The organism is Flavobacterium columnare, from assembly GCF_014844295.1.
GTDB classification, from domain to species: Bacteria; Bacteroidota; Bacteroidia; order Flavobacteriales; family Flavobacteriaceae; genus Flavobacterium; species Flavobacterium columnare.
In genome coordinates this window covers 2,290,001-2,347,671 of record NZ_CP054494.1, presented here as the reverse complement: position 1 = coordinate 2,347,671, position 57,671 = coordinate 2,290,001, and the positions used below count along the sequence as shown (strand labels likewise).

General features: G+C 33.3%; 47 protein-coding genes, 1 tRNA gene, 2 rRNA genes and 1 pseudogene (2 of these 51 running past the window's edge). 31 read left to right on the top strand and 20 right to left on the bottom strand.

Annotated features, from left to right (window positions below):
* Positions 1–92, top strand: the 3' end of a protein-coding gene (locus tag HUE53_RS10205; protein WP_014165596.1) for a tetratricopeptide repeat protein. It extends 325 nt beyond the left edge of the window; only the last 92 of its 417 coding nucleotides appear in the window; its start codon lies off the left edge, out of view; the stop codon is at positions 90–92.
* Positions 93–237: 145 nt separating this feature from the next.
* On the opposite strand, the gene folP is transcribed toward HUE53_RS10205, so the two are convergent.
* Entirely contained in the window at positions 238–1,065 is an 828-nt protein-coding gene (gene folP, locus HUE53_RS10200) for a dihydropteroate synthase (protein ID WP_065213402.1), read from the bottom strand.
* A gap of 67 nt (positions 1,066–1,132) precedes the next feature.
* On the opposite strand from folP, the gene HUE53_RS10195 reads away from it, so the two are divergent.
* From HUE53_RS10195 to HUE53_RS10140, 12 genes are all read left to right on the top strand, one after another.
* Entirely contained in the window at positions 1,133–1,675 is a 543-nt protein-coding gene (locus tag HUE53_RS10195; RefSeq protein ID WP_014165598.1) for a DUF1599 domain-containing protein, read from the top strand.
* 57 nt (positions 1,676–1,732) lie between these two features.
* Positions 1,733–2,821 carry a MauE/DoxX family redox-associated membrane protein gene (locus HUE53_RS10190; RefSeq protein ID WP_065213401.1) on the top strand — a complete coding sequence of 363 codons (1,089 nt, stop codon included), beginning with the start codon at positions 1,733–1,735 and terminating at the stop codon, positions 2,819–2,821.
* Between the two features lies 1 nt (position 2,822).
* The gene (locus HUE53_RS10185; RefSeq protein ID WP_014165600.1) at positions 2,823–3,317 is read left to right on the top strand and encodes a TlpA family protein disulfide reductase; all 495 of its coding nucleotides are present in this window, start codon (positions 2,823–2,825) and stop codon (positions 3,315–3,317) included.
* Positions 3,318–3,402: 85 nt separating this feature from the next.
* The gene (gene tpiA / locus HUE53_RS10180) at positions 3,403–4,152 is read left to right on the top strand and encodes a triose-phosphate isomerase (RefSeq protein WP_097609562.1); all 750 of its coding nucleotides are present in this window, start codon (positions 3,403–3,405) and stop codon (positions 4,150–4,152) included.
* A 379-nt stretch (positions 4,153–4,531) separates the two neighbouring features.
* Positions 4,532–4,606, top strand: a tRNA-Pro gene (locus HUE53_RS10175).
* 104 nt (positions 4,607–4,710) lie between these two features.
* On the top strand, positions 4,711–5,319 hold the full coding sequence (udk, locus tag HUE53_RS10170) for a uridine kinase (RefSeq protein WP_014165602.1): 609 nt from the start codon (positions 4,711–4,713) through the stop codon (positions 5,317–5,319).
* A 42-nt stretch (positions 5,320–5,361) separates the two neighbouring features.
* Positions 5,362–5,691: an FtsB family cell division protein gene (locus HUE53_RS10165; RefSeq protein ID WP_014165603.1), complete on the top strand. Its 330-nt coding sequence runs from the start codon at positions 5,362–5,364 to the stop codon at positions 5,689–5,691.
* A gap of 88 nt (positions 5,692–5,779) precedes the next feature.
* Positions 5,780–7,735, top strand: a complete 1,956-nt coding sequence (locus HUE53_RS10160; protein ID WP_014165604.1) for a lipase family protein — start codon at positions 5,780–5,782, stop codon at positions 7,733–7,735.
* Between the two features lie 174 nt (positions 7,736–7,909).
* A complete protein-coding gene (locus HUE53_RS10155) occupies positions 7,910–9,238 on the top strand; it encodes a methylmalonyl-CoA mutase subunit beta (protein ID WP_041253424.1) in 1,329 nt (442 codons plus the stop codon).
* 5 nt (positions 9,239–9,243) lie between these two features.
* On the top strand, positions 9,244–11,367 hold the full coding sequence (gene scpA, locus HUE53_RS10150; RefSeq protein ID WP_394368212.1) for a methylmalonyl-CoA mutase: 2,124 nt from the start codon (positions 9,244–9,246) through the stop codon (positions 11,365–11,367).
* 148 nt (positions 11,368–11,515) lie between these two features.
* Positions 11,516–11,914, top strand: a complete 399-nt coding sequence (locus HUE53_RS10145; protein WP_192188459.1) for a (deoxy)nucleoside triphosphate pyrophosphohydrolase — start codon at positions 11,516–11,518, stop codon at positions 11,912–11,914.
* Between the two features lie 4 nt (positions 11,915–11,918).
* Positions 11,919–15,365 carry a DUF3427 domain-containing protein gene (locus tag HUE53_RS10140; protein WP_192188458.1) on the top strand — a complete coding sequence of 1,149 codons (3,447 nt, stop codon included), beginning with the start codon at positions 11,919–11,921 and terminating at the stop codon, positions 15,363–15,365.
* 80 nt (positions 15,366–15,445) lie between these two features.
* Here the strand turns inward: HUE53_RS10140 and HUE53_RS10135 are convergent, their stop codons facing one another.
* From HUE53_RS10135 to HUE53_RS10115, 6 genes are all read right to left on the bottom strand, one after another.
* On the bottom strand, positions 15,446–16,207 hold the full coding sequence (locus HUE53_RS10135; protein WP_225556137.1) for a S8 family peptidase: 762 nt from the start codon (positions 16,205–16,207) through the stop codon (positions 15,446–15,448).
* A gap of 94 nt (positions 16,208–16,301) precedes the next feature.
* Positions 16,302–16,448: a hypothetical protein gene (locus HUE53_RS14330; protein WP_225556136.1), complete on the bottom strand. Its 147-nt coding sequence runs from the start codon at positions 16,446–16,448 to the stop codon at positions 16,302–16,304.
* A gap of 60 nt (positions 16,449–16,508) precedes the next feature.
* A complete protein-coding gene (locus HUE53_RS14325; protein ID WP_225556135.1) occupies positions 16,509–16,832 on the bottom strand; it encodes a hypothetical protein in 324 nt (107 codons plus the stop codon).
* A 47-nt stretch (positions 16,833–16,879) separates the two neighbouring features.
* Positions 16,880–17,629 carry a peptide chain release factor H gene (gene prfH, locus HUE53_RS10125; RefSeq protein WP_065213395.1) on the bottom strand — a complete coding sequence of 250 codons (750 nt, stop codon included), beginning with the start codon at positions 17,627–17,629 and terminating at the stop codon, positions 16,880–16,882.
* A complete protein-coding gene (locus tag HUE53_RS10120; RefSeq protein WP_192188457.1) occupies positions 17,614–18,243 on the bottom strand; it encodes a hypothetical protein in 630 nt (209 codons plus the stop codon). Before HUE53_RS10120 ends, prfH begins: the two co-directional genes overlap by 16 nt.
* 8 nt (positions 18,244–18,251) lie before the next feature.
* On the bottom strand, positions 18,252–19,643 hold the full coding sequence (locus HUE53_RS10115; RefSeq protein WP_192188456.1) for an RtcB family protein: 1,392 nt from the start codon (positions 19,641–19,643) through the stop codon (positions 18,252–18,254).
* Positions 19,644–20,223: 580 nt separating this feature from the next.
* On the opposite strand from HUE53_RS10115, the gene HUE53_RS10110 reads away from it, so the two are divergent.
* Positions 20,224–21,675, top strand: coding sequence for an amino acid permease (locus HUE53_RS10110; protein ID WP_192188455.1), 1,452 nt, complete (start codon positions 20,224–20,226; stop codon positions 21,673–21,675).
* Between the two features lie 133 nt (positions 21,676–21,808).
* Here HUE53_RS10110 and HUE53_RS10105 read toward each other — a convergent pair whose 3' ends face one another.
* Together HUE53_RS10105 and HUE53_RS10100 are read right to left on the bottom strand one after the other, a co-directional pair.
* The gene (locus HUE53_RS10105) at positions 21,809–22,366 is read right to left on the bottom strand and encodes a hypothetical protein (protein ID WP_138425204.1); all 558 of its coding nucleotides are present in this window, start codon (positions 22,364–22,366) and stop codon (positions 21,809–21,811) included.
* A 257-nt stretch (positions 22,367–22,623) separates the two neighbouring features.
* Positions 22,624–24,135 (bottom strand): S8 family peptidase, encoded by a 1,512-nt coding sequence (locus HUE53_RS10100; RefSeq protein ID WP_192188454.1) that lies wholly within the window; start codon positions 24,133–24,135, stop codon positions 22,624–22,626.
* Positions 24,136–24,254: 119 nt separating this feature from the next.
* Here HUE53_RS10100 and smpB point away from each other — a divergent pair, with 119 nt between their 5' ends.
* Positions 24,255–24,710: an SsrA-binding protein SmpB gene (smpB, locus tag HUE53_RS10095; protein WP_014165619.1), complete on the top strand. Its 456-nt coding sequence runs from the start codon at positions 24,255–24,257 to the stop codon at positions 24,708–24,710.
* A 9-nt stretch (positions 24,711–24,719) separates the two neighbouring features.
* Here smpB and HUE53_RS10090 read toward each other — a convergent pair whose 3' ends face one another.
* The gene (locus HUE53_RS10090) at positions 24,720–25,361 is read right to left on the bottom strand and encodes a protein-L-isoaspartate(D-aspartate) O-methyltransferase (RefSeq protein WP_014165620.1); all 642 of its coding nucleotides are present in this window, start codon (positions 25,359–25,361) and stop codon (positions 24,720–24,722) included.
* A 120-nt stretch (positions 25,362–25,481) separates the two neighbouring features.
* Between HUE53_RS10090 and nadA the strand changes: the two genes are divergently transcribed.
* From nadA to HUE53_RS10030, 12 genes are all read left to right on the top strand, one after another.
* Positions 25,482–26,474 (top strand): quinolinate synthase NadA, encoded by a 993-nt coding sequence (gene nadA / locus HUE53_RS10085; protein ID WP_192188453.1) that lies wholly within the window; start codon positions 25,482–25,484, stop codon positions 26,472–26,474.
* Positions 26,474–28,048 (top strand): L-aspartate oxidase, encoded by a 1,575-nt coding sequence (gene nadB / locus HUE53_RS10080; protein WP_138425206.1) that lies wholly within the window; start codon positions 26,474–26,476, stop codon positions 28,046–28,048. The genes nadA and nadB overlap by 1 nt, the downstream gene beginning before the upstream one ends.
* A gap of 49 nt (positions 28,049–28,097) precedes the next feature.
* A complete protein-coding gene (locus tag HUE53_RS10075; protein WP_065213390.1) occupies positions 28,098–29,063 on the top strand; it encodes a Gfo/Idh/MocA family protein in 966 nt (321 codons plus the stop codon).
* Between the two features lie 28 nt (positions 29,064–29,091).
* The gene (locus tag HUE53_RS10070) at positions 29,092–30,093 is read left to right on the top strand and encodes a PDDEXK nuclease domain-containing protein (RefSeq protein WP_192188452.1); all 1,002 of its coding nucleotides are present in this window, start codon (positions 29,092–29,094) and stop codon (positions 30,091–30,093) included.
* Between the two features lie 53 nt (positions 30,094–30,146).
* The gene (locus tag HUE53_RS10065) at positions 30,147–31,073 is read left to right on the top strand and encodes a 3-hydroxyacyl-CoA dehydrogenase family protein (protein WP_192188451.1); all 927 of its coding nucleotides are present in this window, start codon (positions 30,147–30,149) and stop codon (positions 31,071–31,073) included.
* 35 nt (positions 31,074–31,108) lie between these two features.
* Complete coding sequence (locus tag HUE53_RS10060) at positions 31,109–32,341, top strand: DUF1015 domain-containing protein (protein WP_014165628.1); 1,233 nt, start codon at positions 31,109–31,111, stop codon at positions 32,339–32,341.
* 32 nt (positions 32,342–32,373) lie between these two features.
* On the top strand, positions 32,374–32,553 hold the full coding sequence (locus tag HUE53_RS10055) for a hypothetical protein (protein ID WP_192188450.1): 180 nt from the start codon (positions 32,374–32,376) through the stop codon (positions 32,551–32,553).
* Between the two features lie 668 nt (positions 32,554–33,221).
* Positions 33,222–34,280, top strand: a complete 1,059-nt coding sequence (locus HUE53_RS10050) for an acyltransferase family protein (protein ID WP_014165630.1) — start codon at positions 33,222–33,224, stop codon at positions 34,278–34,280.
* A gap of 1 nt (position 34,281) precedes the next feature.
* Positions 34,282–34,944 carry a YggS family pyridoxal phosphate-dependent enzyme gene (locus HUE53_RS10045; protein ID WP_192188449.1) on the top strand — a complete coding sequence of 221 codons (663 nt, stop codon included), beginning with the start codon at positions 34,282–34,284 and terminating at the stop codon, positions 34,942–34,944.
* A 613-nt stretch (positions 34,945–35,557) separates the two neighbouring features.
* Positions 35,558–36,919 carry an exonuclease domain-containing protein gene (locus HUE53_RS10040; RefSeq protein ID WP_065213383.1) on the top strand — a complete coding sequence of 454 codons (1,362 nt, stop codon included), beginning with the start codon at positions 35,558–35,560 and terminating at the stop codon, positions 36,917–36,919.
* Positions 36,916–37,851, top strand: coding sequence for a tRNA (adenosine(37)-N6)-dimethylallyltransferase MiaA (gene miaA, locus HUE53_RS10035; protein ID WP_102135403.1), 936 nt, complete (start codon positions 36,916–36,918; stop codon positions 37,849–37,851). The genes HUE53_RS10040 and miaA overlap by 4 nt, the downstream gene beginning before the upstream one ends.
* A 2-nt stretch (positions 37,852–37,853) precedes the next feature.
* Entirely contained in the window at positions 37,854–38,594 is a 741-nt protein-coding gene (locus tag HUE53_RS10030) for an acyl-[acyl-carrier-protein] thioesterase (RefSeq protein ID WP_014165634.1), read from the top strand.
* Positions 38,595–38,761: 167 nt separating this feature from the next.
* On the opposite strand, the gene HUE53_RS10025 is transcribed toward HUE53_RS10030, so the two are convergent.
* The 6 genes from HUE53_RS10025 to HUE53_RS10000 all read right to left on the bottom strand — a co-directional run bounded on the left by HUE53_RS10025 (position 38,762) and on the right by HUE53_RS10000 (position 47,230).
* Complete coding sequence (locus HUE53_RS10025) at positions 38,762–41,467, bottom strand: DNA gyrase/topoisomerase IV subunit A (RefSeq protein ID WP_014165635.1); 2,706 nt, start codon at positions 41,465–41,467, stop codon at positions 38,762–38,764.
* A gap of 52 nt (positions 41,468–41,519) precedes the next feature.
* On the bottom strand, positions 41,520–41,792 hold the full coding sequence (locus tag HUE53_RS10020; RefSeq protein WP_231138892.1) for a GxxExxY protein: 273 nt from the start codon (positions 41,790–41,792) through the stop codon (positions 41,520–41,522).
* A 201-nt stretch (positions 41,793–41,993) separates the two neighbouring features.
* A complete protein-coding gene (locus tag HUE53_RS10015; RefSeq protein ID WP_192188448.1) occupies positions 41,994–43,079 on the bottom strand; it encodes a PDDEXK nuclease domain-containing protein in 1,086 nt (361 codons plus the stop codon).
* A gap of 10 nt (positions 43,080–43,089) precedes the next feature.
* Positions 43,090–43,998, bottom strand: coding sequence for a DUF4435 domain-containing protein (locus HUE53_RS10010; protein ID WP_065213379.1), 909 nt, complete (start codon positions 43,996–43,998; stop codon positions 43,090–43,092).
* Positions 43,998–45,326 carry an AAA family ATPase gene (locus tag HUE53_RS10005; protein ID WP_065213378.1) on the bottom strand — a complete coding sequence of 443 codons (1,329 nt, stop codon included), beginning with the start codon at positions 45,324–45,326 and terminating at the stop codon, positions 43,998–44,000. Before HUE53_RS10005 ends, HUE53_RS10010 begins: the two co-directional genes overlap by 1 nt.
* A gap of 41 nt (positions 45,327–45,367) precedes the next feature.
* Positions 45,368–47,230 (bottom strand): DNA topoisomerase IV subunit B, encoded by a 1,863-nt coding sequence (locus tag HUE53_RS10000; protein ID WP_065213377.1) that lies wholly within the window; start codon positions 47,228–47,230, stop codon positions 45,368–45,370.
* 164 nt (positions 47,231–47,394) lie between these two features.
* Here HUE53_RS10000 and HUE53_RS09995 point away from each other — a divergent pair, with 164 nt between their 5' ends.
* On the top strand, positions 47,395–50,085 hold the full coding sequence (locus HUE53_RS09995; RefSeq protein WP_041253227.1) for a TonB-dependent receptor: 2,691 nt from the start codon (positions 47,395–47,397) through the stop codon (positions 50,083–50,085).
* A 150-nt stretch (positions 50,086–50,235) separates the two neighbouring features.
* Here the strand turns inward: HUE53_RS09995 and ychF are convergent, their stop codons facing one another.
* Positions 50,236–51,330: a redox-regulated ATPase YchF gene (gene ychF / locus HUE53_RS09990; RefSeq protein ID WP_014165640.1), complete on the bottom strand. Its 1,095-nt coding sequence runs from the start codon at positions 51,328–51,330 to the stop codon at positions 50,236–50,238.
* 197 nt (positions 51,331–51,527) lie between these two features.
* On the opposite strand from ychF, the pseudogene HUE53_RS09980 reads away from it, so the two are divergent.
* Positions 51,528–52,490, top strand: a pseudogene (locus HUE53_RS09980) (IS256 family transposase).
* Positions 52,491–52,565: 75 nt separating this feature from the next.
* Entirely contained in the window at positions 52,566–53,678 is a 1,113-nt protein-coding gene (locus HUE53_RS09975; protein WP_065213373.1) for an IS481 family transposase, read from the top strand.
* A gap of 29 nt (positions 53,679–53,707) precedes the next feature.
* On the opposite strand, the gene HUE53_RS09970 is transcribed toward HUE53_RS09975, so the two are convergent.
* On the bottom strand, positions 53,708–54,532 hold the full coding sequence (locus tag HUE53_RS09970) for an IS982 family transposase (RefSeq protein ID WP_192188447.1): 825 nt from the start codon (positions 54,530–54,532) through the stop codon (positions 53,708–53,710).
* Positions 54,533–54,605: 73 nt separating this feature from the next.
* On the opposite strand from HUE53_RS09970, the gene HUE53_RS09965 reads away from it, so the two are divergent.
* Positions 54,606–54,845 (top strand): transposase, encoded by a 240-nt coding sequence (locus HUE53_RS09965; RefSeq protein WP_065213372.1) that lies wholly within the window; start codon positions 54,606–54,608, stop codon positions 54,843–54,845.
* 201 nt (positions 54,846–55,046) lie between these two features.
* On the opposite strand, the gene rrf is transcribed toward HUE53_RS09965, so the two are convergent.
* Both rrf and HUE53_RS09955 read right to left on the bottom strand, forming a co-directional pair.
* Positions 55,047–55,155: ribosomal RNA gene (gene rrf / locus HUE53_RS09960) — 5S ribosomal RNA — on the bottom strand.
* A 169-nt stretch (positions 55,156–55,324) separates the two neighbouring features.
* Positions 55,325–57,671 (bottom strand): 23S ribosomal RNA (locus HUE53_RS09955); it runs 529 nt beyond the window's last position.

The window sequence follows — 57,671 nt, the reverse complement described above, 5'->3', positions numbered from 1 at the left end:
CTAATATTGAATTAGGGAAAACCGATTCAGTATGCAACGATTTAAAAAAATCAGGCACTCAAGAAAAAGAATTATTAAAATATTGTAACTAAGAAAAGCCTTTCTTAACAATATTCCCTTTAGAAAAAAAATCGGATATAAGAAATTTTATCCAAAAAGATTCAAAATACCTACACGAAAAAAGGATGTTCATATTCTATATTCATTCTTGAACATCCTTTTTTTATTTCCATTGCCTCATATCATTTCACAAAGTCTAATAGCCTCCAATGCTTCCTTCACATCATGTACCCGCAAAATAGAAGCCCCTTTAGTTATTGCAATCGTATTTAAAACAGTAGTCCCATTTAATGCTTCTTGTGCTGTAAGATCTAATGTTTTATAAATCATTGATTTTCTAGACATCCCTACAAGAATAGGTAATTCAGCTATAGATAGAAGTTCCATTTTAGATAATAATTCAAAATTTTGCTCCAAGGTTTTAGAAAACCCAAAACCAGGATCAAGAATCAAATCGTTAATACCATAACTCCTTGCCTTTGCTATTTTTTCCGAAAAATAAAACAAAATTTCCTTAAGCAAATCATCATAATCCACCATTTGCTGCATTGTCTTAGGAGTCCCTTTCAAATGCATCATAACAAATGGCACATTATGTTTAGCAATAACACGAAACATATTCGCATCTAATCCACCGGCTGAAATATCATTAATCAAAGAAGCCCCTATTTGCAAACACTCATCAGCTACTTTACTATGAAAGGTATCAATAGACACTAATACATCTGGAAACTTAGCTATCAAAAGCAAAACGATTTCCTCTATCCTACCCAATTCTTCATCTGCGGACAAAAACGGAGCATTAGGTCTTGTTGATTGCCCTCCTACATCTAAAAAAAAAGCACCATCAAGTACCATTTTTTCAGCTTGTTCTAAAACGAAAAGATCCGTTTTTAACTTTCCTCCATCATAAAAAGAATCAGGCGTTATATTTAAAATTCCCATTACTTTGGGCTTCCTTAAATCAACCAGTTTTCCTTTACAGTTTATCGTAGCCATTTGCATTTTATTAACAGCATTTTATTTAAAAATCCCTATTTTTGAAAAAATTTGATGCAAATATAATATACAAATGAGTAATACATCTCAACAATACGATACAATAATAAACAACTGTCGCGATTTATACACTAAAAAAATGAAAGATTATGGCAGTGCTTGGCGCATTTTACGCTTACCTTCTCTGACAGATCAAATTTTCATAAAAGCTCAACGCATCCGTTCCTTACAAGAAAACGAAGTAAGAAAAATAAACGAGGACGAAACTTCTGAATTTATAGGTATCATAAACTACTCCATCATGGCTCTGATCCAGTTAGATAAAGGGGTTGCAACACAACCCGATCTAAATGTAGAGGAAGCCATAAAATTATATGACGAAAAAATACTAATTACCAAACAGCTTATGGAAGCTAAAAACCATGATTATGGCGAAGCTTGGCGCGATATGCGAGTAAGTTCATTAACCGATCTTATTTTACAAAAAATTTTACGAGTAAAACAAATCGAAGATAACAAAGGAAAAACTTTAGTAAGTGAAGGCATTGACGCGAATTACCAAGACATGATTAATTATTCCGTTTTTGCCCTAATTTTATTAGAAAACATAAAATAATTTCAATCACATAAGACCTAAATCTATAGAGTTTATATGTTTTAAAAATGAAAAAAAATGAAAAAAAACCTAACGATCCTATTCCGAATCATAATAGCATTGCTGTTCATCATATCAGCTATTGCAAAAATGTACCCGTCCCCCTATTTTGCAATCTCAACTTTTGAAGTAAAACAATTGTATCCTTTAGGATTTTCTGAAAATATAGCCCCTTGGTTTTCAAGAATTTTAATAGGTATCGAAATGGCGTTAGGGATACTCATTCTACAAAATAACTATCTAAAAAAAATAATCATCCCTGCAACCATTACGCTACTTATTGTTTTTGTAATTCATTTATCTTACGAAACGTTCATTAATGGTGGTAATTCAGGCAACTGCGGTTGTTTTGGAGAATTAATACCTATGACTCCCATAGAAGCCATCATCAAAAACGTAGTTGCTATTATCCTTCTTGGCTTAATTCTTTTTATGTTACCAAAAGACAATACAGAAATCCATAAAATTTGGCCAATAAATCTAATTACATTAATCTCTATCCTTATAATTTTCATATTAGCTCCTATCAAATCAGCAAGTGAATTAGACTTACCAACCGAGATCACGATAGATTCGACAAACACAACTAACATTGATTCTTCAATGATTCAAAAAGATTCTGTTATACAAAAAACAGTCATTAAAGACTCCATAAAACAACCATTAGAAAAAATAAAAGAAGAAAAAACAATTAATGAACCTTCCAAAAAGAAATCAGGTTACGCCCAGTTCTTTTCTAACATTGATAATGGCCGTAAAACCTTATGCTTCTTTGTTCCTGGTTGTGATCATTGCCGTCAAGCAGCAAAAGAACTAACAGAGTTAAAACGTACAAATAAAAATTTTCCTGAAATACTAGTTCTTTTTATGAACGAAGAACCCGAAAAAATACCCGATTTCTTTCAAGAAACAGGTGCTGAATACCCTTACAAAATAATTGAAATCATTCCCTTCTGGAAATTATTGGGAACGGGAAAAGATACTCCTGGTGTAAAATACTTATGGAATGGACATGAATACAAATATTATTTTGGCATTAATGAAAATCAATTCAATCCTAAGAATTATCAAGAATTAATTAATAAACCCTTTACTCAATTAAAATAAAATGAAAAAAATAATAACATTAATACTCACAATAATACTTAACATCTCATGCTCAAAAGCACAGGATACACAACTCAATAATGAAACCTTAAATTATTCTTTGACTGACATTAACGGTCAAAAAATTACATTAAAAGAAATAATATCTCAAAATACAGAAAAAAGTATTGTTCTAGAATTTTGGGCTTCGTGGTGTGGCGATTGCATTAAAAATATGCCCAACCTAAAAAAATTACAAATAGAAAATCCAGATACTAAATTTGTTTTCATTTCTTTTGACAAAACTCCAGAAACGTGGAAAATAGGAATTGAAAAACACGAACTAATAGGAGACCATTTGTATGTAGGAGAAACCATGAAAGGCAATTTCGGAAAATCAGTAAATTTAGACTGGATACCCAGATACATTATTTTAGATAAAAAAGGGAAAGTGGTTCTATTCAGAGCCATCGAAAAAGATACTGAAAAAATAAACACCCTTTTAAAAACTTTGTAAACAAACAAAATCATATCGAATTAAAAGATATTTTAACTTGTTAAAAGACATATCTTTGCACTCTTAAATCCTAATTATTTATAATATGAGACAAAAAATAGTAGCTGGTAATTGGAAAATGAATAAAAATGCTAAACAAACACAAGAATTGATAGCGGACTTAATTATAAATCTTCCAAAAACAGACGCTAAAATCATCATAGCCCCTACTTTTATTAACTTAACTCAAGCTGTAGAACAAACTAAAGGGACTTCTATAGAAGTTGTTGCTCAAAATATGCACCAAGCAGAAGGCGGTGCTTTTACGGGAGAAATATCCGCTGATATGCTAACAAATATTGGGATTCAAACCGTTATTTTAGGACATTCTGAACGTCGTGCTTATTTTCATGAAACCGATGCTTTATTAGCCAATAAAGTAAACACAGCACTAAAGCACGAAATGAAAATTATTTTCTGCTTTGGGGAAGAATTAAAACACCGTCAAAACACACAACATTTTAATATAGTAGAATACCAATTAAAAGACGCTCTATTCCATTTAAATGCTTCTGATTGGAAAAATATAATTTTAGCTTACGAACCCGTTTGGGCCATTGGCACAGGAGAAACAGCTTCTCCTGAACAAGCACAAGAAATGCATAAATTCATCCGACAAACAATTCTAGAACGTTACGGAAATGAGATTGCAGAAAATGTTTCCATTTTATACGGAGGAAGCGTTAAACCAGAAAATGCCAAAGAAATTTTTTCTCAACCTGACGTTGATGGAGGTTTAATAGGAGGAGCCTCTTTAACCACAAATGATTTTATAAATATTATAAAAGGAATATAAGTTAACAATACCACTTCAAAGAACGGAGTTTTTTGAAGTGGTTATAAACGATCAAACCCATTCTTTTTCTACAACAAACTTAAAAAAGAGAAACTCAATAAAACCCAATCCCTCTATTTTTCTTTAACCCTTCTAAAAAAGTAAAAAAGAAGTTCTTTTTTTTACTTTTTCCAAACCTCTTTTATTTTGTTGTATAAAACTCTTTCATATACAAATCATAAATATAATTCAAAACAACAATTTCAACCTTAAAACGATTCATCTAAACACAAAAAACCAATATTCAACCATTTTACTAAAAAAATCAATCCTAAACAATAAATATTCTAAAAAACACTTGCATATTACAAACAAATATCTTTATATTTGCACCCGCTTTCGGGGTGTAGCGTAGCCCGGTCATCGCGCCTGGTTTGGGACCAGGAGGTCGCAGGTTCGAATCCTGCCACCCCGACAAAAACCTTTCTTTATCGAAAGGTTTTTTTTATTATCTCTACTAACTAAATTTGATAGAACTTCAAAAAAAACTACTTTTGCATTTTAAAATTCCAAAAAAGTATGTTAATTATAGGTATTGCAGGCGGCACAGGCTCAGGAAAAACAACTGTAGTTCATCAAATCATGAATGAACTACCTGAAACAGAGGTAGGTATTATTTCACAAGATCATTATTACAAAGAAACAAGCGATTTAAGCTTAGAAGAAAGAACAAAAATTAATTTTGACCACCCTCGTTCAATTGACTTTACTTTGTTAGTCGAACACCTAAAAGATCTTAAAGAAGGAAAAGCAATCGATCAACCGGTATATTCGTTTGTTAAACATAATCGCACTGGAGACACCATTCATACCTTACCCCGAAAAGTAATGATTGTTGAAGGTATTTTAATCCTAACCAACCCTGAACTCCGAGATATGTTTGATATTAAAATTTTTGTTCATGCAGATTCAGACGAACGATTAATCAGACGATTAAAACGCGACATTGCTGAAAGAGGTCGAGATATGGAAGAAGTTCTAAATCGTTATCAAACCACACTAAAACCAATGCACGAACAATTTATAGAACCTACTAAAGCTTTTGCTGACATCATTATACCAAATGACAAATACAACACGGTTGCCATTGATGTAGTAAGAGCTGTTATTAATCAACGGATTTCTTAAATTTGCTTTTTTATTTATTATCAAAAGAATTTGTATTAGAATATGTTTCAATCTTTAAAAAACTTCTTAAAAAGAAAATATTGGTTTAAAATAATCAGTAACAAATACTTTTTAGTCAGTGCTTTCTTTTTAATCTGGATGCTTTTTCTAGACAACTATTCTTATTTAGATCATCAAGTCTTAAACAAAGAAATTGAAGAACTAGAAGATAATAAAAAATATTACAAAGAGGAAATTTCAAAAGACCTTGAACAAATCAAAAAGTTAAAAAGTTCCAATGAAATTGAAAAATATGCTCGTGAAAAATACTATATGAAACGTGAAAACGAAGATATATATATTATAGAATTTGAAAACGATACATTAGAGTAAAAAACATCAAAACAAAAAATACCATCACAGTATTTTGAAAAAAGATTAAATTTGCGTTTTTATTAACAATAATTTAATCTTTTTTTTTATGAGAAAAACTTTACTCGTATTATCATTATTTATTTCACTATCAACCTTTGCCCAGCAACCAGGTGATTTGATTAGTGTTGAAAAAAAAATGGACGATTCTGCCCACCAAGTACTTCAAAGAATGGCTGGTTTTGGAAACATTAAATTACCCACAGGTGTAGCTAAACTTTTTCAATTTCTTGTTAAAGGCTTAGAAGGATACAAACTAACTTACTGGACTACAGACCACCACGACAAACTTGTAAAGGCACATGGTCTAGTAATGTTCCCTAAAGTTGATTATCCTCTTTCAACCGTTTTATTAGAACACCCTACAGCAGACAAAAGAGCAAATGTTCCTTCTAATCTTAAAAGCACCCGTGAAGGCGGATTTATTCTTGATATGCTATATGCACTTAATGGCTACTATGTTGTATCACCTGATTACCTAGGACTAGGTGATTCAGAAGGCGTACACCCATATGCTGATGCAAAAACAGAAGCTTCTGCTAGTATAGATATGCTTACAGCAGCAGATACATTCTTGAACCAAAAAGGAGTAAAAAGATATAACGAATATTTCCTATCTGGTTACTCCCAAGGAGGTCACTCGACTATGGCTGTATTAAAATACAATACAGAAAAATACAAACGTTTTAACTTCAAACAAGTATATGCTGGAGCAGGTCCATACGATTTATCTAAAACGACTTATGAAGATCGCGTACTAGCTAATGAAGATTACCCTTCATCTGCTTTTATTGCTTATATCGTAAACGGTGCACACAGTTTAGGATACAAACAATATCAGAAAAGCTTTACAGAAATGATTTCTCCAGAGTTTCAAGAAACTTACAAAAAACACGTTCTTAAGGAAGAAGGAGGACTTGATTGGGGGCCTCTAAAATGGAAAACTCTATTCACTAAAGAATATATTAAAACCGCATCTGGTCCTAGTAATCCTTTAAGAGATTTCTTAAAAAAAAGTGATGTATATGATTTTCATAACACAACACCTACAACGATGTCATACACTACTGCAGATGCTGAAATACCTTTTCAAAATGCTTTAAAAACAGAAAAAGTACAAAGAAACTATTATTCACTTTTTGATTTATCTAAATACAAAATTAACGCTACCAACTTAGGCCCTTTAGGACATGCAGGAGGTGTTTTCCCTTGGCTAATAGCTTCTATTGCTAAATTCAACTGGCATAGAACAGGAGGCTTACTCAATTGGAACGCTATGTATTCAGACAGAACTTCTAAAGAACCTATCATAGAATTTAACAAATCCCAGTTACACCCACTTATCCCAACTCAAAACAAGAATGGTAACTTCGAAATCACAAATATTTATGGTTTTGACGCAAATTCAGCTAGTAATAAAATGATCAGCAAAAAACTAGAGGATTTAAAAGAAGGCGCATACATTGTAGAAATGAAACATAACAATCAAACGTACAAAGTTGCTTATGCAAAAGAAAATTCTATAAAAGTAGCTACTAAAGAATTAGTAACCGAAAACAAAGAAGGACTTTGGACTATCAATAGAAAAGGATTTGAAAACGAAGACATAACAATCTACCTTTTTGATCAAAAAAACAATTTAATTCAAACTCATAATTTTAGTAAAAATGAGAATATAACAATTGATTACTCTAAACTTAATACAGATCAATATACTTTAGAATTAGTAACGCCTACTGTTTCTTTAAACACAGAAGTATTACGTAAATCAATGGAGATAGAAAATCAATTAATAATAGCAACAGAAGAAGATCAAATTAACCTAAAATCCAACAAAGAATTTAGTGCTATTTTAATAACTGATGCACAAGGTAAAATCCTTTTACAACAAACAGTACCTAATGTTCAAAGTTTTACTAAAAACGTACCTAAAACAAATAACGTAATTATTACCAGAGTAACTTATTCAAACGGAGATTACGAAACCAAAAAAATCATTTGGTAATTGAATTTAATTCGATAAAACAACAAGGGGATGGCTTTAAAACTATCTCCTTTTCTTTTTTTACAACAAATTATAATCATTTTAAAGCAAGATTCTATTCTTAAACGTTATTTTTTTAAATTTGTGAAAAATCAATCAACTATTTCATCTAAAAATAGTTTGTTTACACACAACATGAAAGAAAAACTATTCAATGAATTCAACTCAGTTACTTCCAAACAATGGAAGCAACAAATTCAATATGAACTAAAAGGCGCTGATTATAACGAAACACTTGTTTGGGAAAGTCCTGAAGGAATAAAAGTTAAGCCGTTTTATCATATAGATGAAACCAATACGCCTTTAGAAATAACTTCTAACAAAAATAGTTTTAAGATCGTTCAAAATATTTTTGTATACGATTTAGAAAAATCTATCAATAGAGCCAAAGAAACCTTGTCAAGAGGAGCCGAAAGCATTCGTTTTACATTAGAAAACGAATCCTTAGATTTAGAAAAACTACTACATACAATTCCACAAGAAATTCAAGTATATGTAAAACCTCTTTTTCTTAGTCCCGATTTCATAAAAAAAGTACAAACACTTAGACCTTCAACCTTTTTAGAAATTGATCCGATTGGCCAACTAACAAAAGATGGCAATTGGTTTAGTAATTTAGAAAGCGATTTTTTAATTTTAAATCAGTCTAAAACCTCTTTAAGTATTAATACTGAAATATATCAAAATGCTGGAGCCAACATTATTCAACAATTAGCTTACACTTTAGCACATTGCAATGAATATTTTAATAGAGTTAAAAACTTAACTTCCAACATCATAATCAACGTAGCAGTTGGAAGCAATTACTTCTTTGAAATTGCAAAAATCCGCGCCTTACGTCTATTATTCAATACTCTAGCGAAAGAATACAATTATACTTCCGATTGCCATATTATGGCTACACCAACCAAACGTAACAAAACTTTATATGACTACAATGTCAATATGCTTCGTACCACAACTGAGTGTATGAGTGCAATTTTAGGGGGTGCTGACGCAGTTGCTAATTTAGCGTATGACGCTATTTATCATAAAGACAATGAATTTGGAGATCGAATTTCACGCAATCAATTATTGGTCTTAAAACATGAAAGTTATTTTGACAAAGTAAAAAATCCTTCTGACGGTTCTTATTACATAGAAGAATTAACCCAACAATTAGCGGAAAAAGCTTTAACTTTATTCAAAGATATCGAAAATGGTGGCGGATTCATCACTCAACTAATAGAGGGAACAATCCAACGAAAAATAAAAGAAAGCGCTGAAAAAGAACAGGATTTTTTTAACAAGGGGAAAGAAATTTTATTAGGAACTAATAAATACCCTAATAAAAATGACCGTATGAAAAACGATTTAGAATTGTACCCATTTATAAAACAAAACGTTAGAAAAACACTAATTACACCCATTATCGAAAAACGTTTGGCTGAAAAACTAGAACAAGAACGTTTATCTCAAGAATAATAATTATGAGAAAAAACATACAAAATATTACGTTAAAGCCATTAGCCGAAAAAGAAAAACCTACTGCTGATAGCTCATTTACAACTGCTGAAGGCATTGAGGTAAAATCTACCTATTCCGAATCAGATATAAAAGGACTAGAACATTTAGAATTTGGAGCAGGTTTTGCTCCCAACTTGCGCGGACCGTATGCTACCATGTACGTACGTCGTCCGTGGACCATACGTCAGTATGCAGGATTTTCTACTGCCGAAGAAAGTAATGCTTTTTACAGAAGAAACTTAGCCGCTGGGCAAAAAGGTTTATCTGTAGCATTTGACTTGGCTACGCATCGAGGCTACGATTCAGACCATGAGCGCGTAGTGGGAGACGTTGGAAAAGCTGGTGTAGCCATCGACTCGGTGGAGGATATGAAAGTCCTTTTCGACCAAATTCCATTGGGCGAAATGTCGGTTTCTATGACCATGAATGGTGCTGTTTTACCTATTATGGCGTTTTATATAGTGGCTGCCGAAGAACAAGGCGTAGCCACTAACCTACTTTCAGGAACCATTCAAAATGATATCCTAAAAGAATTTATGGTTCGTAATACTTACATTTACCCACCTACCCCATCGATGAAAATCATTGCCGATATTTTTGACTATACCAGTAAAAATATGCCAAAGTTCAATTCGATTTCTATTTCAGGCTACCACATGCAAGAAGCGGGAGCTACTGCAGATATTGAATTAGCTTATACTTTAGCCGATGGTCTAGAATACATACGCACGGGCTTAGCCGCAGGAATGAATATTGATGAGTTCGCTCCACGCCTTTCGTTTTTCTGGGCTATTGGGATGAACCATTTTATGGAAATTGCCAAAATGCGTGCTGGTCGTATGCTATGGGCAAAACTCTTAAAACAATTTGAACCTAAAGACGAAAAATCACTTGCTTTACGTACGCACTGTCAAACCTCAGGCTGGAGTTTAACCGAACAAGACCCTTTTAACAATGTGGCTCGAACGGCTATTGAAGCGGCTGCGGCTGCCTTTGGAGGCACCCAATCGTTACATACCAATGCCTTAGACGAAGCCATTGCGTTACCTACCGATTTCTCGGCACGTATTGCCCGTAATACCCAAATTTACTTGCAAGAAGAAACCAAAATTTGCAAAACGGTAGACCCTTGGGCGGGAAGTTATTATGTAGAAAGTCTAACGGCTGAAATCGCTGAAAAAGCGTGGACTTTGATTGAGGAAGTGGAAGCACTAGGTGGCATGACCAAAGCTATTGAAGCAGGTATCCCGAAACTTCGTATTGAAGAAGCTGCAGCGCGTAAACAAGCGCGTATTGACAGCGGGCAAGACATTATTGTGGGGGTTAACAAATACCGACTGGAAAAAGAAGACCCGTTACATATCCTTGAAGTAGACAACCAAACCGTTCGTAAACAACAAATTGAACGTTTGGAACAAATAAAAGCGACTCGCGATACGGCAAAAGTAGCTGACTGTTTAGCCAAACTGACGGAGTGTGCACAAACAGGAAACGGCAACTTATTAGATTTAGCTGTAGCTGCCGCACGTAACCGAGCGACTTTAGGAGAAATTAGCGACGCTTTAGAAAGCGTTTTTGGAAGATACAAAGCACAAATTAGAAGTTTTAGTGGGGTGTATAGTAAAGAAATAAAAAATGACGAAAGCTTTGAAAAAGCCCGTCAACTCGCAGATGCCTTTGCCAAACAAGAAGGACGTCGACCGCGTATTATGATTGCCAAAATGGGTCAGGACGGACACGACCGTGGCGCTAAAGTAGTCGCCACAGGGTACGCCGATGTAGGTTTTGACGTGGATATTGGACCATTATTCCAAACCCCGCAAGAAGCAGCCAAACAAGCGGTAGAAAACGACGTACACATTTTAGGCGTTTCTTCTTTAGCGGCAGGACACAAAACCTTAGTCCCTCAAGTAATTGAAGAATTGAAAAAATACGGTCGCGAAGATATTATGGTCATTGTGGGTGGAGTAATTCCTGCACAGGATTATGAATTCTTATTTGAGGCAGGTGCTGTAGCTGTTTTTGGCCCTGGGACTAAAATTAGCGATGCTGCGATTACGATATTGGAGGTGTTATTGGAGGATTAATTTTCAGTCACTTTTTAGCTTTTATAAAAACACTAACAGAAATGTTGGTGTTTTTTTTTAAAACTTATGAGGTTAATAACACTAAATAACTCAACATTTTCTATTTTTACATTTATCAAAAAAATATCATTTTTAACAGAGACAAAAAATGAAAAAAATTGAAGTAGTTGCAGCAATTATAGTATTTGAAAACAAAATTTTATGTGTACAACGTGGCGAAAATAAATATAATTATATTTCAAAAAAATACGAATTTCCTGGCGGTAAAATGGAATTAGGAGAAACAAAAGAACAAACTATTATAAGAGAAATATATGAAGAATTAAATATGCATATTAATGTTGAGAAAGAATTTATAACAGTTATACATCAATATCCTGACTTTATTATAACAATGCATAGTTTTATCTGTAAATGTAAGAACCAAAAATTAAAATTAACAGAACACATTGATTATAAATGGCTAAAAACAAACGAATTGGAAACTTTAGACTGGGCAGATGCAGATATCCCAATTATGCAAAAACTAAAGTCTTGCCAATTTTAAATTTATGAATATTAGATTAGAACAAAGTTTAAAATCAGGTTTTATTGACAATAATTTGCCCTCATATAATGAGTATTTACCTCAATTATTAGTCAATGATAAAACTGAAGGAAAAAAAGTTTTATCTACAATTATCAAAGAATTAAATGATTGTGATGAGTTTTGGTTTTCAGTTGCTTTTGTTACAACAAGTGGTGTAGCGACACTTATAGAAACATTAATAACTTTAGAAAAAAAAGGAATAAATGGCAAAATTTTAGTTTCACAATATTTAAATTTCACTCAACCCGAGGCATTAAAAAGACTTTTACAATTTAAAAATATAGAGATTAAAATTGCTGTCGATAATTCTTTCCATTCCAAGGGATATTTATTTAAGAAAAATGATGTCTATGATTTGATCATTGGAAGTAGTAATTTAACAGCAACAGCATTATGTTCAAATATTGAATGGAATTTAAAAATAACTGCTACACCAATTAGTCATATTATTTTTAATGCAATAAAAGAATTTACATCTGAATATCAAAAAGCCTTAGTTGTAGACAACAATTTCATAGCCAATTATGAAATACTATATAAAAAACAAATCGATTATTCTAAATTACTTAAAAAAAAGTTAGTCGATTTTAGCCAGAGGGAAATATTTCCCAATTCTATGCAAATTGAAGCATTAAAAAACATAGAACAGCTTAGAAATCAAAATAAAACAAAAGCATTTTTAATTTCTGCAACTGGAACTGGCAAGACTTTTTTATCCGCATTTGACGCAAAAAATTTTAATCCAAAAAGATTATTATTTATTGTTCACAGCCTTAATATTGCCAAGGCTTCAATGAAATCTTATCAAATGATATTTGGAAAATCTAAAACCATGGGAATGTACTCAGGGAAAATTAAAGATTTAGATAAAGATTTTATATTCTGCACAATTCAAACAATAGCTAAAGATGAACACTTACTTCAATTTAATCCTAATCAATTTGATTACATTGTAATAGATGAAACTCACAGAGCTGCTGCTGTTTCTTACCAAAAAATTCTTAAGTACTTTAACCCAAAATTTTTATTAGGAATGACAGCCACACCTGAGAGGACTGATGGTGAAGATGTTTTTAAACTATTTGACTACAATATAGCTTATGAAATTAGACTACATAGAGCCTTAGACGAAAATATTCTTAGCCCATTTCATTACTATGGTGTTACTGATATTAGTATAGAAGGGAAAATTCTTGAAGATAATTCTGATTTTAAATTATTGGCTTCAGAAGAGCGAATTAATAGAATAATTGAAAAAGCAAACCTATATGGAAGCGATAATGGGAAAGTTCGTGGTTTAGTTTTTTGTTCTTCAAATGAGGAAAGTGAGGTCTTATCCAAAGGTTTCAATGTTAAAGGCTATAAAACAATTTGTTTATCTGGAAAAAACAGCGAGGAGGAAAGAGCATCCGCTATTATTAAACTTGAATCAGAATCAAATGAATTAGATTATATATTTACTGTAGATATTTTCAATGAAGGAATAGATATACCAAGTGTGAATCAGATTATTATGCTTAGGCCAACACAATCAGCAATTGTCTTTGTGCAACAACTTGGTCGAGGTCTCAGAAAAACGGAGGGAAAAGAATACTTAACAGTGATTGATTTTATTGGAAATTATAAAAACAATTTCTTAGTTCCAATTGCTCTTTATGGTGATACTTCATATAATAAAGATTCATTAAGAAAGTTGATGACAAGCGGGAGTAATCATATACCTGGAACTTCAACAATTAACTTTGATAAAATTGCAAGTGATATAATATTTGAAGCTATTGATAAAGCAAATATGCAACTAAAAAGAGATTTAGTCAACGATTACAAGTTACTAAAATTCAAATTAGGTAAAACACCAATGATGGTTGACTTCATTGAACATGGCTCAAGAGATCCTCAATTGTTTGTAAATTATTCTAAATCATATTTCAATTTTATAATCGAATTTGAAGATGAATTAACAGATAAGTTAAATAAAGAAGAAAAGAAAATTCTTGAACTTTTCGCTAATGAAATAAATAATTCAAAGCGTGTTGAGGAATGTTTAATTTTAAAACAAATAATTAATTCACATAGAATAAATATTGCAGAATTTAAAAATCAAATTCAATCTGAATATGGTTATGTAGTATCAGACAAAACAATTCAGTCTTGCTTAAATAATTTAAATTTTAAATTCATTACTGAAAATAAAGATAAAAAACTAGTTACTGTACATGATATTTATGGGATAAATATTGTAAATAAAGATAGAAATCAAATAGTTATTGATGATTCGTTTTTAAAAACATTAAAAAACCAGACTTTTTTTAAATTTCTAGAGGACAACATTGATTACTCAATTAAAACTTTCAATAAACTATTTGTAAAGAATAAATATATCGATGGTTTTGTTTTATATCGCAAATATTCAAGGAAAGATGTTTTTAGAATCTTAAACTGGGAAAGCAATCCTTTGGCTCAAAATGTTGGAGGATATATGATAAATCCAGATAAAACAAATTGTCCGATTTTTGTAAATTACCATAAAGAAGAAACAATATCTAGTACTACTAAATATGAAGATCATTTTATAAATAATTCAGAATTTGAATGGATGTTTAAATCTAAAAGAAATCTAAACAGTCCTGATGTTAAAGCCATAAAAAATTATAAAGATGGACTTAGATTACCTCTCTTTATTAAAAAAAGTAATGATGAGGGTACTGAATTTTATTTTATGGGTGATGTTACTCCCGTCGAGGATAGTTTTGTTCAGAAATCTATTCGAGACGAAAAAGGAGGTGAAGTTTCAGGTGTAAAAGTTATTTATAAAATGAATCATCCCGTTGAAAATGACATTTATGAATATTTAACAAATAAGGTTGAGAGTAATGTTAATATAAATACTTCAATTTTAGATAAGAAAAAAGAAGTAGAACTAAGTCCATTCAGAATTTTATCTTTTGAAGATGCAAAACCTTTTCAAAATTCTATTCCTCTTTATGACATTAAAGTAGCAGCTGGAGATTTTAGTGACTTACAAATAAATGATGAAACAAAATGGATTGAGCTTAACAAAAATTTCAAATATTCAGAGGATTATTTTGTATGCAAAGTATTAGGTGAATCTATGAACAAAATCATACCTAATAATTCATGGTGTCTATTTAGAAAGGATTCGGGTGGTTCTAGAAATGGAAAAATTGTATTGGTACATCAACAAAATATTCAAGATGCAGATTTTGGCAAAGGATTCACCGTTAAATCTTATGAAAGCAAAAAAAATATTAATAAAGACGGATGGCACCATGATTTAATAATTCTTAAACCTATGTCATTCAATTCAGAGTTTGAAGATTTAATATTAACTGATGATGAGCTAATTGATTTTAAAGTCGTCGGTATTTTTGTCGAAGTATTAACATAACCATTCTCGATGAATATAATGCAAAACTATTTTCCAAAAATAAACCCACAAAAAAACTGCCCTCACGGGCAGTTCCTATTTTATTGCATCGCTTTCAAAGCATCGGGCATTCCATAGCCAAATTCAGGATGACGGTTGGTATAAAACTGAGCGGACTGACGCAGTTTTTGTAAAACTTGGTCGCGGGTCCAACTAGGATTTTTAGCCCAAACTAAAGTAGCAATCCCTGAAGTCGTAGCCGTAGCCACTGAGGATCCTCCAGAATAATCGCCTTGTCCATCATAATAACTGTTCACCGGAATTTTATTTCCGCTGGTTACTCGTTGCATCATAATGGTAAATTCTACTTTACTTCCTGTATGACATACATCGCAGGCTTGGTAGGTACTGGCATCTTTAATTCCTGTTACAGCAACCACTTCGGGCATCCAAGCAGGAAATATAACCCCCGCAAAAGTGGTAAAACTCGTAGAGGTTCCCGCAGCACAAAACATTAGTTTCCCTTTGCTATAAGCATATTTAATCGCATCTTCAATTTTTCCTGAGGAGATAATATTCCCCATCGACATGGAAATCACGCGAACATTAACATTATTAGCCAAATTAATATAGGCTGTTTTTACACCTTCTAATTCATGGTAGCCGTCTAGCACCACATTTGAAGCCGCGCGATAGGTTACCAAATTACAATTATAGGCCACTCCCACAGGTTGCCCTTTGTCGTTACGAGGTGCAGCAGCCACAGATGCCATACTGGTACCGTGCCCACATTTATCGTTAGCGCCATCATAGCCCGAAGACCAAGGCCAAATAGAATCTACATAGACGCCATATTTTTGCACCACTCTACCCGAGGAAAGCCCATTATTAAAACTTCCATTAAAATTAATGCTTTAATTGGTAACTGTCAGATTAAATATTAACTATTATAACTAATCACTTCTTACTTTTCTTCTTCTCTGCTTTCTTTTTCTTCGACTTTTTAGGTTTGAGCAATTCTTTTTTATTTTTCAAACGTTTTTCTATTTGGTCAATTTCATAAGAATCGTTGGTAAAGGAAATTAATTTTACTTCTTTAATCATTTTCAAAGCGGCTTTAATTTTCTATTGCCTTTCTAGCAATTGGATTTTCTTTATCCACATTTAAACTTTGTTAATTCCTTTTATTGTCAATGAGAAATCGATTAGCTTTGCCGCTTCTTCGTAATCTTCATTCAATAATAAAACCTCAGCATAATGTGGATATATCTCCAAAGCGTGAATATCAGCAGCCAAAGCTTCTGCATAATATTGTTTTGCCGATTCATAATCTTGCATTTGTTCGGCATACAAGCGTCCGTACAATCCTAATGCCATAGCGTTTTTGTTATCATACGCCAAGGCATATCCTAATGACTCTAAGGTTCCTTCAAGCCAATAGGGATAATTATCCAAGGCTTGTACTACATATTTATCTATTGTTTTCATTTTTTTGAATTTGTTGGCTGATGGATGTTCGATGATAGGTGATACTACTAATCATATAAACTATCGTTTATCATCTTCTTTCCTTCTTGTCGTTCTTTTTTGTTGTTTTTACTTTTCTTTTCTTTTTTAAAATCGGAACCTTCAAAAGTGCGAATTGGGTTTCCTCTTTGCACTGCCATTTGATTGGTCCACTGGTTTTGCACTTGCTGTTGGAGTTGGTCGTACTGCGTCTCTTTTAGTTTGGCTAGTAATCGTTCGGTTGCCAATTTTTTATTTTGGTGCTGCGAACGAGAATCCATACTCACTACACTTATTCCAGTAGGAAGATGTGTGGCACGAATGGCAGAACTCACTTTGTTTACGTGTTGTCCGCCTGCTCCTGAACTACGCATCGCTTGATATTGAAAATCTTTTTCTGAAAACGTAGGCAAGAGGATTGGAGGCACTTCAAAAATTCCGATAAACCAATTTTTACGTTTGTGAAACTTTCGAAACGTACTTTTCCCAATCCATTGAATGGTACCCACCCAACTACGCACAAATTCGTTGGTATTGACACCTTTTATCGCTACTAATGCCGAAACTACGGTACCGTTTTCGGGTCCAGGCTCTCTATTAATTACTTCCACTTTCAGCTTCATTTCTTCGGCTTCGACTAATACTCTTTTGAGCACTTGCGCCACTACCCAATCGCATTCGGCTGGTCCTCTTCCTGAGGTGATTTGTATGATAGCCTCTCCAACCCCTCCAAAGGAGGGGCTATTAGAGACTTGATTTGATTTTATTTTTGTTTCCATTTTTCTATAATTTTTAAAAGTTTGTCTCTATTCTTTGCTTCTTTGACAAACTTTGGTAATCGCGCTACTAACGTTTGACCTCCATTGTATTTTGAGTTGCGCTCTCTTAAATCAGCCTCAATATATCTTTCTAAGTAATTAATGTGATCATTATTTAAAGCCCAAAAAACATTCTGTTTAAATTCTTGTTGGTACCATAAGCTGCAATTATAAAAAGGGTCTCTTACTCCTTCAATATCGAATTTAAATTCAAACTCTACTTCTTTAAGTTTTGCTTTCACAGTTTCGCTATGATTACAATGTGGACATTTAACTTTTATTTCGCTTACCTGTTTAGTCGTTTGAACTCCTTTTGCTTCGTACTTTTCAGAACAATTTGAACAATATACCTTAGCGTAGGGCTCAAAAATTGTTTTCTTTTTAGAGAAACTGTAATAACAATGTTTACATTCAAAAACCCTTTTGCTTTCGCAATTGTGTTTTCCACAATTAGGACAAGATTCTAATTTATTCTTGATTTTTACAGCTGCTTTCTGATTGCAATTTGGACAAACGACATCAATGAAATCATTGAATTTACCTAATCTTATATTTTTATCCTCAAACCTTTCCATAACAAAGCTTATTTATCCATTCTCACAAATTTTGGGGTGAATGTTCCCAATACTTCTACTAATTCTTCTTGAAGCGCCATTACTTTATGGATGTCTTTATACGCCATAGGTGCTTCATCGATACTACCACCAATCAAATCGACTTCCTTGTCTTTTAAAACTTTTTTGATATCGCTTTGGGTGAACTTGACTTTACACTTGGCTCTAGAATGCAATCTTCCAGCACCGTGAGATGCTGAATTCAGGCTACTTTCATTTCCTTTACCTCGTACAATAAAACCAGGTGCTGTCATCGAACCCGGAATAATTCCTAGTTCGCCCTTGGCTGCAGGTGTTGCGCCTTTGCGATGTACAATACATTCTTGTCCGTTTACCATTTCTTTCCAAGCAAAATTGTGATGGTTTTCGATGGTTACTAACACTCGTTTCCCGATGGCTTTCGCAATACGTTTGTGAATATCTTCGTGACACGCCTTAGCATATTCGCCCGCTAAATTCATTGCCATCCAGTATTCTTGTCCGTCGTGTGTGTTCATATCTAACCAAGCCAAATGCTGTACATTTTTAGGTAACGGACATTGTTTAGTAGCCAAATAGGTGTAATGTTTTGCGATATTGGCCCCCAAACCTCTGGAACCACTATGCGATAAAACCGCTACATACTCGCCTGCGTCCAATTTCCATTCGTTCATAGGGGTGTTGATTTTGACGATTCCTATTTCGACAAAATGGTTTCCGCCGCCCGAAGTCCCCAATTGCTTGTATGCTTTATCTAACAATTGTTTTACCAAAGGAATATTTGAAAAAGCAGGATGAGAAAACACTTCGTGATCGGATTTGATTTTGTGTGTTTCGTACATTCCAAACTTGGTGTTATCCAACAGCATTTTTCGCCATTGATGTTCTTTTCCTTTGAGATACGAAGCGGGTAAATCGAAAATAGACAAGCTCATTCGGCAACCTATATCTACTCCTACCCCATACGGTATCACTGCATTATCTGTGGCTAACACACCGCCTATAGGCAATCCGTAACCAGAATGTGCATCTGGCATCAAGGCTCCTTGCACAGCAACAGGTAATTTCAAAGCATCATACAATTGAAACTTGGCTTGCTCTTCGATTTCGTTTTCACCAAAAATCGAAAATGGCGCTCGTGTGTTCCGTAATTCGTTGAACTTTACTTGTACTGGATTCACTAATCCTTCGGCTACTTTGCCCCAAGTTCCGTGATTTTTGAACTTTTCAGGGTGTAGTAAAACCTCTTTGGCTTCGGTGAGTATACTTTCTTTTTTTTCTCTTTTGCGATATCTGTTGATTTGCCCTAAGGTTATATTGATGGCATTATTTTTAGGGAACCCTATCTTGATTAGGTCTCTCCCTGATAATTTATTTCCCATAAATTTAAATTTTGAATAATAGACTGCTCTTCCAAATGCTAGAGCACTTGGTTGAAATCAAACTTTGAAGTTATCGGGAAATTTTAAGGCATAAAAAAACCCGAAACTAAAGGTCTTCGGGTTTTAACATATAGTGAAGTTTTTTGAATCTAACTTAAAGTAAAACCACGAAGCGCAGTTACACCAGCTCCCGCTGATTGATAACCTAAAAGTGTTACATTGAATACAAACATTTTTTCTTCGTTTTTAATTGTTACTAATTTTCTGACGCAAATTTTGTAATTATTTTTTTTAATTTCCAAATGATTTTTAAAATTTTTATTCAGTCTAAAGAAGTCTATACAATTGTATTGATTTTTTTGATCTTGTTCATACCATCATTTTAGTAAAAAAAATTACGTTGCGGGGTATTTACAAACTTATTATCAACTAATGAGCGAGTCATAAGAAAAACACTAACCTATAGCACTTTACCCCAGAATATTCATCAGTTGGTTTCTAAAGCACTCAAAATTAGTTGGCTTACCTTTGCCTCGTTTTAAAAAAATCCAGTCCAAAGGGCTGTTATAAATATACTTTTATGCTAAAAAAATCTATAGAAGCCTTACAAAAAGAGGCTGCCACAACGGGAACCCATAGTTTGAAAAGAAGCTTAGGTGGTTTCAATTTAATCATGATTGGAATAGGTGTTATTATTGGTGCTGGTCTATTTTCTTTAACTGGAATTGCCGCAGCTAACAATACAGGCCCCGCAGTTATCCTATCCTTTATTGTTGCCGCGGTAGGTTGCGCTTTTAGTGCCTTATGTTATGCTGAATTTGCTTCGATGGTGCCTGTTTCTGGTAGTGCTTATACTTACGCTTATGCTACCATAGGAGAGTTATTTGCTTGGATAATTGGTTGGGATTTGATCTTAGAATATTCTGTAGGCGCAGCTACAGTAGGTATCAGTTGGTCTCAATATTTGGTCAAATTTTTAGAGAAATTTGGGATATACCTCCCACCCCAATTAGTTATGTCGCCATTTGAAACTGCTACAGGACAAAATGGGGAAATTGTTCGCGGTTTTATTAACCTTCCGGCCGTATTAATCATTGCATTGATTACAGCTGTTATTATCAGAGGAACCAAAGGATCTGCGGTATTTAACGCTATTGTTGTAACCCTTAAAGTAGGTGTCGTATTGTTATTTATAGGCTTAGGTTGGCAATATATAAATCCAGCAAACTACAGTCCGTTTATCCCTGCTAATACGGGGACTTTTGGAGAATTTGGTGTTTCTGGAATACTTCGTGGTGCTGGGGTCATTTTCTTTGTTTTTATAGGCTTTGATATCGTGGCTACGATGGCACAAGAAACTAAAAACCCACAAAAAAATATGCCAATTGGGATTTTAGGGTCATTAATTGTATGTACGCTTTTATTCATTGCTTTTGGTTATGTAATGACTGGATTAGCCCACTATACAGAATTTAAAAACAGTGCCGCGCCTGTGGCTATTGCCATTGCTAAAACGCCTTATATATGGCTAGCTACTGCCGTAATTATGGCTATTCTAATTGGGTATACTTCTGTTATTTTAGTCGACTTATTAGGACAATCACGCGTTTTTTATGCTATGAGTAATGATGGTTTGTTACCCAAGGTGTTTTCGCAATTGCACCCTAAGTTTCATACTCCTTATAAATCAAACATCTTGTTATGTGTATTCATTAGTTTGTTTGCTGGATTAGTTCCTATTCATGTGGTGGGTGAAATGACTAGTATAGGTACTTTATTAGCTTTTGTAATGGTATGTATCGGTATTTTAATCTTACGAAAAAAAGAACCTAATTTACCTAGACCATTTAAGACGCCGTTAGTTCCTCTTGTGCCTATTTTAGGTATAGCTACTTGTTTATTAATGATGTTTTCTTTACCTCTAGGTACTTGGATTAGGCTCTTTGCATGGCTGGCAATAGGCATATTAATTTATTTCTTTTACGGCAAGAAAAACAGTAAGCTACGAAACGATAAAACATCAAGCAATTAATTTTCTGCTTTCTAAAACATAACAAAAGGTTCGTTTTTTATACTCCTTTAGTAGGATAAAAAACGAGACTTTTCAATTTTAATGAGAAAATATATATTTGATTTTACCTGATGATTTTGACCTTAGGTAACTATCATATTTTTTCTAATTCTATTACAGCTTCTAGAAATTGTATTCCTTTTACTTCTTCAAAAAAATCGATTTCGGTTTCGTGAGGTAAAAAATCTGAGATAATTCGAATGATAAAATCCTGCGGCTTTTTTAAATACATAAAAGTGTAATCCTCCATATTTACCACTGTTTGAACGGCTAGATTAGTCGTTCTAACAAATTTATCTGAAGTTAGTGAATGCAAACACGGTAAATTTGTTTGAGGATTGACCGTTATGGGTTTTCCATTTTCAAACATTCCTCCTTCGTATCCATACAAGGAGGCATTGGTAATTTCGATAGGTTTCCCCAGAGCTAGATAAGGAGGCAGTTCGCTTTCTTTTCCTACTATCGCTGCAAAGCCCATTAATACACAAACATCATGGGCTGGTAAATTTATCAGAGTCTTTGCGGTACTCTCTCTCCCTATTCCAGAAACAACTATTTGATAAGAATGTGTTAAGTTAGATAATTGCGATAATGCCGTTTCTACTTTCTTCTTTTCAATCTCCATTGGAGTGAGTATAATAATTTTTGCCATTTTCTTACAATAAAAATAGAACTTGCGAAGTTACTGTTTTTACTTTTAGGAGAACCAATTTTATTAATACTTATACAAACAAAGAGGGTGTCTGAAAAGTCAAAACACAACGTCTAGCCTGTCACTTTTCCTATCGTCGAAGTGACGTTATCAGCGTTATGTGATTTGCTCCACCTGCTCACTTCATTCGAGCCTCCCTTTGGTCTAAACGAAAGATTGCTCCCTTTTCGGACAACCTCTTTGATAAGTACTATTTATTATTGAACTGCTTTCAAAGCATCTGGCATACCATAACCAAATTCAGGATGTTTCTTACCATAAAATTCAGAAGATTGGCGTAACTTATTTAAAACCTGATCCCTCGTCCAAGTAGGATTTTTAGCCCATATTAAGGTTGCTATACCAGCTGTTGTTGCCGTAGCTACAGAAGAACCTCCTACATAATCACTTTGCCCTTCATAATAACTATTTACAGGTATTTTATTTCCTGTATTGCTTCTTTGCATCATAATAGCAAATTCAACTTTATTTCCTGTATGACAAATATCACATGCTTCATAACCATTTGCCTCTCTTAAACCAGTAACAGCAACGGTTTCAGGCATCCATGCTGGAAAGATAACCCCAACTGATGAGGTAAAATTGGTAGAGGTTCCAGCTGCACAAAAAATTAATTTTCCTTTACTATAAGCATATTTTATACCGTCTTCAATTTTACTGGAAGAAATAATATTTCCCATTGACATAGATATAACACGAACAGAAGAGTTGTTTCCTAAATCTGTAAACGCTTTTTTAACAGCTTCTAACTCTTGGTAACCGTCTAGTACAACATTTGAAGCAGCTCTATAGGTAATTAAGTTACAGTTATATGCTACTCCTACGGGCTGTCCTTTATCATTTCTAGGAGAGGCCGCCACGGAGGACATACTTGTACCATGCCCACATTTATCGTTTGCTCCGTCATATCCTGTGGACCAAGGCCAAATAGAATCTACATAAACGCCATATTTTTGAATTGTTCTTCCTGAAGAATCGCCATTGTTAAAATTTGCATTTAGTAATGAATTAACAGTAGAAGCTCCTGTATCTACAATAGCTAACGTAATTCCTCTACCTGTAGAGTGTCCCCATGCAGAAGGTATATTGTGATTATAAAATGCCCAAGGAACTTTGGCATTAGGTGTAATTGTTGTAAAATCTCCTGAACTAATTGTTTCGCTTTCTAGCCCACATCCAGACGAAGATGAAGAATCTTTACTTGTAGGATCTGATCCTGGTTCTATTCTAAAATCTCCTGGTTCAACATAACGTATGTACCCCAATCTTTTTAGGGCTATGATGGTTTCTTGTTTTTCAATATAAACATCTACAAGATTAAGGTAAGGATCTTCTTTTAGTAATATTTTTCCTATTTCTTTTTCTTCATACTTAGCTATAATTTTAAGCAATTGATTTTGTAGTTCTGCTTGATTTGTTGTTTTTTTTCTATCAAATTCATTTTTATTATTTCCAAAACCTATAGTACAAATTTTGTTTCCATTTTGAATTGCACTCCAAACTTCATGTGCCGTAGCCATATTCCAGTTAAACTGTTCGCCCGTTTTTACACGGAAAAGAAGCTTATCATTTATTTCTTTATTTGACAAAGGTTCTTTTTGATTTTCAGTAATTACAACATTCTCTTCTTGAGAGGAAGAATCATCATTAACACAAGAAGTAAAAGCTATAACAGATAAAAAACAAATTTTAATTAACTTTTTTTTCATTTTTAGTATTTTTTTTTGGTTTGAATTACGAATATAATAATTAAAAAATTAAAAAAACTAATTACTCATTCTTATAAATTAATTTTAATCCATAATAATTTTTATAAATTTGCAATCCTATGCAAAAAACAGTCAACATACTAAACAAAAGAGCCAGGTTTGATTACGAAATAATTGACAAGTACACGGCTGGAATAGTATTAACCGGTACTGAAATTAAATCCATCCGATTAGGAAAAGCTTCAATTGCTGAAAGCTTTTGTGAGTTTAATGGAAGTGAGTTATTTGTTATTAATTCTACGATAGAAGAATATGCTTTTGGAACGCATTATAACCATAGAGCTAAAAGCGAACGAAAACTTCTTTTAAACAAAAAAGAATTAAGAGGACTTTTAAAGGATGTTCAAAACAAAGGCTTAACCATTATTCCTTTGCGCTTATTTACGAGTGAAAAAGGCCTCGCAAAATTAGATATTGCCTTATGTAGAGGTAAGAAGAATTATGACAAACGAGAAACCATAAAAGACCGTGATAACAAGCGTGATTTAGACAGAATTAAAAAAGCCTATAAATAATTTATAGGCTTAATTTTTATCCTCTAAAAGTGGTACAAATCTAAAATCTCCAAATTCATGCTTTTCAAACTGGGTTTCATTTTTACGAATTAGCATAGTCATAATTTGAACATTTTCTCCTACAGGTATGATTAATCTCCCTCCAATTTTTAATTGCGCCATCAGAGGCTGAGGGATATATGGAGCCCCTGCTGTAACTATAATTCCATCAAAAGGAGCAAAATTAGGCAATCCCTTATAACCATCGCCAAATGTTAAATGCTTAGGCAATATTCCTAATTTAGGCAACAACAAAGAAGTTGTTCTATACAATTCATTTTGCCTTTCTACGGAATATACTTTAGCCCCCATAGCACACAACACAGCAGTTTGATAACCACTCCCTGTACCTATTTCTAATATTTTATCATGTTTTTTTACCCGTAAAAGTTCTGATTGAAAAGCTACAGTATAAGGTTGCGAAATAGTTTGACCTGCCCCAATAGGAAAGGCCTTATCTTGATAAGCAAAATCTTCAAAACTAGAATTCAAAAACAAATGTCTTGGAATTTTCCTAATAGCCTCTAATACATTTTTATCAGTAATTCCTTTTTGTTCCAAAAGGCTTACTAACTGATTTCTAAGTCCTTGATGTTTGGGTAAATCTCTCATAATTCTTGGGTAAAATTAAGACAAAAATCACACTTAACAAAACCTCTTTTTCTGATAAAACTAACAATTATCATATTTTTATTTTAATCTACTCCCTAGCTTTGTCCAAACTTTTTAGGTATGAACGATTTAGAAATTGCCAAAAAAAATTTAATTGATAATGGTTATTTAAAACTAGGAAAACAAGATATTAATTATATCGAAGAAATCAACACATTACGCAAAGAAAAAAATGCTGTCATTTTAGCCCATTATTATCAACTCCCAGAAATTCAAGATATAGCTGATTTTGTAGGAGATAGTCTTGCATTAGCGCAACAAGCAGCGCAAACAACAGCTGATTTAATTGTTTTTGCTGGAGTTCATTTCATGGCTGAAACAGCTAAAATTTTAAATCCTACCAAAAAAGTAGTTTTACCCGATTTAAAAGCAGGCTGTTCTTTAGCTGATTCTTGTCCTACTGCTGATTTTGAGCCGTTTGTAAAACAACACCCTAATCACATTGTGATTTCCTATGTAAACACTTCGGCAAGCATTAAAGCTTTAACAGATATTGTATGTACCTCATCAAATGCTGAAAAAATAATTAACGCCATCCCTCTTGATAAGCCTATAATTTTTGCCCCCGATAAAAATTTAGGAGCTTATTTAATAAAAAAAACAGGACGCGATATGCTCCTTTGGGATGGCGCTTGTTTAGTACACGAAGCTTTTTCTATTGGCAAAATTTTAGAATTATATAAAGAAAATCCAGAGGCAGAAATTATTGCTCATCCTGAATCACAAGCTCATGTATTAAAAGTAGCAAAATACATTGGCTCTACTGCTGGTTTATTAAATTACGTTAAAACATCTAATGCCCATACATTTATTGTGGCTACCGAAGTAGGCATTCTTCATAAAATGAAACAAGAAGTTCCCAACAAAACGTTTATTGCCGCTCCTGCTAATGAAGCGAATTGTAATTGTAGCGAATGTGCTTTTATGAAACTAAACACCCTAGAAAAACTCTATTTATGTATGAAGTATGAATTACCAAACATAGAAATAGATGAAATTTTACGAAAAAAAGCCGTAAAATCAATTAATGCCATGTTAGAAATTTCTAAATAATGAGTATTTTTAAAACCGATTTTTTAATTTTAGGTTCAGGAGTAGCAGGTCTCTCCACAGCTATTAAGTTAGCAAAAGCGTTACCCAATAAAAAAATAACTGTAGTTACTAAAGATAATAAAGAAGAGTCGAATACTAAGTATGCACAAGGCGGTATAGCAGCTGTTTGGGACGAAAAAGACACTTTTGAGAGTCATATAGAAGATACTTTAAAAGCAGGCGATTACGAAAACGATTTAAATGCCGTAAAACTTGTAATAGAAAATGCCCCTACTCGCTTACAAGAACTAATACAATGGGGAGCCGAATTTGATTTAAACAGAAACAATCAATATGATTTAGGTAAAGAAGGAGGTCATTCTGCCAATAGAATTTTACACCATAAAGACATAACAGGATATGAAATTCAAATAACATTATTAAGGCAAATTGAAAACTTGTCAAATATTGAATTTATCCCCCACCATTTTGCTATCGAATTAATTACCGAACATCATTTTACAAATATAAAAATAGAAATAGGACAAAAAGACATTCACTGCTATGGTGCCTACATTTTAAACGAAAAAACAAACGCCATTCACACTTATTTAGCCCATAAAACCATTTTAGCCACAGGAGGATCAGGACAAACTTATGCCACAACTACAAATCCTATCATTGCAACAGGTGATGGAATAGGTATGGCATTTAGAGCCAAAGCCGTTATTGAAGACATGCAATACATACAATTTCATCCTACAGCGTTGTATGAACCAGGTAAGAGCCCTGCCTTCTTAATATCTGAAGCCGTACGAGGCTTTGGGGCTTATTTACGCAATCAATCTGGCGAACGCTTTATGCTTCGTTATGATCAAAGAGCCGAACTAGCCTCTCGTGACATTGTATCCCGCGCTATCAACATGGAAATTAACACCTCAGGAAACGAATGTGTGTATCTAGATTGTACTCATTTAAATCAAGAGGATTTCTATAATCATTTCCCTAATATTGTTGAAAAATGTCAAAGCATAGGTATAGATATTTCTAAAAACTACATACCTGTACTACCGGCTATGCACTATATGTGTGGTGGTGTAAAGGTAAATAAGCTAGGACAAACGTCTATTCCTAATTTATATGCTAATGGAGAAGTAGCAAAAACAGGTCTTCACGGAGCTAATAGACTCGCCTCTAACTCGCTTTTAGAAGCTTTGGTTTTCGGACATATCATTGCAAAAGATATTATAAAAAATAGCAACAGTTTAAAAGCGTTTTTTCCTAAAATACCGCAATGGAACTCCAAAGGAACTGTAGAACCCAAAGAACTAATTCTTATTTCACATAACAAAAAGTCGGTTCAGAATATTATGAACGATCTAGTAGGCATTGTACGTTCAAACCAACGTTTAGAGCGGGCTTTGGATCACTTGAATTACTTATACGAAGACACTGAGAATTTGTTTAAAAAAGTAACCCTTTCGCCTCAAATTTGTGAATTACGAAACATTAATACTACCGCTTATTTAATTGTAAAACATTCGCTGGAAAGTCGTAAAAACAAAGGTGCTTTTTACAACTTAGATTTGCATTGATTTTTGAATAAATCGAATAAAAGATTTACATTTGTTCAAATTCTTAATTATGCTAAAAGTAGGCGTTTTAGGTGCAGGTCACCTTGGAAAAATACATTTACGATTACTTAATCAATCTAAAAAATACGAACTAATAGGCTTCTTCGACCCTTATGAAGACAATGCTAACAAAGTAGCGACCGAGTTTGGTTATAAAAAATTTGACACCATTACTGAATTAATCAAGGCAGTAGATGTAGTAGACATTGTTACTCCTACCCTACAACATTTTGAATGTGCCCAACAAGCTATCGAAGCGGGTAAACATATTTTTATTGAAAAACCAATAGCTAAAACCGTCGCGGAAGCTGAAGCCATTATGGCTCTAGCAAAAAAACACAACGTAAAAGGGCAAGTAGGACACGTGGAGCGTTTTAATCCAGCTTTTATGGCGGTTAAGGACAAAATCAGCAACCCGATGTTTATAGAAACTCATCGTTTGGCTGAATTTAACCCTCGAGGTACAGATGTCCCTGTGGTTTTAGACTTGATGATTCACGATATAGATGCGATTTTAAGCGTTGTAAAATCAAAAGTAAAGTCGATTAACGCCAGTAGCGTAGCGGTTATTTCTGATTCGCCCGATATTACCAACGCTCGTATTGAATTTGAAAACGGTTGCGTGGCTAACATCACATCCAGTCGCATCTCTATGAAAAACATGCGCAAATCACGATTTTTCCAAAAAGATGCTTATATCTCGGTGGATTATTTAGACAAAGTATGTGAAGTAGTTCGCATGAAAGATGCTCCAGAAACACCAGGTGATTTTGACATGATACTTCAAAATGCTGAAGGGGTAAAAAAACAAATTTATTTTGACAACCCAGGTATTCATCCAAATAATGCCATTTTAGATGAATTAGAGTCTTTTGCCGATGCTATTAATCAAGATGCAACACCTGTGGTTACACTTGAAGATGGCACGGAAGCCTTACGTGTGGCGTATCAGATTATTGAGTGTATTGAAAAGTAATTATCTAATACTTTTTTAAAAAATAAAAATGCTCTCCAATCCAACAATAATAACCGATATTAAATCTTTAATATCAAATGCGCGAACCTCAGCCATAAAGGCTGTAGATTATCAGCGTACCTTATTATATTGGCACATTGGCGAGCGGATTTTCAACGAAGAACAACAAGGAAAAGATAGAGCTGATTACGGAGAATATTTGATAAAATATCTTTCAGAACAATTACAACCTGAATTTGGAAGCGGGTTTTCGTATCGAAACCTCTATTGGTATAGACAATTTTATAGAACTTTTCCAATTGTGAACTCACTGCGTACACAATTGAGTTGGACGCATTATCGAACGCTAATTCGCATTGATAATGAAGACAAAAGAGAATATTACATAGCCGAAACTACTAAAAACAATTGGTCTGTACGACAAATGGAACGTCAAATCAATAGTCAATTGTACGAACGACTACTTCTAAGTAATGACAAAGAAAGTGTATTGGCCGTAGCTCGCAATGAAGTGCTTCCTACCCATCCTAATGAAATTATCAAAGACCCCATGGTACTAGAGTTTTTAGGATTAAAAAGAGAAAGTGCTTATTATGAGAAAGATTTAGAACAAGCCATTATTACACATCTTCAAGATTTCTTATTGGAATTAGGCAACGGTTTTTCATTTGTGGCGCGACAAAAAAGAATTCATTTAGAAGGCGATGATTTTTTTGTGGATTTAGTCTTCTACAATCGGATGTTACAGAGTTTTGTCATCTTCGAAATCAAGACACACAAACTTACCCACGAAGACCTAGGGCAACTGCAAATGTATGTCAACTATTTTGACCGAGTAGAAAAATTACCTCATGAAAAACCAACAATTGGTGTACTTTTGTGTGCCGATAAAAACAATGCCGTCGTAAAATTTTCTTTACCCGAAGAAAACAAAACAATACTTGCTAGTCAATATGAGTTGATTTTACCTTCGGAAGAGCAGTTGTTAAATGAAATAAAAAAAGAATTCAATAATAAACCAAACCATTAATCCCTACGCACCCCTAGTAGGAAAAATTATTTAAGAAATAGGGGCATCATACAATGAAAACAATTGCAGTTATAGGCGCGGGTACTATGGGCAACGGAATTGCTCATACGTTTGCACAAAGTGGATTTACCGTAAAATTAATTGATATTTCTGAAAAATCTTTAGAAAAAGGGATGGCTACTATTGCTAACAACCTAGACCGTATGGTTTCTAAAGGTTCTATTACAGAAGAAGACAAGCACAAAACCATTGGTAATATCATCACTTATACTGATATTAAAGACGGTGTAGTAGGATGCGATTTAGTTGTAGAAGCAGCCACTGAAAATGTTCAGTTAAAATTCAATATTTTCAAGCAACTAAGCGAAGTTTGCGACCATAACACCATTTTAGCAACAAACACTTCTTCTATTTCTATTACACAAATTGCGGCCAACGTAGTACATCCTGAACGTGTGATAGGTATGCACTTTATGAATCCAGTGCCTATCATGAAATTAGTTGAAATTATTCGTGGTTACAACACATCTGACGAAGTAACTAAAATCATCATGGATTTATCGGTTAAATTAGGTAAAATACCTACCGAAGTAAACGATTATCCTGGATTTGTAGCGAATCGTATCTTAATGCCTATGATTAACGAAGCTATCGAAACTTTATACAACGGTGTAGGTGGTGTGTATGAAATTGACACGGTTATGAAATTAGGTATGGCGCACCCAATGGGACCTTTACAATTAGCCGATTTTATTGGTCTTGATGTATGTTTGTCTATCTTAAACGTCATGTACGATGGTTTCAAAAACCCGAAATATGCTCCATGTCCTTTATTGGTCAATATGGTTATGGCAGGTAAATTAGGAGTGAAATCTGGGGAAGGTTTCTATGATTACTCAGAAAGTAAAAAAGCAGAGAAAGTTTCATCTCAATTTAGTAAAAAGTGTTTAGTGATAAGTAAAAAGTCGTTAAAGAACTAATTACTTTTTACTTATCACTTTTCATTCAAGAAAAAATGGCAAAAATAATCCCTTTTAAAGCAGTTCGCCCCACACATGATAAAGTAGCGCTAGTGACGTGTAGAACCTATGATGAATATTCCGCAGCTGAATTAGCCGCTTGGTTGGATTTTAATCCTTATTCTTTCTTGCATATTATTAATCCTGCCTATACACATTCGCAAAAAATTACAGCCGATAAACGTTTTAGAGGGGTAACTCATAAATACAACGATTTTAAAAAGGAAAATATTTTCATTCAGGAAGATAAACCTGTTTTTTACCTTTATGAAATCCAAACAAAATCAAATTCTTTTACAGGTATTGTTGCGGGTACTTCTATAGAGGATTATCAAAACAATCGTATCAAAAAACATGAAGACACCCTGCAATATCGTGTAGAATTATTTAAAGAATATTTACATCAAACAGGATTTAATACTGAACCCGTATTGATTACCTATCCTGATAGTACTGAAATCAACAATTTTATTGCTATCCATAAAAAAAACAAACCTATTTACGAATTTTCAACCACTAATAAAGAAAAACACATCCTTTGGAAAATTGATACCGAAATGGAAATTAACCTATTAATAGAACATTTCGAGTCGATCCCTAATCTATACATAGCCGACGGGCACCATCGTTCAGCATCGGCAGAAATGTTGTATGAGCAAGACAAAGCAACAGGCAATCCAAATTTGAATTATTTTATGAGTTTTTTAATTGCGGAAAGTAATGTGAAAATTTATGAATTTAATCGTGTAATTCACGACCTCAACGGACATACTAAGGAAGGATTTATTAAGCTTTTGGCAGAAAATTTCATCATTAAAGATAAAAAAAGTGAGTTATACCAACCCCAACGCAAATATGAATTTGGGATGTATTTGGATGGTCGTTTTTATGCTTTAGAATATATGAGAAATGGAAATAGTAATGAAAATGGAACTAATCAAATTTTAAAAAACCTAGATGCGCAAATTTTATACGATTATGTCCTTCAACCTATTTTAGGTATTGGCGACCTTCGCAATGATGAACGTATTGATTACATTCCTGGAAAACAAGCCATTTTACACATGAAAGAATTAATTGATGAGGGCGAGTTTGAAGTAGGTTTTATGTTGTATCCATCTGATATTAGTGAAATAAAATTATTAGCCGACAATAATCTGATTATGCCTCCAAAATCCACCTATATCGAACCGAAGTTTAGGAGCGGACTGTTGGTGTATGAATTATAAGTAAAGAAAAGAAGTAAGAGAATAAGCTAAAGATGAAAAATGTCATCAAAAAATTAAAACAATATAATTCTAAAATAAACCTTTCAGAAAGGTTTGAGTCAAGTAGATTTGATATTACTGATGAGATTTTTAATTTTTCAGAAAAAGAGCGACTATCAAAAGGTGAAAATTCTTTAAAAAAAAAACATTCTTCTAAAAGAAATTCTATATAAAAAGTATAATGAAAACAAAAAAAATAATGACTTAGATTTTTGGATAATCAACAATTGGGGAGGTATAAGAGGTTTTAAAAAAACGGGACAAAATATAGCTAAACTTAGTAAATTTAAAAACCAAATTTTAACTACAAAACTCACTTTAGATACTTTTAGCACAATTTCATCTCTTTCTAAAGTTGCTTCATTTATAAATCCAAATGAGTTTGTAATTTATGACTCTAAGGTAATTTATAGTTTGAATTGGCTTATATTAACTTCTGAAAATCAAAAAAATTTTAAAGTACCGTATTTCCCCATTCCTACTGGAAGAAATAAAATAATTTCTGATTTTGACATGAATACAATTTTAAATCTTTCTCACTTATCTGAATATATAAGCAATAAAAAAATATTTTATAATCATCAAGAGGCATCATAAATATTGTAACTTTATCAAACAAAATCATTTAACAATTTGTGGGGTAAATTCAAAACCATTTGAGTTAGAATTGCTATTATTTACTTTAGCCGATAAAGAAATTTTTGAAGATATTAAATGGAATGCAAAATTGAATTTATACAATCCATAAAGTATTGTAAATTCTAAAAAAATAGACTATTAACAGCACAAAACCACAACAATTGATACTTCTACTTACCTAAGTAACTCTTATTATTATCAAATGAAAAAATTACCTAATTTAACCTCTATTCGTTTCTTTTTAGCTTCAATTGTGGTTGTTTTTCATATTCCTTCCTATTGTAAAAATAGAGGTTTGCCTTATTATGATGCCTTACCTATTTTAAATAAAGGTACAGAAGCTGTCTATTTTTTCTTTTCACTAAGTGGTTTTTTAATCATTAGAAATTTATTTATTGAAAAAAGCAAAGGTACAATTCATTTAAAAAATTTCTTTGTAAGAAGAGCTTTAAGAATTTTACCGTTATACTATCTTGTTTTTTTTATAGGATTAACATTTTATCATTTAATAGCTCCTCTTTTTGGTTTTACACATACCTCTGAATACAATATCTTCTTAGCTTTAGCATTAGGCCTTACTTTTTTTCCTAACATTTTAGCAAAATATGGCCCTGGAGGTATTATTGAAATATTATGGTCTATAGGCATAGAAGAACAATTTTATGTATTTATTGCACCTGTAATTTACTTTTTAAAACCTTTAAAAGCCTTTCTTTTTTTGATATTTTTTACAATACTGTATTTCTATATATTTAATTTTAGTTATCTAAACGAGTTATTAAATGAGTATGGGATGGCTTTTTTTTACTTTTCTTTTAGCGGAATAGTTGCTTACACTTTTAACCTTTCAAACAATCTTTTTAAAACACCTATTCCCCTAACTTTTGTGTCTAGCTTAATTAGTTTTTTTATTTTTTTTACCAATATATTCAAAAATTCTCTGAATAACGAAACATATCATTTACTCTGTATGTTTAGCTTTTCGCTAACTATTTATTTTTTATCACAAAAACCAATAGGTTTTTTAGAAAACAAATTTTTTGTTACATTGGGCGAAATATCATACGGTATCTATATGTACCATGCCATAACCTTTCAATTCATTGGTTATTTATTTCTTAAAATGAAGTTGTATTTGCTACTTGATAATTTTTTTTCAATTATATTGTTTAATCTATCTGTATTTTTTCTTACTATATGTATATCGTACTTTTCATATCATTTTTTTGAAAAAAAATTTTTAACTCTCAAAAAATATTAACATGTCAATAGCTCAAAACCTCAATAATATAAAATCATCTCTTCCTCCGCATGTTACTCTAGTAGCGGTTTCAAAAACCAAACCCGTGAGTGACTTAATGGAAGCTTACCAAACAGGGCAACGCATTTTTGGAGAAAACAAAATCCAAGAAATGACGGAAAAATGGGAACAAATGCCAAAAGATATCCAGTGGCACATGATAGGTCACGTACAAACTAACAAGGTGAAGTATATGGCGCCTTTCGTGAGTTTGATTCATGGTGTAGATAGCTTAAAATTATTGCAAGAAATCAATAAACAAGCGCAAAAAAACAACCGTGTAATTGATTGTTTGTTACAAATCTATATCGCCGAGGAAGAAAGCAAATTTGGTTTAGACGAAAACGAATTAGAAGAAATTCTTCAATTTATCCAAAAAGATAATTCTTTACAAAATATCAAAATCGTTGGTTTGATGGGGATGGCTACTTTTACTGAAAATAAAAATCAAATCAAAAAGGAGTTTTTACATTTAAAATCTATATTTGATAAATACAAACCTATTGAAACTTCAAACCTGAAATTTCAAATGCTCTCTATGGGAATGAGTAGTGATTATCAACTTGCTGTTGACTGTGGAAGTACGATGGTTCGTATTGGAAGTAGTATTTTTGGCTCGAGATAAATTAAACAGTAGTAATTTCAATGACAATAATCCATTCAATTTTTAATAAAAACTTCATATTTAAAATCAGGTCATTTCTGCAAAACGTATGTTCTCATTAATAAAAAAATTGCGAATTAGTTTAACTTTTAAATTTAAATTATCTTAGCTCCGACAAAACCATTATAATGGAAATTAACAAACCAAATTTTAACAAAATCTATAATTTCAAGGATAGACTTATAGGATTTGCTCGAGAAATAATTCTCTTTGTTCGTCAATTTGAAAAATTATATGAATTAGATTATTACACAAATCAGTTAATTAGGAAGTGTTTGTTTCAATTATGGTGAAACACAAGGAACTATAACCAATAAAGATTTTATTTTTAAAGTTTCTTTATCTCTAAAAGAATTAAAAGAGTCAAGAAAATCCTGAAAAACATTAGATTATATTCCTGCTGGCAACCTTGAAAAAGGAAATGGTTATTAAATGAAGGAGAAAGAATTAATAGCTATAGCTTCAAGAATGATTAACAATAAAAAGTAATTCAATACAATATCAAAATCAATTTTAAAACTAAAACTTGAAGTTGATTTTTGAAGTTGTTTTTTTTTTGACATTGACATTGAATATGTACGCAATACTCGACATAGAAACCACAGGCGGTCAATACAACGAAGAAGGTATTACCGAAATAGCCATCTATAAATTTGATGGTCATGAGATCCTAGACCAATTTATCAGTTTGGTTAATCCTGAAATTCCCATTCAACCATTTGTAGTAAAACTAACAGGTATTAATAATGCCATGCTTCGTAGTGCTCCTAAATTTTATGAAATAGCCAAACGAATTATAGAAATTACAGAAAATTGTATAATTGTAGCTCACAATGCTTCTTTTGACTATAGAGTCATCAAAACCGAATTTAAGCGTTTGGGATATGATTATAAAAAACAAACACTTTGTACCGTTGAATTATCTAAAAAATTAATTCCCGATCAGACCTCTTATAGTTTAGGAAAACTAGTACGAAGTTTAGGAATTCCTGTAACCGATAGACATCGTGCAAATGGTGATGCCATGGCAACCGTTAAACTTTTTAAGTTACTTCTTTCAAAAGATATAGAAAAAACGATTGTTAAAAGTTTTATAAAAACAGAGATAAAATCGGGTGTAACCCCTAAATTGTTAGACATTTTAGACCATGTACCCAGTAAAACAGGTATTTACTACATTCATAATGAACAAGGTGAAATCATTTATATTGGAAAAAGTAAAAATATAAAAAAACGAATCAATCAGCATTTTACTGGACTTTCTAAAAAAAGTAAAAAAATACAAAAAGAAGTCTTTACAGTTACTTTTGAAGAAACAGGTAGTGAGTTGATTGCTCTCTTAAAAGAAAGCGAAGAAATAAAAATAAACAAACCTATTTATAACAAGTCTCTACGTAAAACCCTTTTTCCATGGGCACTTTATACAGAAAAAGACATTCATGGTTATTTGATCCTAAAAGTTCTAAAAGCCGATGGTCGAAAAAAAGAAATCATCTCTTTTAGTAGCCAAGAAGAAGGGAAAAATGCCTTGTTCCTAATTACAGAAAAATACCAATTGTGTCAAAAAATCAATGGTTTATACGATTCTAAAAACAGTTGTTTTCAATACGAAATTAAACAATGTTTGGGAGCTTGTATCAATCAAGAAAAACCAAAAGATTACAATACAAGAGTATTAGAATTTATACGTAATCACCAATTCCAAAACCAAACCATGGTTATTGTAGACAAAGGTAGAACGTTGGAAGAAAGAAGTGCAGTTCTTATTGAAAATGGGGAGTATAAAGGCTATTGTTTTTATAATTTAAATCATCAAATACATACTATAGAAATTCTAAAAAAAATTATTATCCCCATGGAAAACAATAGGGATAGTCGAAACATTATTCAGAATTTCATCAATAAAAGAAAAGTTTTAAAAATAATAAAATTTTGATTTTGAATAAACCAAATTATTTAATTACCATTATAGGTCCCACAGCTATTGGTAAAACCGCTTTAGCTATCCAATTAGCTAATCATTTTGGATGCGAAATCATTTCCTGTGATAGTCGACAGTTTTTTAAAGAAATGTATATCGGAACAGCTGTACCTTCACAGGAAGAATTAGCACAAGCACCGCATCATTTTATCCAAAACAAATCCATTTTTGAGAGTTATTCGGTAGGCGATTATGAAATTGAAGCCTTACAGAAATTAGACGAATTATTTCAGAAAAATAACATCCAAGTACTTGTGGGCGGTAGTGGTTTGTATGTAGATGCTGTTTTAAAAGGATTTGATGAATTTCCTGATATTGATGCTTCCGTACGTGAAACCGTTAACAGCAAATATGATGAATTAGGTATCTCCTATCTTCAAGATAATTTAAAAAATTTAGACCCTGATTATTATCAAAAAATTACGAACGAAAATCCACAAACCCTTCAGAACCCACAACGCATGAAACGTTTTGTAGAAGTCTGTATCGGTTCAGGACAGCCCTACTCTAGTTTTTTAGGCAAACGCAAAAACCAGCGCAACTTCACGCCTATAATTATAGGTTTAGAAGCTGACCGTACGCTGATGTATGAACGTATCAACCTTAGAGTTGACTTGATGATGCAACAAGGATTATTAAAAGAAGTTAAAACACTTTTACCGCACAAAGAACTCAACGCCTTACAAACTGTAGGCTATCGCGAACTATTTGATTATTTTAAAGGAGAAACCTCTTTAGATGAAGCCATTGAACAAATTAAAATGAATACCCGTCGCTTTGCCAAACGTCAAATGACCTGGTTCAAGCGTACAGATAACACACAATGGTTTGATTATCAAACAAATTATAATACAATCATTACTTTTATTAATTCAAAATTCATATAAAAATGCCTATTTCACCCGATTTTTCATCAATCTTTGAAGAAAATCATAAAATTAATTTTTTACATTGTACTCCTAATGGTATCCTTAAATATACGGATTTATGCAATCTTTTTCAATTAACAGCCAGTTCTCATGCGGAACAAGGAGGGTTTAGCCATGCTGATATGCAAATCTTTAACCAAGCTTGGGTTTTAAGTAGAATGGTGGTTGAAATCATAGATTTACCTAAATGGCAAGACGAAATAACAATCAAAACTTGGATTAAATCCTTAAATGGGTATCAATCTGTTCGATGTCTAGAAATGTATCTAAAAGGGGAAAAGATTATTGGTTGCGAAACTTTTTGGGTAGTAATTAATACCCATACTCGAAGACCAGAAAACTTTGCTCTTTCTTATGATCCTTTTACTTTTTTTCCTAATGATGCTACTAAGACTAGAACTCATAAAATTAATATTCCTGAAGATCCGATAAAATTAACCGATAAAATTGTAAAACTTTCAGATATTGATATAGTGAATCATGCCAATAATGTAAAATATTTAGAATGGTCATTAGATGAAATGGATCCGAAAATTATTCTGGAACAAAAAATAAAATCCTTTACAATTAATTTTTTAAAGGAAATAAATCTTCGCGATAAAATTGAAGTAAATTGTAAAGAAGACAAAGAAACTACTACGTTCACGATAACAAAAAACAATAAAACTTGCTATGCTTTAGCACTCCATTTAAAAGTATAAATAAAACAAGGACTGTTTAGGAGAAAGCCTCCTTTCAACGTCTAGTCCAAAACCTTCAATAAGAGAAACCACATTATCAACGTTATGTGATTTCTCTTTTAGGTCAACTAGAACAGAAGCTTATAAATGAGATTATCCTCCTTAAAAAGTCTCTTTTTATGGTGGTATTAATCCAAACTCAAGGTTATTTGCCCATCATCTTCTAGGGTAATATCATAATCTTTGATATCAGTTCCTTCTTCTAATTCTGTATCCTTTTTAAAATTTTCTTCAGAAAGTTCTTTTGGTTCCTCATATAAAAGCGATTCCAACATATTAATTTGTTTAATTTTATCTGCTGTTAATTGGTTTCCTAATGCTTTTATTCCCTTTACAGCAATAAACTCCTCTAAATTAACTATTAAATTTTCTTTTTGAACCCCACCTTTTTTAGCAAAAATAACCTCTGCCATAGGTCGCCAATCCGTAGAAACAATTTCTAATTGGGATTTTTCATGTTCAGAGATAAAAAGCTCTTCTTTATTTTCATGTTCAACTAAAAAACGTTTTATAAAATAACGCTCTTTTTCACCATCATAATAAATAGCCGAAATAGGTTTTTGAGGATGCCATTTTTCCAATACAATCATATCGTCTTCAAAGTGCGTGGTTAGCTCAGGAATTACTGTTTTAATTTTACCTGATTGATGAATGATTAGCAAACGGTCATTCGGTTTAAATTCCCCTAATAATTCCCCTCTTCCATCAACATTCAAACGTTGTACGGTATCGTCAAACCATACTTTTCTTGGGCGCAAGGTAGAAATGCCTCTTTCTTTTAACTCAATTTTTTTAATCGGATATTTAGCCACTGTATTCCCTTTAGAAGCTCTTCCTTTGATCATAATATCAGCAAAATCTATGTCCCATTTTAATTTTTTGACACTTCCAACTTGACGCAGTAAAATAGTTACTGTTTCTGCTTCACCATTTGGATTAGCCGAAAAATACAAGACTTGCGAACCTGTTTTTTCCTGAGTTAAATCATATTCTTTATCTCTAGTTACACCTGAAACACTAAAACGTTTGATAAATGAGGGACCTGATTTACCATCGCGATAAATCATATTATAAATGGTACGCTTGTCGTTTTTATCAAATACAGCTATATGAATGATCTCCTTACCTACAAATTTCTTTTCATCTACTTTTGTAACAATCATCTTACCATTACGTAAAAAACAAATAACATCATCAATATCACTACAATCGGCCACATATTCGTCTTTTTTGAGGGATGTTCCTACAAAACCTTCTTCACGATTTACATACAATTTTGTGTTTCTTAGAACCACTTTAGTAGCTTCTATATTTTCAAAATTTCGTATTTCAGTTTGACGCTCACGACCTTTACCATATTTTTCTTTTAACCTAGCGAAATAAGCAATTGCAAAATCAATTAAATTATCCAAATGATGTTTAATTTCTGCTATTTCATCCTCTAATTTAGCTATCAATTCATCTGCCTTATCAGAGTCAAATCGGGTTATACGAATCATAGGAATCTGCGTTAATTTTTGCAAATCTTCATCTATAATATCACGTACTAATAACTTTCTAAAGGGTTCAAAACGTTTGTACATATATTCATACAACGATTCTCTATTGGCATACAATTTAAAATCGATGTACATTTCCTCTCGTATAAATATTTTCTCTAAAGTTGAGAAATGCCATTTATTTTCTAGTTCTGCCAATTGTACTTCTAGTTCTTGACGTAATAAATCAAGTGTACGGTGTGTAGAAATACGTAACATTTCCGATACCCCTATGAACAATGGTTTATTATCTTCAATCACGCAGCCTAAAGGAGAAATAGACGTTTCGCAAGCTGTGAAGGCATAAAGAGCATCAATTGTCTTATCAGGAGAAACACCAGGTGGCAAATGAATCAATATTTCAACTTCCGCTGCCGTATTGTCTTCAATTTTCTTGATTTTTATTTTCCCTTTATCGTTTGCCTTTAAAATACTATCAATTAAAGAAGTCGTATTAGTAGAAAATGGAATTTGAGTAATAACAAGGGTCTGTTTATCTAATTGCGATACTTTTGCACGTACTCGCACACGTCCGCCTCGCAAACCATCATTATAGTTAGAAACATCTGCAATACCAGCTGTTGGAAAATCAGGATAAAGTGTAAATGATTTTCCTTTTAAAATTTTAATAGAAGCATCAATTAACTCATTAAAATTATGGGGTAAAATTTTAGTTGATAAACCTACCGCAATACCTTCTCCTCCTTGAGCTAAGAGTAGTGGAAATTTTACAGGTAAGTTAATAGGCTCCGCACGACGACCATCATAAGACAATCCCCATTCTGTAATTTTAGGAGAATATAACACCTCTAAGGCAAACTTACTTAAACGTGCCTCGATGTAACGGGATGCCGCAGCACCGTCTCCCGTTAGTATATTTCCCCAGTTTCCTTGGGTATCAATTAATAAATCTTTTTGTCCAATTTGCACCATGGCATCACCAATACTGGCATCACCGTGTGGATGGTACTGCATGGTATGCCCTACTACATTTGCTACCTTGTTATAACGTCCATCGTCCAACTCTTTCATGGAGTGCATAATACGACGTTGTACGGGTTTAAAACCGTCCTCAATAGCTGGTACAGCACGCTCAAGGATTACATAAGAAGCATAATCCAAGAACCAATCCTTATACATACCCGTTACCTTGGTAATCGTAGCATCAGGATTTTCTTCATTATTTTCATAAAAATGTTCTCCCAAAAAATATCCTTCCTCAGAAGTGTTTTCTTCAGATTGGTTTTTGCTTTCTAGGGTTAAATCGTCTTCTATATTTTCGTTTTCTTCACTCATAATTTAGGGTCACAATGTTCCACTAAGTCAAACACTAAGTTTCACAAGGCTTTTAAATTACTAATCTTTTTATTCCGTCTTTTAATGATTTTTTATAAAAACTTAAAAGTAAACCCAATCTACAATCTGTTAACCGCATATATGTTAAACATTGTGCAATATGTTCGATTCTAAATTCTTCAAGTACTTTTAACTCAATAATAACTTTATCATTTACTATTATATCTACTCTATATCCGCAATCAAATTTGATATCTTCATAAACGACTGGAAATCCTTTTTCTTGTTTAACATTCAATCCACATTTTTCTAATTCAAAAACCAAACACTCGCGATATACTTTTCCAATAATCCTGAGCCCAATTTTGTATGCACTTTATAGGCACAGTCTAAGATTATTTTACTGATATCGTTTTCTTCTTGCATAATCATATTTTTGTTACACAAAGTACTTCACAATGTTTCACAAAGTTTTTTTAACTTCTTTGACTTTGTGCTAAACTTAGGGTGACTTTGTGTAGCTTTCTTACGAAATTATCTTTTTAAATTCTTCTACTGTTGGTAAAACCGTTTTGTATTTACTAGCGAATATTTGGTCATTTTCTTCTGGTAAAGAATATTCAACCAGTAAATTGCTTTTATTTTGACACAATATTATTCCAATGGTTTTGTTTTCGTCTTCCAAACGCATTTCCCTATCATAATAATTGAGATACATCTGCATTTGTCCTAAATCTTGATGTTTGAGTTCGCCTATTTTCAAATCAATAAGTACAAAACATTTTAAAATTCGGTTATAAAATACTAAGTCAATATAAAAATGTTTTTCATCAAATGAAATTCTTTTTTGACGCGCCACAAAGGTAAAACCGTGCCCTAATTCCATCAAAAAGGCTTCTAATTTATCTATGATTTCAGTTTCAAGTTCTTCTTCCGAATATTGTACTTTTTCAGCTAATCCTAAAAACTCTAATATATACGGGTCTTTTATTAAATCTTTTGGTTTTTCAATAATTTGACCTTCTTGGGCAAGTTTAAAAACTTCTTCTTTATCTCTGCTTAATGATAATCTTGCAAATAATGCCGAATTGTATTGACGCTTTAATTCTCGAACACTCCAATTGTGTTTGATAGATTCTATTTCATAGAAATTGCGTTCTAGTTTATCATCCATCGAACTAAGAAATATATAATGTGACCAAGAAAGTTTGAATTGCGCAGTCAGTGTCTGCGTTTTTTGTTTTATATCAAAAATCCGAGACAGTGATTCGGATTTTGAGTTTTCTAATTCCGCAGACAGTGTCTGCGGAATTGTAAATACTTGATAAAATCTGCGCATTTGCTCAAGATTACGAATACTAAATCCTTTGCCAAATTCTTGTGTGAGTCTGTTAGATAGTAATTGGATTAAATATTTGCCATATTCTGCGCGTTCATTGCCCTTTTGTTCTTCTTCAACTATTTTCCGACCAATTTCATAGTAAGTAGTAACCAGTGTTTGATTTACAGTACTTACTAACTGCTGATGTGAACTTTTAACAATAGTAATCACCTCCTGAAAGAAATTATTTTCAGGATTGAGGGGTGTTCTATTGTTGTTGTTTTGTTCCATTAAAATCTAGTTAATTAATCACCTTCTGAATGTAAAGATTCAAACTTTCTGGGGTTTCTGCATAATTACTAAAAATCGCGATAGCTCTCTCATTATTTAGAGCACCAGCAAATGAAAATTTTAATTTTTTATTATTTGTTTTTTCTTCTAATATCATCATATCAATAAATTTTATTAGAAATTCCATTTCATATTTCCCTCTAAATACCTTTAACTTATCACAATCTTGGAACTCATTAATTTTCGCTGTCAATATATTTTCATCAATATCAATCGCAGAAGGAAATTCTGCATTTAATCTTGAAAGATCATAATTTATTGAAACTTGATCAATGGTAAAGTTTATAAAGTTTTTAGGAAATTTATCATCTAGATTTACACCAGTCTGTATTCGTTGACTATTTCTTATATCAATTAAACAAGAGTACCAAGCATTAAACAATAAAACCGAATTATGAAATTCTTCTTGTCTTTGCTCATATAAATTTAGATATGTATTATGCAATGGGTTTGTGGTTGCTGACAAACTAAATTCATTAATTAATATTTCTTTAAATACAGAACTTGAAACATATAAATTTTCAATAGAATAACAAGGTGTCTCAAAAACAGGAGGATTCAGTTCCTGAAGTGGTTCATTAAAATCTCTATCTATAAAAAATGCTTTTTTATATCTAGTATAAACTTCTTTATTTTTAATAAGTTCATAAACCTCAAAAACTTTAGATCGTCCTCCACATTTTATAGGGTGATAATGATTTGTATATTTTTTTATTCTTGGCACATAATAAGGATTATCCTTACCCTCAAAAAAACAAAATAAATGATTTGGCAATGCTCTAGTTGAATTAGCAAACTCTGTAAATGCTACAACAGATTCTCCTCTGCTATTTCTCAAATCGTCAACACTTAAATTCATTATAAATTTTCTTTTGAGATTGAAAAATATTCATTTAAACCTACAGCATACCTATCTAATTCATTATCAAAAATAAATGGGGAGTGTGTAACTGCCAATAAAAAATCACATTTATTTGAATTTATTATATCAGGCAATAATTCTTTTTGCCATAACATACTCAAAGAAAGTTCAGGCTCATCAAATAAAACTATAAACCTTTTATCTTCTGCTGACAGGTAAATTTTTGAAAAAATTGAGATAATTTGTTTTTCTCCCGATGATAAATTTTTTAAATCTATTTTTTCTTGGGTGATTTTTGATCTTATATAGATCTTAATCTTTCTCTCATCGTAAAAAACTTCTTTGTTAATTAAATACTTATTACATACATCTCTAAATACAATAATTCTTTTATCATAAGGTTTTTGTTCCTCATAACTTTTAACTAATTTATTTAACAAATGCTTTGATGTAGGATTATTTACCTTTTTATCAATTACAAAGCTTTTAATTGACTGTTTTTGCAAATCTGTAAGTAACGTTCCCAATCTAGATAAAATCAAATTAATATCTTCCTCATTCACCTTTTCCAACACATCTTCAATTGGCTCTTCATTATCAATTACTATAATATTTAATATATCTTTAGTAAACTGAGTTAGACCATCTTTTAACAAATTATCAATTTTTTTTTCTAATTGGACGAATTGCTTTTGAACATCATCCATCCCAAACTGGATTAATGTTACTTCTTCATCCAAAAATTCATCATCATCATAACCCAAATTATGTAAATCTTCTTCTACTCTTCTATAGGTTGGGAAATACATAATCTCTGAATTATCAAGTTCGTTTTTAATTTTTAAATCAATTTCTTTTAAATTATTATCAAACCCTTGTTTAAATTCAGAATCTTCAAAATATCTAAATATTCTATGAAGAGGATACTTTCTGAACTTATAATTTCTTTCTAGCAATTTTTCTAGCTCATATGTACTCCTCTTATTATGTGTCCATTTTTTACTTAAAAATTCAAATTGAGCATATCCAAATTCTTTAACGAAATCCTTTATTTCAGAGTCTTTAAACAATCTATCTATTGATTTAGCAATAAGATCTTTTGTAATTTCAACTTCTCGGTTTTCAAAGGAAATAGTTAATTTTTCAAAATTAAAATCACTAAGTCGAAGAAAATTTCTAGTTAAAGTATAATAAAGCAAATTAAGTATTTGTGTTTTTCCTAATCCATTTTCACCGATCAAAATCATTTTGTTTTCTTTGAAAATAATATCTATATTATTTGTACCAAATAAGCCTATTATGCTAAATTTTTTTATGAAGTTCATTTTTTCTGTTTTTCTTTTATAAAATTATCGTCAATAGAACACTAACTATTCAACTCCTCCACCGTATCCAACTCCACTTTCAAATTCTTGATAATAAATTCCTGACGGTCAGGGGTATTCTTACCCATATAGAACTCTAATAATTTTTCGATAGAAGTCGCTTTGTCCAACATTACAGGGTCTAAACGAATATCTTCTCCAATAAAATATTTGAATTCATCTGGTGAAATCTCTCCTAATCCCTTGAATCGGGTGATTTCTGGTTTTGGTTTTAACTTCTCAATAGCATTACGTCGTTCCTCATCACTATAACAATAAATCGTTTCTTTCTTGTTACGAACACGGAACAAAGGCGTTTGCAATATATACAAATGTCCTTCTTTGATGATTTCTGGGAAAAACTGCAAGAAAAAAGTAATTAACAACAAACGAATGTGCATCCCATCCACATCGGCATCGGTTGCGATTACAATGTTGTTGTAACGCAAATCTTCCATACTTTCTTCGATATTCAATGCGGCTTGAAGCAAATTGAATTCCTCGTTTTCATACACTATTTTTTTGGTCATTCCATAGGTATTCAAAGGCTTTCCACGCAAACTAAATACCGCTTGAGTATTCACATCGCGAGATTTTGTAATAGACCCCGAAGCTGAATCTCCCTCGGTAATAAACAAAGTGCTCTCTAAACTACGTGCATTTTTTGCATCAGTAAGATGCACACGACAGTCGCGCAATTTTTTGTTATGTAAACTGGCTTTCTTAGCTCGTTCTTTAGCTAACTTACGAATGCCCGACAATTCTTTACGTTCGCGTTCTGCTTGTAAAATTTTACGAAGTAACAAATCTGCTACCTCTGGATTTTTATGTAAGAAATTATCTAAATTTGTTTTAATAAAATCGTTTATATAAGTACGAACCGTAGGCGAATTAGGTCCCATATCGGTAGATCCTAATTTAGTTTTAGTTTGTGACTCAAAAACAGGTTCTTCTACTTTAATAGAAATTGCGGAAACAATTGATTTACGAATATCAGATGCTTCAAAATTTTTATTATAAAACTCTTTAATTGTACGTACAATAGCTTCTCGAAATGCCGCTAAATGAGTTCCCCCTTGTGTTGTATTTTGTCCGTTAACAAACGAGTAATATTCTTCAGAATATTGTGTTCTACTATGTGTCATAGCAACTTCTATATCATCACCCATTAGATGTATGATAGGATATTGCATATCTTCTTCTGTAATGGTTTCTTCTAATAAATCTTTTAATCCATTTTCTGAAAAAAATTTTTCACCATTATATACTATTGTTAATCCTTTATTTAAATAACAATAGTTTTTTAACATTCTAACAATGTATTCGTTACGATACTTATAATGTTTAAAAATCGTATCATCTGCTATAAAACTAACCTTCGTTCCTTTACGTTTAGTAGTTTCTACAACATCTTCCTCTACAGTAAGGGTTCCAGCTGAAAATTCAGCCGCTTTTTGTTGATTATCACGTACTGATTCAACTCTAAAAAAAGTAGAAAGAGCGTTTACTGCTTTAGTACCCACTCCATTTAAACCAACTGATTTTTTAAATGCTTTGGAATCATATTTCCCTCCTGTATTCATTTTGGATACTACATCCACTACTTTTCCTAAGGGAATACCTCGACCATAATCCCTAACAGTAATCATCTTATCTTTTAAGGTAACTTCTATGGTTTTCCCAGCTCCCATTACAAACTCATCTATACAGTTATCTAGGACCTCTTTAACCAAAATATAAATACCATCATCAGGTGATGATCCATCTCCCAACTTACCGATGTACATCCCAGGACGCATACGGATATGCTCTCTCCAGTCGAGAGAACGTATATTATCTTCGGTGTATTGATTTTGTTCGAACATATATAAAAACGATTGGGTGCTAAGATACTTGAAAAGTATGTAAAAAGAAAATAAAACAATCTATTAACAAAAACGAATAAATAAAAGAAAAAAATAAAAACATTTTTTCATTATTAACATTTTTTTTAGATATTTGATAAAACAATAACCTAAAAAAAATAAATATGAAAAAAATTCATTGCTTATTATTGCTAATAATGACTTGGACAGGTTTTTCCCAAAACCTCATAAAAGGATCTATTAAAGACACTGGAGGACTAGGAATTCCAGGAGTTAATATTACTGCTAACAATGCAGGTGCTACAACCTCTGATTTCGACGGTAGCTTTTCCATTAAACTAAATCCAGGAAAACACACCTTAAAATTCAATTATATGGGCTATAAAACAGAAACTAGAGAAATTGAGTTAAAAGACCAAAACATTGAATTAAACATAGTGCTACAAGAAGAAAATAAAAGTTTAGATGAAGTAGTAGTGGTGGGGACTAGAACAGCCCCTCGAAGTAATACCACCACATCTTTACCTATCGACCTATTATCTTCTAAAGAATTGGCTTCAACAGGACAAGCTTCATTTGACAAAGCATTGCAATACAGAATTCCTTCATTTAATACGGTTCAAACTCCTGTAAATGATGCTACATCCTTATTAGACCCTTATGAAATACGAAATATGGGACCTAGCCGTACATTAATCTTAATCAACGGCAAGCGTAAAAACATGAGTGCATTAGTATATACACAAACCTCTCCTGGACGTGGCGAAACAGGAGCAGACATTTCAGCGATCCCTCAAGATGCTATTGAAAGAGTTGAAATATTACGTGATGGCGCCTCAGCTCAATACGGATCTGATGCTATTGCAGGGGTTATGAATATCATATTAAAAAACAACCCTAATTCAGGATCTACCACTCTACGAACGGGAATTACTGGAAAAGGAGACGGAAAAATGATTGGAGCAAGCCTTAATAACGGCACAACGGCTTTTAACGAAAAAGGGTTTATTAATTACACCTTAGATTTTTCTAAAGCAACTTTAGCCAATAGACCTGGTACTGTTGATGCACAAGGAGAAGCTAAAGATTTTAATGCAAACATAGTAGATGTCCAAGATTTTCTAAACAGACACCCAGATGCTGGTAATACAAATGGATCACCTGCAACGGCAGCCGCTAAATTTGAAATCAATGGAGGCTTGGATACATCTGAAAATTCAAAATTATATTTCAATGGTGCTTATGTTTACAAAAAAGTAAATTCATTTGCAAACTACAGAACCCCCTATTGGAGAACCTTAACAGACTATCCCTTTTTAAATCAATTGTTCCCTGGAAATGGCAAAAATGGCTATGATGGATACGCACCTACTTTTGAAGGAGATCTTAATGATTATAATGCTACTTTAGGCTTAAAATCAACTAAAAACGGATGGAACACTGATTTAAGCATCACCTTTGGAGGCAATACACAAGAATACACAGTAAATAATTCATTTAACCGTTCTTCCCTTTTAGATAGTAACGGAGCTAATCTATATCTTCAAAATAGCCCTATTTCATTTAAACCTGGAGGAACAAAATTTGATCATATCGTAGGAAACATAGATATAAATAAAAATTTAACCGATAAAATCAGTTTTGCTATAGGCACAGAATTTAGAACTGAAAACTTTACCATTATAGAGGGAGACAAAGCTTCTTGGGATGGAATGGGTGCTGATTCATTTGCTGGTAACAGACCCGAAAATTCAGGCAAATTCAATCGTTATAATATTGGAGGGTATATTGCAACTACTATAGATTTTACAAAAAACTTCTTAATAGATGCAACCTTACGTGGTGAAAATTATAGCGACTTTGGTACAACTTACATAGGTAAATTGAGCGGAAGATATAAATTTTTAGATGATAAAATAACATTAAGAGCATCCGTATCATCTGGATTTAGAGCTCCATCCTTACATCAAATTTATACCCAAAAATCACAATATAGCTTTTTCCCAGGGCAAGGTGTTTTAGCAAGCGGATTAGTAAACAATGTGTCTCCTCAAGCTCGTCAAATGGGAATTGAAAAATTAAAAGCTGAAAAATCTGAAAATTACACAATTGGTTTAGGCTTCAAACCAATGAAAAACATTACATTAACACTTGACTACTACCACATCAATGTTTACGACAGAATTGTTTTAAGTGATGAAATTAAAGACGTGACTATTAACGGGAAAAATCTAGGGACATTATCTTTCTTTACCAACGCTTTAGATACTAGAACAAGAGGTATTGATGTAGTTGCTAGCATACGAAACATTAAACTAGGAAGCGGAGATTTAGGATTTAATCTATCAGGAAATTACACATTTGAAAATTGGAATACTAACAAAATCCCAGTAAAATTTGGAAAAGATCTTATAGATGCCACACAACAACATTTATTATTTACTTCTCGTCCTAAAACCAAATGGATCTTAGGGACTAATTATGACATCGGAAAATTTGGTTTTTCACTAAACAACACCTTATTTGGAAAAACAGTATTCAAACAAGTTGGATTAGATTCTAATTTAAGAACTGAATTCAAACCAAAAGTTGTAACTGATTTAGGAATAAATTTTAACGCCACAAACAAATTAACTTTTGCCTTAAATATCAACAACTTATTTAATATTTTACCTAAATGGGAATTTAAAGCTGAAAATAGTACGGGAGAAGCTAGTTTAACAGACCCTAATTTTGTAAAAACACAATCAAATTTAATTACTTTCAACCAACGTTATTCACAGATGACCTATGATGGGTACCATTTCAGCCAATTAGGAACTATGTTCAGTCTATCTTTAAACTATAAATTTTAAAACAAAAAGAGGCTGTCAAAATGACAGCCTCTTTTGTTACTAAATTATTCGGATACCTCGGAAATAATTTTCACATATCCGATTCTTAGAAAGTGAGTTCTACACTTTTAGTACACCTCTTATAAAATATTAAAAATACCAATAACCAAGCTATACATTAAATCTAAAGTGCATCACATCACCATCCTTTACTATATACTCCTTACCTTCCACACGCAACTTACCCGCTTCCTTCACCTTACTTTCAGAACCAAAAGTCACATAATCGTCATAAGCAATCACCTCTGCACGGATAAACCCTTTCTCAAAATCCGAGTGAATCACACCTGCTGCTTTCGGAGCTGTATCACCCACTTTAATAGTCCAAGCACGAACCTCTTTTACTCCAGCCGTAAAATACGTCTGCAAGTTCAATAATTTATACGCCGAACGGATTAACTTCGATACACCAGGTTCCTCTAACCCCATGTCCCCTAAAAACATCTGACGCTCTTCATAAGTTTCTAGCTCTGTAATATCCGCTTCAGTGGCAACTGCTAATACAATCACCTGCGCATTCTCATCCTTCACCAACTCTTTCACCTGTTCAACATACGCATTCCCATTAGCTGCCGATGCTTCATCTACATTACACACATACAACACAGGCTTTGAAGTAATCAACTGAATCATATCTAAACAGTCCGCCTCGTCCTGATTTTTAGGTTCAATCACACGAGCCGACTTCCCTTCTAATAAAACTGCTTTAATACGCTCTAATAAATCCGCTTCAACAATCGCTTCTTTATTGCCCGATTTCGCCATTTTTTTAGCTTTATCCAAACGTTTTTCAACGGTTTCTAGATCTTTTAACTGCAATTCGATATCAATCGTTTCTTTGTCACGAATCGGGTTCACATTCCCATCCACGTGCACAATATTATCATTATCAAAACAACGCAACACATGAATGATTGCGTTACATTCGCGAATATTACCCAAAAACTGATTTCCTAATCCTTCACCTTTACTCGCACCTTTTACCAACCCTGCAATATCCACAATCTCAACAGTCGCAGGCAACACACGCTCTGGATTAACCAATTCTTCTAATTTTTCCAAACGCGGGTCTGGTACATTCACCACTCCAATATTCGGTTCAATTGTACAAAACGGAAAATTAGCACTCTGCGCCTTCGCATTCGACAAACAATTGAATAAAGTTGATTTTCCTACATTCGGTAAGCCTACAATACCTGCTTTCATGGTTAATTATTTTTAAAAAGTCTGCAAATATAACTTTTTTAGACTTCAAATACTAATTTTTTGGGCGTGCCCCTCCTCAAACAAAACTTTCGTCAGCCTTTGGCGGAAGCTCTCCCTTTCGGCGGGATACTGTACAAAAAAAGTGTGTAAAGAATTTTTTGTAATTTTAAAATTATGAACCATTAAAATTTACAATTATGGACTTTACACACGCTCAAATTTCGGAATTATTATTGGAAGTTGCAAATTCAGAAAATGGAACGAATTTATTAATGCAAATGACCTTAGAGACCTTTATGAAGTCAGAACGGGTATTGCATCCGCTAGAAAATCCCACGGATTATGCAAATGGATTTAGAACTAGAACGACTAATGGTTTTGGCAAAGAAATGGTTTTAAAGGAACCAAGAACACGAAGAGGTACCTTTTATCCAGCATTGCTTGGAGTTCTAAGAAATGAGGATGAAGAGCATCGAAAACTCATTTTTAGTCTTTATAGAAAAGGTTAAACAACAGAGCAAGTAAGCGACGTTTATGAAGAACTTTACGGTAAAGATTACAGCAAGCAGCAGATAAGTTACTTGATGAAGGAGAGTAAAAAAGAAATTGAATTATGGCTTAAAAGAGACTTAGAAGAACATTATTTAGTACTTTATATTGATGCTACTTTTGTTCATACAAGGCGAGATGATTCGGTTAAGAAAGAAGGCTATTTCACAATTTTAGGTATTAAAGAAGAAGAAACAAGGGAGGTTTTAACAATTGTAAATCATCCCACAGAAGGAGCTTTATTGTGGCAACAAGAGTTGGAGAGCTTAAAAACAAGAGGTGTAAAAAGTATTGGATTAGTGGTCTCTGACGGCTTAACATCTATTGAAAACGCTAGTGCAAAAGTCTTCCCTAATGCCAAACATCAACTCTGTGTGGTTCATTTTAAACGAAATATATTAGCTATTTTTCCACGAACAAAACGAGTAGAAATAGCAATAGAATTAAAGGAAATATACCAAGTAGAAACAAAAAGCACAACACCAATTGCTTCATTTGAAAAATTAATTAATTTTGTTCAAAAGAGGGAAAGTAAATATCCAAGCATAAAAAGTTTCAAAAATGAGCGAAATATAGCTTATTTTACTTATTTAATTCAAGTTGCTAGTTAATCGACTTATTTGTAATAGTTAATATTTAATCTGACAGTTACCAATTAAAGTATTAATTTTAAACAAAGATTAAATATGACAACAAATCAAAAAATAATAGGTAATAAAATTGGACTATTAAACTTAGCAAACAAATTAAAAAATGTATCAGAAGCTTGTAGGATTATGGGCTACAGTCGTGATAGTTTTTATCGTTTTCAAGAATTATATGAAACAGGAGGCGAATTAGCACTTCAAGAAATAAGTCGAAGCAAACCCATTATTAAAAATCGTGTTGAACCCTACATTGAGCAAAAAGTAGTAAGCATTGCTACAGATAATCCATCTCTAGGTCAGCAAAGAGTGAGTAATGAATTGCGTAAAGAAGGCATTGTACTTTCTCCTGGAGGAGTTCGTTCGATTTGGCTTCGTAATGATTTAGAGACCTTTAAAAAGCGATTAAAAGCCTTAGAGACAAAAGTAGCAAAAGAAGGTTTGATTCTTACTGAATCACAAGTCGTAGCCATTGAAAAAGCTAAAGAAGAAAAAGAAGCTCACGGAGAAATAGAAACCGCTCATCCAGGTTATTTGGGAGCACAAGACACCTATTATGTTGGCACAATTAAAGGAGTAGGAAGAATTTACCAACAAACTTTCATAGACACTTATTCTAAAGTTGCTTTTGCAAAACTATACGACCAAAAAAATTCACTCGTAGCAGCAGATATGCTTAATGATAAAGTGCTCCCATTTTATCAAGAACAAGATGTTTCTTTACTTAGAATACTTACCGATAGAGGAACAGAGTATTGTGGTTCACAAGATCACGATTTTCAACTTTATCTAGCTATTGAAGACATAGATCATACTAAAACCAAAGCTAGAAGTCCTCAGACTAATGGTATTTGCGAACGTTTTCATAGAACTATACAAAATGAATTTTATGCCATAGCTTTTAGAAAAAAAGTTTATAACTCAATTGAACAACTTCAAATAGACCTTGACCTTTGGCTGATAGAATACAATCAAAACAGACCCCATTCTGGTAAGTTTTGTTATGGACAAACTCCTTTAAAAACTTTTTTAGATACCAAATATTTGGCAGATGAAAAAAACTTGAATAAATTGCATCAGAATCATTTTTTTCTTTCATCTGAAAAAGCCCCCAAGGGAATTGAAAAAACAAACAATCTGACAAACTTAATTTAACTTACAACTGTCAGGTAAAGTAGTGGCTATTACAACTTATTTAATTGGAGTCCAAAAACGAATAATGTTAGTTTTATAAGGAATCCATTTAATGTGACTGCATGTATTGTTCTAGGGAATAATTTTTTAATGTCACTTATTGTGGTTTCTACTTTTTTTCTCATTTTTAATTTTTCATTTTTTTGTTGTTCAGTATCAAATCTTTTTGAATTTGATTTTCGTTGTACTTTCAATAAAATACATTTTTCTTCTTTAGCAAAATCTTCTAATTTATAATTTGTATAAGCACTATCAGCGTATATTGATGCTTCAGCTGGCAATTTATCAATCATTTTCCCAATAGCCTTTGCATCTCCAGTTTTCCCTGGTGTAAAATGAAAAGCAATTGGTATTCCTGCTTTTGTTGTAAGTAATTGAACTTTTATTCCATAGAAATAGCTTCGCATACTTGCTGTATAACCTCTCCATTTCTTACCACTAACAATTTTACAATTCGCAATTCGCATATTATGACAAAATGCTACTGGAAATGAATCTATTATATATTGCATCTCACAACAAATATCTTTAAAATAAGAACTTATAATCTCAAATAACTCATATAGGATTGATCCAATTTTGTGTAATCTTCTGTTAAATCTACTTTTATCTAACATATCTGGAATAAATCCATATTGTTTCATAAATCGAATAGCTGAATCATGATTTCCATAAAAACTAGTCGATGAAACTAAGGCTGTCAGAATGATTTCACTATCACTTACTTTTCTTCTTATATCATCTTGATGATTAATTCCTTTTAAAATATCATCAATTAAACAAAAAATTGATATAATTTTGTCTTTACAAAGCATGGGTTTCGTTTATTGGTTAGCAAAACAAATTTACTTAACCTTTTGCTTTGTTTTTCATTTTTAAACTAGCAACTTGAATTATTTAGATTATCCGCCACAAATTCAAAGAATGGTTTATTCGACCAACTGGATTGAACGGTTGAACAGAGATTACAAGCGTGTTTTGAAAATGAGAGGAGCCATGCCGAACGTGTCTTCAGTTATTGCTTTAATGGGTTCGGTAGCATTGGAAAAAGAATATAAAACATACAAGTATCCAGTAAGTGCTTTTAGAGATATAGAGGAATTAAAAAGAAAGAAAGAAACAAGATAAAGGAAAGAAAATACGTTCCGCTACGCTACACTTAATTTTCTTTCCTTTATCTTGTTTTGAACATTGAAATATTGATTATAAAAATGATTTACACACTTTTTAATACACTCCCGTTTTTGACTTGATCCGTGATTTCGGTATGATACAATAAATTCATATAAAACAAAAAACCTTCATCGTTTCGGATGAAGGGTTTCTAAAGAAAGGCGGCGATCTACTCTCCCACAAAATGCAGTACCATCGACGCTGGCGGGCTTAACTTCTCTGTTCGAAATGGGAAGAGGTGAGCCCCGCCGCAATAACCACCTTAAGGTTTTAAGTCTAAAGTCGAATGTCGTAAAGTTTCCTTTGGACTTTCTTATTTAAGACTGTCTCGTTTTTAAACGAAACAAATATTTTAACATATTGAGATAAATATTTAATTTGGAAAGAATTTTACGAGCCCCCTGAGGTTCCCCCTTTGGGGGTTAGGGGGCTCTTACAATAAGCTTACGGGTTATTAGTACTACTTGACTGTGACATTACTGCCTTTACATCTATAGCCTATCAACGTGGTCATCTTCCACGACCCTTAAAAGAAATCTCATCTTGTGGTGGGTTTCGCGCTTATATGCTTTCAGCGCTTATCCCTTCCCAACGTAGCTACTCTGCGGTGCTCCTGGCGGAACAACAGATACACCAGCGGTTGGTCCAACTCGGTCCTCTCGTACTAGAGTCAGATCCACTCAAATTTCTAACGCCCACAGTAGATAGAGACCGAACTGTCTCACGACGTTCTGAACCCAGCTCGCGTGCCACTTTAATGGGCGAACAGCCCAACCCTTGGGACCTTCTCCAGCCCCAGGATGTGACGAGCCGACATCGAGGTGCCAAACCCCCCCGTCGATATGAGCTCTTGGGGGAGATCAGCCTGTTATCCCCGGCGTACCTTTTATCCTTTGAGCGATGGCCCTTCCATGCGGAACCACCGGATCACTATGCTCTACTTTCGTACCTGATCGACCTGTATGTCTCTCAGTCAAGCTCCCTTATGCCATTGCACTCTACGCACGGTTACCAAGCGTGCTGAGGGAACCTTTAGAAGCCTCCGTTACTCTTTTGGAGGCGACCACCCCAGTCAAACTACCCACCAAGCAATGTCCTCCACAATATGGAGTTAGGCCTCAGATAAGCAAAGGGTGGTATTTCAACAATGACTCCACAACGCCTAGCGACGCCATTTCACAGTCTCCCACCTATCCTACACATCACTTATCCAAGGTCAATACTAAGCTATAGTAAAGGTGCACAGGGTCTTTTCGTCCCACTGCGGGTAATCGGCATCTTCACCGATACTACAATTTCACCGAGCTCATGGCTGAGACAGTGTCCAGATCGTTACACCATTCGTGCAGGTCGGAACTTACCCGACAAGGAATTTCGCTACCTTAGGACCGTTATAGTTACGGCCGCCGTTTACTGGGGCTTCAATTCAATGCTTCTGATTGCTCATAACATCTCCTCTTAACCTTCCAGCACCGGGCAGGTGTCAGGCCCTATACTTCATCTTACGATTTGGCAGAGCCCTGTGTTTTTGATAAACAGTCGCCTGGACCTTTTCACTGCGGCCAGCTTGCGCTGGCGACCTTTCTCCCGAAGTTACAGGTCTATTTTGCCTAATTCCTTAGCCATGAATCTCTCGAGCGCCTTAGGATACTCTCCTCAACTACCTGTGTCGGTTTACGGTACGGGTACTTATAATCTATGTTTAGAAGGTTTTCTTGGCAGCCTTTAGGTACACTATCCCATCATCCGAAGAATCCGAGTACTATCGCATTTCACCAGTCCCAGCGGATTTGCCTACCGGGCCTATAGCTAGGTGCTTTAACGAACTATTCCGTCAGTTCGCGGTACTTTCACCACTGCGTCACTCCATCACAATTATAAGTAGTACGGGAATATTAACCCGTTGGCCATCGACTGTTCCTTTCGGATTCGCCTTAGGTCCCGACTAACCCGCAGCTGATTAGCATAGCTGCGGAAACCTTAGTTTTGCGGCGGGGGTGTTTCTCGCACCCCTTATCGTTACTTATGCCTACATTTTCTTTTCTAACCTCTCCAGAAATCCTCACGGAATCCCTTCTACGATGTTAGAATGCTCCCCTACCACTTGACTTTTGTCAAATCCATAGCTTCGGTAGTATACTTATGCCCGATTATTATCCATGCTCGATCGCTCGACTAGTGAGCTGTTACGCACTCTTTAAATGAATGGCTGCTTCCAAGCCAACATCCTAGCTGTCGATGCAATCAAACCGCGTTTGATCAACTTAGTATACATTTGGGGACCTTAGCTGATGGTCTGGGTTCTTTCCCTCTCGGACTGGGACCTTAGCACCCCAGCCCTCACTGCTGTGTATATTATATAGCATTCGGAGTTTGTCAGGAATTGGTAGGCGGTGAAGCCCCCGCATCCAATCAGTAGCTCTACCTCTATATAACTCTACCACTGCGCTGCACCTAAATGCATTTCGGGGAGTACGAGCTATTTCCGAGTTTGATTGGCCTTTCACCCCTACCCACAGGTCATCCGAAGACTTTTCAACGTCAACCGGTTCGGACCTCCACTATGTGTTACCACAGCTTCATCCTGCCCATGGGTAGATCACACGGTTTCGCGTCTAACATTACTGACTCAAGCGCCCTATTCAGACTCGCTTTCGCTACGGATCCGCACCTGAAGTGCTTAACCTTGCCAGCAACGTTAACTCGTAGGCTCATTATGCAAAAGGCACGCCGTCACAGCTTTTGCTGCTCCGACCGCTTGTAGGCGTATGGTTTCAGGTT

Bases quoted from the DNA above. Each gene is read 5' to 3' on its own strand.
- folP (WP_065213402.1), bottom strand. From the start codon at position 1,065: ATGCAAATGGCTACGATAAACTGTAAAGGAAAACTGGTTGATTTAAGG.
- HUE53_RS10195 (WP_014165598.1), top strand. From the start codon at position 1,133: ATGAGTAATACATCTCAACAATACGATACAATAATAAACAACTGTCGC.
- HUE53_RS10190 (WP_065213401.1), top strand. From the start codon at position 1,733: ATGAAAAAAAACCTAACGATCCTATTCCGAATCATAATAGCATTGCTG.
- HUE53_RS10185 (WP_014165600.1), top strand. From the start codon at position 2,823: ATGAAAAAAATAATAACATTAATACTCACAATAATACTTAACATCTCA.
- tpiA (WP_097609562.1), top strand. From the start codon at position 3,403: ATGAGACAAAAAATAGTAGCTGGTAATTGGAAAATGAATAAAAATGCT.
- udk (WP_014165602.1), top strand. From the start codon at position 4,711: ATGTTAATTATAGGTATTGCAGGCGGCACAGGCTCAGGAAAAACAACT.
- HUE53_RS10165 (WP_014165603.1), top strand. From the start codon at position 5,362: ATGTTTCAATCTTTAAAAAACTTCTTAAAAAGAAAATATTGGTTTAAA.
- HUE53_RS10160 (WP_014165604.1), top strand. From the start codon at position 5,780: ATGAGAAAAACTTTACTCGTATTATCATTATTTATTTCACTATCAACC.
- HUE53_RS10155 (WP_041253424.1), top strand. From the start codon at position 7,910: ATGAAAGAAAAACTATTCAATGAATTCAACTCAGTTACTTCCAAACAA.
- scpA (WP_394368212.1), top strand. From the start codon at position 9,244: ATGAGAAAAAACATACAAAATATTACGTTAAAGCCATTAGCCGAAAAA.
- HUE53_RS10145 (WP_192188459.1), top strand. From the start codon at position 11,516: ATGAAAAAAATTGAAGTAGTTGCAGCAATTATAGTATTTGAAAACAAA.
- HUE53_RS10140 (WP_192188458.1), top strand. From the start codon at position 11,919: ATGAATATTAGATTAGAACAAAGTTTAAAATCAGGTTTTATTGACAAT.
- HUE53_RS14330 (WP_225556136.1), bottom strand. From the start codon at position 16,448: ATGATTAAAGAAGTAAAATTAATTTCCTTTACCAACGATTCTTATGAA.
- HUE53_RS14325 (WP_225556135.1), bottom strand. From the start codon at position 16,832: ATGAAAACAATAGATAAATATGTAGTACAAGCCTTGGATAATTATCCC.
- prfH (WP_065213395.1), bottom strand. From the start codon at position 17,629: ATGGAAACAAAAATAAAATCAAATCAAGTCTCTAATAGCCCCTCCTTT.
- HUE53_RS10120 (WP_192188457.1), bottom strand. From the start codon at position 18,243: ATGGAAAGGTTTGAGGATAAAAATATAAGATTAGGTAAATTCAATGAT.
- HUE53_RS10115 (WP_192188456.1), bottom strand. From the start codon at position 19,643: ATGGGAAATAAATTATCAGGGAGAGACCTAATCAAGATAGGGTTCCCT.
- HUE53_RS10110 (WP_192188455.1), top strand. From the start codon at position 20,224: ATGCTAAAAAAATCTATAGAAGCCTTACAAAAAGAGGCTGCCACAACG.
- HUE53_RS10105 (WP_138425204.1), bottom strand. From the start codon at position 22,366: ATGGCAAAAATTATTATACTCACTCCAATGGAGATTGAAAAGAAGAAA.
- HUE53_RS10100 (WP_192188454.1), bottom strand. From the start codon at position 24,135: ATGAAAAAAAAGTTAATTAAAATTTGTTTTTTATCTGTTATAGCTTTT.
- smpB (WP_014165619.1), top strand. From the start codon at position 24,255: ATGCAAAAAACAGTCAACATACTAAACAAAAGAGCCAGGTTTGATTAC.
- HUE53_RS10090 (WP_014165620.1), bottom strand. From the start codon at position 25,361: ATGAGAGATTTACCCAAACATCAAGGACTTAGAAATCAGTTAGTAAGC.
- nadA (WP_192188453.1), top strand. From the start codon at position 25,482: ATGAACGATTTAGAAATTGCCAAAAAAAATTTAATTGATAATGGTTAT.
- nadB (WP_138425206.1), top strand. From the start codon at position 26,474: ATGAGTATTTTTAAAACCGATTTTTTAATTTTAGGTTCAGGAGTAGCA.
- HUE53_RS10075 (WP_065213390.1), top strand. From the start codon at position 28,098: ATGCTAAAAGTAGGCGTTTTAGGTGCAGGTCACCTTGGAAAAATACAT.
- HUE53_RS10070 (WP_192188452.1), top strand. From the start codon at position 29,092: ATGCTCTCCAATCCAACAATAATAACCGATATTAAATCTTTAATATCA.
- HUE53_RS10065 (WP_192188451.1), top strand. From the start codon at position 30,147: ATGAAAACAATTGCAGTTATAGGCGCGGGTACTATGGGCAACGGAATT.
- HUE53_RS10060 (WP_014165628.1), top strand. From the start codon at position 31,109: ATGGCAAAAATAATCCCTTTTAAAGCAGTTCGCCCCACACATGATAAA.
- HUE53_RS10055 (WP_192188450.1), top strand. From the start codon at position 32,374: ATGAAAAATGTCATCAAAAAATTAAAACAATATAATTCTAAAATAAAC.
- HUE53_RS10050 (WP_014165630.1), top strand. From the start codon at position 33,222: ATGAAAAAATTACCTAATTTAACCTCTATTCGTTTCTTTTTAGCTTCA.
- HUE53_RS10045 (WP_192188449.1), top strand. From the start codon at position 34,282: ATGTCAATAGCTCAAAACCTCAATAATATAAAATCATCTCTTCCTCCG.
- HUE53_RS10040 (WP_065213383.1), top strand. From the start codon at position 35,558: ATGTACGCAATACTCGACATAGAAACCACAGGCGGTCAATACAACGAA.
- HUE53_RS10030 (WP_014165634.1), top strand. From the start codon at position 37,854: ATGCCTATTTCACCCGATTTTTCATCAATCTTTGAAGAAAATCATAAA.
- HUE53_RS10025 (WP_014165635.1), bottom strand. From the start codon at position 41,467: ATGAGTGAAGAAAACGAAAATATAGAAGACGATTTAACCCTAGAAAGC.
- HUE53_RS10015 (WP_192188448.1), bottom strand. From the start codon at position 43,079: ATGGAACAAAACAACAACAATAGAACACCCCTCAATCCTGAAAATAAT.
- HUE53_RS10010 (WP_065213379.1), bottom strand. From the start codon at position 43,998: ATGAATTTAAGTGTTGACGATTTGAGAAATAGCAGAGGAGAATCTGTT.
- HUE53_RS10005 (WP_065213378.1), bottom strand. From the start codon at position 45,326: ATGAACTTCATAAAAAAATTTAGCATAATAGGCTTATTTGGTACAAAT.
- HUE53_RS10000 (WP_065213377.1), bottom strand. From the start codon at position 47,230: ATGTTCGAACAAAATCAATACACCGAAGATAATATACGTTCTCTCGAC.
- HUE53_RS09995 (WP_041253227.1), top strand. From the start codon at position 47,395: ATGAAAAAAATTCATTGCTTATTATTGCTAATAATGACTTGGACAGGT.
- ychF (WP_014165640.1), bottom strand. From the start codon at position 51,330: ATGAAAGCAGGTATTGTAGGCTTACCGAATGTAGGAAAATCAACTTTA.
- HUE53_RS09975 (WP_065213373.1), top strand. From the start codon at position 52,566: ATGACAACAAATCAAAAAATAATAGGTAATAAAATTGGACTATTAAAC.
- HUE53_RS09970 (WP_192188447.1), bottom strand. From the start codon at position 54,532: ATGCTTTGTAAAGACAAAATTATATCAATTTTTTGTTTAATTGATGAT.